Below are 56,149 nucleotides of genomic sequence, written 5' to 3' on the forward strand. Positions count from 1 at the left end.
CTGGTCGCCTGGTTCTCCTTCTCCGGTACATCCTCGGACGCGCCGAGCGGCAACGGCCGCCCGACCCCGGCCGCGGGCGACACCGCGGCGGCCACGGACCCGGGCACCCCCGCGGACACCGGATCCGCCGACCGCCCGTCCGACGGCTCCGGGGCCGCGGCACCGTCCGACACCGCCCCGACACCGGCGAGCCCGACCGCCCCGACGGCCGCCCCGGCGACCGAGGGCGACGCGAAGCCCTCCTCACCGGCGCCGACCCCCACCGCCACCTCGGAGGCCCCCACCACCTCGGCCCCCGGCAACTCGGACGCCAAACCGGGCCGCGGGCAGGGCGCGAGCAAGGGCCCCAAGTAGCACGCGGGCAAGGCTCCCGGGCGGCGACGGAGCCCCGCGCATGGCGGCGGACATCGCCCAGCGGCAGTGCAAACCGGCCACACCCGGGCCGGAAACAACTCCTTGCCCTCACCCACCCCTCGCCTAACAATGCGCATGACAAAACTGCGGGTGGCCGGAAGATCTCCGGTCACCCTCGTCATGCAGAGGGGACCCCCACATGAAGAAGCCTCTCGTCGCCGCGCTGTTCGCCCTGGTGATCACCGGGGCGGTCGCGGCGCCCGCGGTCGCGGCACCCGCGCCCGCCGAGGACAGAGCAGCCCCCGCGGCCCAGGCGGCCCCCGCCGCCCAGGCCGTCACCTTCGCCGGCACCGTCTCGCTCAGCAACTGCTCCGGCTCCGTCGTCCGCTTCCCGGCCTCCGAGGACGACGACCCGGCGATGGTGATGTCGAACGGCCACTGCCTGGAGACCGGCTTCCCGGCGCCCGGCGAGGTCCTCGTCGACCGGGCCTCCAGCCGCACCTTCGGTCTGCTCAACTCCGCGGGCACCCGGCTCGGCACCCTGCGGGCCAGCAAGATCGCCTACGGGACGATGACCGACACGGACGTGGCGCTGTACCAGCTCACCACCACCTACGCGCAGATCAAGAGCTCGTACGGCATCACCGCGCTCACCCTGAACGACACCCGCCCGGCCGCCGGCAGCGCCATCACGGTCGTCTCCGGCTACTGGAAGCGGACGTACGCCTGCAACGTCGACGGCTTCGCCTACCGGCTCAAGGAAGGCTCCTGGACCTGGAAGGACTCGGTCCGCTACACCTCCGCCTGCCAGACCATCGGCGGCACATCGGGCTCGCCCGTCATCGACAACGCCACCGGCAAGGTCGTCGCCGTCAACAACACGGGCAACGAGGACGGCGGCCGCTGCACCGACAACAACCCGTGCGAGGTGAGCGAGAACGGCACCGTCACGGTCCGCCAGGGCATCAACTACGCCCAGCAGACCTACCAGATCCCGGCCTGCTTCGGCCTCGACAACAAGCTCGACCTGAGCAGGGCCGGGTGCACCCTGCCCAAGCCGTAGGGGGCAGACCTCAGCGGGTCCTGCGCACCGATCGTCCCGCCAGTACGTCCGTCCGGCGGCCGTCCTCGATGACGGGACGGCCGTCGACCAGGACGTACGGGATGCCCGTGGGCAGGACGCGCGGGGTGTCGAAGGTCGAGCCCGCGGCCACCGTCGCCGGGTCGAAGAGGACCAGGTCCGCCCGGTAGCCCTCGCGGACCAGCCCGCGGTCCGGCAGGCGCAGCCGGGCCGCGGGGCGCGAGGTGAGATGGGCGACGCACTCCTCCAGGGAGAGCACGCCCAACTCCCGTACGTACCGGCCCAGATAGTGCGGGAAGGTGCCGTAGGCCCGAGGGTGCGGCTTGCCGCCCTGGAGGATGCCGTCGGAGCCGCCCGTGTGGACGCGGTGCCGCATGATCGTGCGGACGTTCTCCTCGTGGCCCACGTGCTGGAGGATCGTCGGGCCGAGCCGGTCCTCCAGCAGGAGCCGCCGGGCCGTCACCCACGGCTCCTCGCCGCGCAGGTCGGCGGACTCCCGGACGGTACGGCCGACGAAGTCCGCGAGCGCCTGGTCGGTCACGCCCGAGATCTCGATCGTGTCCCACTCGATGGGCACCCCGTGGCAGCCGTCCGCCCCGGTCACCTCCATGTGGTGCCGGATGCGGGCCGCGGTCTCGTCGTCCGTCAGCCGCCCGAGGACCGCCTCCGGGCCGCCCTCGCTCGCCCAGCTCGGCAGCATGGCCACCAGGGTCGTGCAGCCGGGCGTGTAGGGGTAGGTGTCCAGGCTGATGTCGGCGCCCTCGGCCAGCGCCTTGTCCAGCAGTGCCAGCAGCTCGGGGGCCCGGCCCTCGTTCACGCCGAAGTTCATGGTGGCGTGGGCGAGATGGAGCGCGCAGCCCGCCTCCCGTGTGAGGGCCACCATCTCCTCGTACGCCTGAAGCGCGCCCGCCCCGTACGAGCGGTGGTGCGGGCAGTAGTAGCCGCCGTACGAGGCCACCACCCGGCACAGCTCGGTCAGTTCGGCGTCCTTGGCGTACATGCCCGGCGTGTAGGTCAGGCCCGAGGACATGCCGACGGCGCCCTGCTCCATGCCTTCGGCGACCAACTGCCGCATCCGGTCCAGTTCTTGGGGCGTCGCCTCGCGGTCCTCCCAGCCGACGGCGAGCGCCCGGACCGTGCCCTGCGGGATCAGATAGGCCGCGTTCACGGCGATCCCGCGGTCCAGCCGGTCGAGGTACTCGCCGACCGACCGCCAGTCGAAGTCGATGTCGTCGCCGTAGCCGTTCCAGCCGGTGATGGCCCGGCGGACCTCCTCCAGCGTGCGGTCGTCGACGGGCGCGTACGACAGCCCGTCCTGGCCGAGCACTTCGAGCGTCACGCCCTGCGCGGCCTTGGCGCTGTGGTCGGGGTCGCGGAGCAGGGCGAGGTCGCTGTGGGCGTGCATGTCGATGAAGCCGGGAGAGAGGACCAGGCCCTCGGCGTCCACCTCCCTGCGGGCCTTCGGGCGTTGACAGCCGGCGTCGGCCGCCTCCTTGACGATCGACACGATCCTGCCGCCGTCCACCACCACGTCGGCGCGGTACGAGGGTCCGCCGCTGCCGTCGACGACGTCGGCGTCCCGGATGACGAGCTCTTCCATCGGCGGCCTCCTAGAAGTAGGTGCGGATGTAGTCGACGACCGTGCCGTCCGCCTCCGCGACCGGGATCAGCTGCCACTTGTCGAAGGACGTGCACGGGTGGGAGAGGCCGAGGCCGACCCAGTCGCCGACCTCCAGCTCCGCCTCCGGCGCGGTCCGCAGCCAGGCGTGCTGGTCGGACAGGCCCGTCACCTCGATCCCGGCGGCCGGGCGCTCGGTGCCGTCCCGCCGTACGACCTGGGCGAAGGGCAGGTCGAGGTCGTGGGCCGCGTCCCGCTTGCCGGCGTTGGTGAAGGCCTGCTCGGGGGAGGGCCGGGAGACGACCTGGGTCCACAGCCGGAAGGCGGGCTCCAGGGCCCCTTCCTCCGGGACCCGGTTGAAGGGTGTGAGCTTGCGGTAGTGGCCGTCGTCGTGCGAGACGTAGGCGCCCGAGCGGAGCAACTTCAGTACGGGGGCGGACAGTTCGGGGATATCCGCGAAGACGTCGGCCACCGCGTCGAACCAGGCGCTGCCGCCCGCGCTGACGACGATCTCGTCCGTCCCGGCGAACCGCCCCGCCTTGTCGAAGTCGGCGGCCAGCGCGACCAGCCGCCGCAGCCAGGCGTGCACCCGCTCGGGCGTGGCCTGCGGCACCTCGCCCTCGTACCCCGCGACCCCGACCAGCCGCAGGGTCCGCGTCCCCGCCACGGCGTCCGCGACCGCCGCGCACTCCGCCTCCGTACGGACGCCGGTACGGGCGCCCTCGCCGGCGGCGAGCTCGACGACGACGTCGAGAGGGCGCCGCGCCCCGCTCAGGGCCGCGTCCATGAGTTCCACCCCGCGCACGGAGTCGACGTAGCAGATGAGACGGAAGGACGGATCGGCGTCGAGCTCGGCGGAGATCCACTTCAGGGCCGCCGCGTCGACCAGTTCGTTGGCGAGGAAGACCCGCTGGACGCCGAACGCCCGCGCCACCCGCACCTGGTGCGGCACGGCGAGGGTGATGCCCCACGCCCCGCGCTCGATCTGCCGCCGGAAGAGCTGCGGGGCCATGGACGTCTTGCCGTGCGGCGCGAAGGCGAGGTGGTGCCGGGTCGCGTACGTCTCCATCAGCGCGAGGTTGTGCTCCAGGCGCTCGGCGGAGAGGGCGAGGACGGGGGTGGTGAAGCCGCCGGTGAAGAGGTTGCGGCGCTGGGCCGCCAGCTCGCCGACGGTGAGGCCGTCCGCGTCCGGGGGGAGGCCCTTGAAGCGGTGGTCCACGCGTTCCTCGGCCAGGCGGTCGAGCGCTTCGGCACTCATGGAGCCTCCCTGATCTGATGGGTTGCATTCTCTGCAACGCTCGTTGCGTATATCGCTTACCGCTGTCTAACATCTCGGCCACGCGGGGTCAACGGAGCCGCCGCCCCCGCACACACCGAGGAGCTACGACGATCGTGACCGTCACCGGACCTTGCAATGCCCCCGACGTCGTGGACGTCGTCGCGCTCGGCGAGTCCATGGTCACCTTCCTCCCCTCCCGGCCCGGCCGCCTCGCCGACGTCCCCTCCTTCGAGCGGGGCATCGGGGGCGCGGAGTCCAACGTGGCGTGCGGGCTGGCCGCGGCGGGGCACTCCGTGCGGTGGGTCAGCCGGGTGGGCGCGGACGGGTTCGGGGATCACCTGGTCGAGGAGATCGGGTCGTACGGAGTGGATGTCTCCGCCGTCCGCCGCGACCCGGCGCGTCCGACGGGCGTGTACTTCCGTACGGCCGGGGACCGGGCCACCGACGCCCACGAGGTGGCGTACTACCGGGCGGGGTCGGCGGCCTCCGCGATGTCCTTGGAGAACCTGGACATGGCGGCGGTACGTGCGGCCCGGATCCTGCACCTCTCGGGCATCACGGCGGCCCTGTCCGCCGACTGCCTGGACCTCCTCCGCGCACTGACCGCCCCCCGCCCCGGACGACCGCTGGTCTCCTTCGACGTCAACCACCGGGCGGGCCTGTGGCGCGACCCCCACGGCCCGCGGGTCCTCCTGGACCTGGCCCGCGGCGCCGACCTCGTGTTCGTCGGGGAGGACGAGGCGGAGGAGGCCTGGGGAGTGACGGGCGGCCCGGAGGCGATCCGGGCACTGCTCCCGGAGCCGTCGGTGGTCGTGGTGAAGCAGGGGGCGAGGGGAGCGACCGCGTTCACCGGCACTCCGCCCGCGTTCACCGGCACCCCGCCCGTCTTCGTCCCCGCCCTCCACGTCACCCCCGTGGCCACGGTCGGCGCCGGCGACGCCTTCGCCGCCGGATTCCTCTCCGCCACCCTCCGGGACCTCCCAGTGCGGGACAGGCTCCGCCACGCCCACCTCTGGGCCGCCGCCACCCTCACCGCCCCCGGCGACCTCGCCGCACCCCCCGCCCGTGACCACGCCGACCGTCTGGCCGCCCTGGACGACACCGCGTGGGGGACACTTCGACTCGGCCCCGGCTGGACAGCAGCCGCGCACCGGGCCGAGGAGGAGGTACACACCCCATGAGCCAGACCGTCGACCGCGCGCTGAGCATCCTGCCGCTGCTCGCCGAGGGCCCCGCCGACCTCGGCCAGGTCGCCGACCGCCTGGGCGTCCACAAGTCCACGGCCCTGCGCCTCCTCCGCACGCTGCACGAGCACGGCCTGGTCTACCGCCAGTCCGACCAGCGCTACCGCCTCGGCGCCCGCCTGATCGCGCTGGCCCAGGAGGCGATGGAGAACCTCGACATCCGCGAGATCGCCCACCCCCACCTCGTACGCCTGAACGAACAGTGCGGCCACACCGTCCACCTCGCGGTCTACGAGGAGGACGAGGTCCTCTACATCGACAAGGTGGAGAGCCGCTACCCGGTCCGCATGTACTCCCGGATCGGCAAACCGGTGGCGATCACCGTCGCGGCGGTGGCCAAGCTGCTCCTCGCCGATCTCCCCGAAGCCGAGCGCCGGAGCCGCGCCGACAAGCTCGACTACCCCCTCTACACGGCCCGTTCGACCCCCAACGCCCCGGCCTTCCTCAAGGAGTTGGAGCGGGTGCGCGAACAGGGCTGGGCCACCGACCTCGGCGGCCACGAGGAGTCCATCAACTGCGTCGCCGCACCGATCCGCGGCGCCGACGGCAGGGTCGTGGCCGCGATGTCGGTCTCCGCGCCCAACGTCGTCGTCACCGCCGACGAACTCCTCACCCTGCTCCCGCTGGTCCGCCGCACCGCGGACACGATCAGCGGGGAGTACTCCGGCAAGACCCCCGTCAAGGAAGTCACCCCATGACCGAGAAGATCGCCCTCACCCCGAAGACCCACACCACCCCGCCCGCCAAGTTCTCGCACGGCGTGAAGAAGGGGAACATCCTCCAAGTCGCCGGTCAGGTCGGTTTCCTCCCCGCCGAGGAGGGCAAGCCCCCCACGCCCGCCGGCCCCACCCTGCGCGAGCAGACCCTCCAGACCCTCGCCAACGTCAAGGCGATCCTGGAGGAGGGCGGCGCGAGCTGGGACGACGTGATGATGATCCGCGTCTACCTGACCGACGTGGACCACTTCGCCGAGATGAACGGCATCTACAACACCTACTTCGAGGAGCAGGGCCTCACCGCGCCCCCGGCCGCCCGCACGACGGTCTACGTCGGCCTGCCCGCCGGACTCCTCATCGAGATCGACGCGCTCGCCGTCCTCGGCTGAGCGCGGCCGACCTCCCCCGACTCCCGCACGTCGTACCGGCACGGCACCCCACGGGGTGCCGTGCCGCGCTCCCCCCTGCCCGAAAGCCCCATGCACTTACGGCATTCACGACCCCTACGGCACTTACGCAGAGGACCCCCTTCATGTCCTTCCCGCTCGCGGCGACCGCCCCCGCCGAAGCCCCGCCCCACACCGGAGGCCTGCTCCTCTGGATCGACGGCACCGCCGGCCTGCTGACGGTCGCGGCCATCGGCATCGCCCTGCTGCTCTTCCTGATCATCAAGGCCCGGCTGCAGCCCTTCGTCGCGCTGCTGGCCGTCTCCATAGTCGTCGGCCTGCTCGCCGGCCTGTCGGTCACCGAACTCTTCGGCACGGTCCAGCGCTCGGACGCCGTCTCCACCATCGAGTCCGGCATGGGCGGCATCCTCGGCCATGTCGCGATCATCATCGGCCTGGGCACCATGCTCGGCGCGATCCTCGAAGTCAGCGGCGGCGCCGAGGTATTGGCGTCCCGGCTGCTCGGGCTGTTCGGCGAGAAGCGGGCGCCCCTCGCGATGGGCATGACCGGCCTCATCTTCGGCATCCCGGTCTTCTTCGACGTCGGCATCTTCGTCCTCGCGCCGATCGTCTACGCAGCCGCCAAGCGCAGCGGCAAGTCGATCCTGCTCTACTGCCTTCCGCTCCTCGCCGGCCTGTCCATGACCCACGCCTTCCTGCCCCCGCACCCCGGCCCGGTCGCCGCGGCCGGACTCCTCCACGTGGACCTCGGCTGGGTCATCCTCATGGGCGTGATCTGCGGCATCCCGGCCGTGCTGGCCGCCTGGGCGTTCTCCGCCCGGATCGGCCGCCGCATCTTCGTCGCCGTACCGCAGGACATGGTCGAGGCCGCGGAGGAGGCCCGGCTCGCGGTCGTCAACGAGCAGCGCGAGCAGGGCATCGCGCCCCGCGAGGAACCGGTGCCGCTCGGCACGGTCCTCGGCATCATCGGTACGCCGCTGATCCTGATCCTCGCGGCCACCTTCTCCTCGATCGCCCTGGACCCCTCCACCGGCCGCTCGGTGATCGAGTTCTTCGGCCACCCCTTCGTGGCCCTCACCCTCGCCCTGCTCCTCGCGTACTACCTCCTCGGCATCCGCCGGGGCTGGTCCCGCAAGTCCCTGGAGACCGTCTCGACCGCCTCCCTCAAGCCGGTCGGCAACATCCTCCTGGTGGTCGGCGCGGGCGGGGTCTTCGGCGCGGTCCTCAAGGCCAGCGGGGTCGCCCAGGCGCTGTCCGACACCTTCAACGACGTCGGCCTGCCGATCATCGTCCTGTCGTACCTGATCTCGGTCGTGCTCCGCGTCGCCCAGGGCTCCGCCACGGTCGCCATCGTCACGACCGCCGGCATCGTCGCGCCCCTCCTCGCCGCCGGCGACCACTCCCAGGCCTTCGTCGCCCTCGTCATCATGGCCATCTCGGCGGGCTCCATCTTCGCCTCGCACGTCAACGACGGCGGCTTCTGGATGGTCGCCAAGTACTTCGGCATCAGCGAGCGCGACACCCTCAAGACGTGGACCGTCCTGGAGACGGTGCTGTCGGTGGTGGGGTTCGTGGTGGCGGCGGTGCTCAGCCTGTTCGTGTAGCGGTCGGCCCGCCTGTTCGTGCAGTGGCCGGCCTACCTGTTCGTGCAGCGGCCGGCCCACGCGACGGACCGGCCGCCAACGGGACCAGCCGTGACAAAACAATCACGGCGGGTTCCGTGCCAGGTGTAGGCGTCTGATAACGAATCCGGGGCCGACTGTGTCCGGCACAGGTTTGTCGACCATACTGCCCGCTGTGGAGCAGCGCATTGGTTCGAACAGCCAGCCCCTGGAAGGCGCCGGATTCGACCCGGCCTTCATCCCCGGGCTCACCTCACCCGTGTCCGGCGCGCGGGCCGACGCCAAGGGGACGGACGCGGAGGCCGAAGAGCCGCGCGATGCCGTGTCCGCGGAGCCGGAGCCCGAAGAGGCACCGGCGGAGGCGGCGGCCGTAGCGAAGGCGGAGGAGCCGGAAGCGGCGGAGGCGGAGGAGGCGGAGTCGGAGGAGTCCGTCGACGGGCCCGTCTTCGAGGCCGCCGACCGCCGCGCGAAGATCGTCGCCGACCGTCGTGGTGTACGGCTCGCCCTGGACGACCAGGCCTGCGAGTTCCGCTGGGACGAGATCGGTGCCGTCGAGACGGAGACCGCCCGCTTCGGCAAGCGGTTCACCATCACGGTGCACACCCCCGACCGCCGCTGGTACCCGATCGAGATCGAGGCGGACTCGCGCACGCGTTTCGCCGAGTGGGACGAGCAGTTGGACGCCGTGCTCGACGCGTACTTCGAGGACGAGGCGGGCGACGCCGAGGACGAGGGTGACGCCGTGGCGGACGACGCGGAGAAGGACGCGGAGAAGGACGCCGACGTGGCCGCGGAGAAGGACGCGGACGCGGTGAAGACCGAAAAGGCGGCGAAGACGGAGAAGGACGCCGACTGAGTACGCGTGCTCACGCTCCCGCGGCCCTCGCCGTGACACGGTGAGGGCATGACGAGGAACACCGCCCGCTGGTGCAAGGGCACGGTCGTGTCGGCGGTCGCGGCCGTGGTCTGCTACGCGAGCTGGGAACGCCTGCTGCGGTGGGCGGAAGCCGTCGCGGCGGCCGAACCCGGGTCCATCGGCGTCGGCTGGGCACAGGCGCTGCTGGCGAGTTGTACGGGCGTCCTGGCGATGCCGCTCCTGCTGTGGGCGGGCATGCGGCTGCTCGGTGAACGCGGCACCCAGGTCCTCGCCCTGGTCGGCGGGGCGGCCTGGTGGCTCATCGGGACCCACATGGTCGAGGGCACCCGGATCGACGACACCGACACCGCGCTGCTGCTGACCGTCTTCGCGCTGCTCGGCGGTGTGCTGTGCCTGGCCCGGCCGACGACGGAGGGGTGAGGGACGGCTGCGGGACGGCGAGGGACGAGACCGGCGCCGGGAGATGAGCCCCCGGCGCCGACCCCGCGTACCGCCGCGCGCCTAGGCGCAGTACTGGGCCTGCTTGCCGATGGACCGGTACATGCAGTCCGCGTTCTCCAGCAGTTGGAGCACCGCGTCCCGGTTGCGGGAGGTCTCGCGCTCGATGACCTCGTCGGGCGGGTAGAAGCCGCCGCCGGAGGCGGAGGACGGGTACATCTCGAACGTGTAGCCGAAGATCTTGTGCGTGCCCCAGAGATAGTCGTCTATCGACCCGTCGGTGATGTACAGGTCGCTCGACTGCTCCGCCGTATATCCGTTGCTCGCGGCCATCTTCTGCCCGACCGCCGCGAAGGCGTTCCGGTCGTCCGCCGTCATCCCGGTCGTCGTGTCGGCGGTGGTGTACCCGAAGGGCCACAGCACCAGTTCGCTGTACGTGTGGAAGTCGACGCCCGCCTTGATCTGCTGGACGCCGCCCACCACCCGGCTGCGGACGAAGTCGGCGACCACCTTGACCTCGGTCGCGGACTCGGGGGCCGAACCCCGGTAGGTGTCGGACGACGGCGACCCGGACGAGCCGCCGCAGCAGCCCCACCGGTAGTTCCAGTTGCGGTTCATGTCCGTACCGACGTAGCTGGAACCGGAGTTGGGCTGCCGGTTCTTGCGCCAGGACCGGTAGGAGCCGGTGGCGATGTCGTACTCGCCGCCGTCGGGGTTGAGGTCGGGGATGATCCAGATCTCGCGGTTGTTCACCATGTTGGTGACGCGGGAGTCGGAGCCGTAGCCGGCGCCCAGTTCCCGGATCAGGTACAGCGCCATCTCGACGGTGAGGTGCTCGCGGGCGTGCTGGTGGTGGGTGAACAGCACCTCCGGCTCGGCCTCGTCGCTCGCCACGTTGTCGCTGATCTTGATCGCGACGATGTCCCGGCCCTGGTACGACTTGCCGATCACGCGCCGGCTCATGATGTTCGGGTAGGCGGAGAGACGCGTGGTGATCTCCGCGTTCATCTCGGCGTAGTTGTGGTAGCGCGAGTCGGCGGAGGGGAAGTCGAGGAGCCGTACGTCGTCCTCGCCGTTCGACCGGTCCGGTGCCGCGCCCATCGGCGTGACCTCGTAGCCCTGCTGCTTGAGCTTCTTGATCTGGTCCGCGCGTCCGGAGACGAAGACGGAGTGGTCGTCGGCGTCGTCCACCGTCACGCCGGAACGCTGAAGCGCCGTACGGGACTTGGAGTCCGAGTGCATGTGCACCTCGTACTGGCGGATGTCGTCCGCCGACGGGGCGGGCTTCGCGGCGCTGTCGGCGTTCGCGGACAGCGGGGCCGCGAGCGCGAGGGCGAGGACGGCGGCGAACGCGGCGTAGCGTCTGCGGCCGCCCGAGCCGCGCGAGCCACGTATGCGGAGTCGCATGAAGTCTCCTAGGGGTGGGGGGTGGTTCAGCGACGTACGGGCTGTGCGGGTGCGGGTGCGGGTGCGGGTGCGGTGCGGGTGTGTCGCTTATCGTCTGCTTATGGCATGAGCAGGTCAAGAGTGAATAAAGACGCGGTGGCCTGAACTGTTCCGTCCCCGCAGGCGGCCGCGCAGTGTACGCGGCTCCGCCTCACCCGTGGGGACCCTCGGCCAAGTCCACTCCCAGGTGTGACCCGCACGCGCATATATGTAGAACCGGGAGCGAGAGTGAAGGCCCCCGGAACACACCCCACAGGACGGCTGATCATGGGCGGATCAGCGCCACGACGGGACCACCACCTGCCGGTCGAGACGACCAGCTTCGTCGACCGGCGCCAGGAACAGGCGCAGGGCCGCGAGCTGTTGGCCCGCGCCCGGCTGGTCACGCTGACCGGTCCCGGCGGCGTCGGCAAGACCCGCCTGGCCGCACGCATCGCGGCCCGGGTCGAACGCGCCTTCCCCGACGGCGTGCGCTTCGTGCACCTCGCCGGACTGCACGACCCGGCCCTCGTCCCGCTCGCCGTCGCCGACGCCCTCGGCCTGCACGACCACTCCGCCCGGCCGCCCCTGCGCGCCCTGGTGGAGCACGTACGCGACCAACGCCTGCTCCTCGTCGTCGACAACTGCGAACACCTGCTGCCCGCCTGCGTCGAACTCGCCACCGCCCTGCTGCACGGCACCCCCGGCGTCCGCGTCCTCGCCACCAGCCGCCACCGCCTCGGCCTCACCGAGGAACACCTCCTCGACGTACGGCCGTTGCCCGTCCCGGACCCGGACGGCGACCTCTCCGCCGCCGACGGCTACCCGGCCCTCGCCCTCTTCGCCGACCGCGCCGCCGCCGTCGTCCCCGGCTTCGAGCTCACCGCCGCCAACCGCGCCGCCGTGGCCCGCCTGTGCCAACGCCTCGACGGACTCCCGCTCGCCATCGAACTCGCCGCCGTCCGCATGCGCGTCCTCGGCGTCGAACAGCTCCTGGAACGCCTCGACGACCGCTACCGCCTCCTCACCTCCGGCAGCCCCGGCGTCCTGCCCCGCCACCAGACGCTGCGCGCCGCCGTCGACTGGAGCCACGAACTGTGCACCGACCGCGAGCGGTTGGTCTGGGCCCGGCTCGCCGTCCCGGCCGGCGGCTTCGACCTGGAGACCGCCGAGGCCGTGTGCGCCGACGGCGAGCACGTGCGGTCGTACGACGTCCTCGAAGCCGTCGCCGGCCTCGTCGACAAGTCCGTCCTGTGCCGCGAACCCGGCCCCGACGGCGTCCGCTACCGCCTCCTCGACACCCTCCGCCACTACGGCCTGTCCCGGCTCCGCGCCCTGGACGGCGAGGAACTCGCCACCCGCCGACGCCACCGCGACTGGATGCAGGAGCGTGCCGCGGCATGCGAGCGGGCCTGGTTCGGCCCACGGCAACGGGAGATCGTGGCGCGGCTGCGGGCGGACCAGGACAACTTGCGGGCGGCGTTGGAGTTCAGTTGTGCGGGAGTAGGAGTGAGAGGGGGCGCGGAGACGGGGGAGGTCGGTGGCTCCGAAGGAGTCCCCGCCGCGGCGACCGCCACCGCCGCTGCCCCCGCTGCCCTCGTCGCCCCCAGTGCCGTCGCCGTCGCCGCCACGGCCACCGCCGCCGATCGTCTCGCCGGGCTGCGGCTCGCCGGCACGCTCTGGTTCTACTGGCACGCGTGCGGTGCGCCGCGTGAGGGGCGGTACTGGCTGGACCGGGCGCTGGAGGCCAACCCCGAACCGACGCGGGAGCGGGCCCGAGGGCTGTGGGTCGCGGGGCTGCTGGCCGGCTGTCCCGAGGACCTCACCCGGGGCAGGCGCCGAGCCGAGGACGCCCGCGCCCTGGCCCACCGCCTCGGTGACACGGTCGAGGCGGCCCACGCCGACTACGTCATCGGCGTGATCCGCCTCTTCGCCGACGACCTCCCCGCCGCGCTGACCCACTTCGAGACCTCCGTCGCCCGCGGCCGCGTCCCCGGCCAGCACCTCAGCCTCGTCGGCCTCGACCAGGTCGAACTCGCCTGCGCGCTCGGCTTCCTGGGCGAGGCGGACCGGGCCGTGGAGATCTGCGAACAGGCCCTGCGGCTGTGCGAGGCGCACGGCGAGCAGTGGGTGCGTTCCTACGTCCTGCGGATGCTCGCCCTGGCCCACACCGTGAAACGCGACTGGCCGCGCGCCGAACGGCACGTCCGCGAGGCCCTCCGCCTCAAACTCGCCGTCAACGACGTCCTCGGCATCGCCCTCACCCTCGACCTGGCCGCGCTCATCGCCACGGAGGGCGGCGCCCACGAACGCGCGGCCGTCCTGCTCGGCGGCGCCGACCACGTCTGGACCGCCGTGGACCGCGACCGCTGGGGCTCACGGACGCTGTGCACCACCCGCCGCGACAGCGAACAGCGCGTCCTCTCCGCGATCGGCCGCGCCGCCTTCACCCCCGCCTACGACCGTGGCGCCGGCCTCGGCCTCCCCGAGATCGTCGGCTACGCCCTCCAGGAACCGGGCCTCCCCGACCACCCGCCCACCACACCCCCGGTGCAGGACACCCCGCCCGTCCACCTCACCCGCCGCGAGGCCCAGGTCGCCGAACTCGTCGCCCAGGGCCTCGCCAACCAGCAGATCGCCGACCGCCTCGTGATCGCCCGCCGCACCGCCGAAGGCCATGTCGAACGCATCCTCACCAAACTCGGCTTCAACAACCGCAGCCAGATCGCCACGTGGGTCACGGCCCAGCGCTAGTCGCTGCGCGGCTCGAACCGGGACCGCGGGTGGTGCCGAGCCCGGTCGATTCCCGGCTGCGGCCCGGTGGGGGCTGGTCGCGCAGTTCCCCGCGCCCCTTGGGTGGGTGCAGTCACCGTCAGTTGTCCAGTTGCCGTAGCTGCTGGCAACCGTGCGCGCGCTCCCCCCCCCTCCGCCACAGCTGCGGGCAATCGTGCCGCCTAGGGCGGCGCCCGTCCCAAAGACAGGCGGCACCCCGCAAGCGCGGGGCGAGCGACCCCACCACCGGCCCCACCTCACGGCCACAGCAAATCCAACCGCAACCAACCCAAGCCCCCGGCCCCCCAACCTTCCAAGGACCCCCCCATGCCCACCACCCCCTTCACCCACCGCATGACCACCTACGGCGCGGACGACGAATTCCTCGCAGCCACCCTCCCCTTCCTCACCGAAGCCCTGTCCACCCCCGACGAACCCCCACCCGCAGCCATCGCCGCCCCCGACAAACTCGACCTCCTCCGAGAAGCCCTCGGCAAGGACATCAAGCACGTGGCCCTCATCCCCAGCACGGACTGGTACACCGGCTCCGCGGCCAACGCCGTGGCACGGAGCGCCGACTACCTGGCCACCCACGCCGCCCCCGGCGGCCGAGTCCACCTCCTCATGGAACCCCTCTGGAACGGCCGAGCCGGCCGCGACCCCCGCGAAACCGCCGAGTGGATCCGCTACGAGGCCCTCGCCAACCTCCTCTTCGCCCCCTTCGCCACCACCGCCCTGTGCGCCTACGACACCCGCACGGCCACCCCCGCCGTCATCGAAGCGGCCCGCCGCGCCCACCCCGGCACCGACGCCTACGAGGACCCCACCCACGTCACGGCCGACCTGGACGCCGTACCCCTCCCCCCACCCCCACCGGACGCCCACCCCCTCACCCACCCGGCGGCACCCACCACCACCGCGACGGCCGTACGCCAATGGGCCCGGGCCCGCGGACTCCCGGTCGCGGACGCCGAGTTGTTCACGGAGGCGATCACCGCGGCGACCACCACCCTCGGCCCGGTCACCGAGACCCTCCTCTGGGGCGAGGCTCCGTCCTGCGTCTGCGAACTACGCACCACCCACCGCGTGGACGACCCCCTGGCCGGCTTCGTCCCACCCCCCACCGCCGAACTCGACCCCGTCCAGGGCCTGTGGTTCACCCGCCAGGTCTGCGCGTACGTCGACATCCGCGACCACCCCTCGGGCGCGACGGTCCGCCTCCAGTACGCGTAGCCGTACAGGTAGCCGTACAGGTAGCCGTACAGGTAGCCGTACAGGTAAGGAATCGGGTAGTCCTCCCCGTGCCCCAGGGGCCGCGGGAGGACACCCTGAGACCATGCTGCGACTTTCCGGGGCAGCACTCCCGGACCCCGACCCCCGGTACGGCGCGTACCCGCAGCCGCCTCTGGGCGCGGGCCACATGAGCGTCGAGTACGACCCCCGCCCCTCAGCCGTCCGCGAGGCACGCGCAGAGGTACGAAGCCAGTTGGAGAAATGGGGTCTGACCGACCACGAGGACCTGCTCGACGCGGCGGAACTCCTGGTCAGCGAACTGGCGACGAACGCCCTGCTGCACTCCGCGAGCCGCTTCCGCCTCACCCTGACCGCCGCCCACGGCACCCTGCGCTGCGAGGTCGCGGACCACGGCCGCCGTACCCCACAGGTACTGGAGGCGGGCACCTCCGAGAGCGGCCGCGGAATGTTCCTCGTCGCGGCCCTCGCCCGCCGATGGGGCTGCCACCAGGACGGCCCCGGCAAGACGGTCTGGTTCGAGCTGGCCACCTGCGGCTCCGACGACTGCGGCAGCCGTCAGAAGTATCCGTAAGAGACAGCCGTAAGAGACACCCCGAGCCGATCACGGCAGCGGGACACCAGACCACCAGCCCCCCGGCGGAACCGCCCAGCCGCCGGGGCCCACCACACCACCACACCATCCCCCCGCTCCCTCTGTCCCTCTCCCGCCCCGCTTCCTTCACAGCACGCCCTCTTGTGCCCCGCCCCTCTTTACGCTTTCTTGATCCGCATGGCGGACACCACGGGCAACACAACGACAGGCGCGGCCCCTTCGGCACCGCGAAAGTCCAGCTGGAAGTACATCGGGCCCGGCATCGTCGTAGCCGCGACGGGCGTCGGCGCGGGCGATCTCGTCGCCACTCTGATCGCGGGCAGCAACTTCGGCTACACCCTCCTGTGGGCCGCCGTCCTCGGCTGCCTGGTGAAGATCTCCCTCGCCGAGGCGGCCGGCCGCTGGCACCTCTCCACCGGCCGCACCCTCTTCGACGGCTGGGCGAGCCTGGGCCGTTGGACGACGTGGTTCTTCATCGCCTACGTCGTCATCTGGGGCTTCGTCTACGGCGCGGCGGCGATGTCGTCGAGCGCGCTCCCGCTCCAGGCGCTGTTCCCCGAGGTGATGGACCTGAAGTGGTGGGCCATCGCCTGCGGCCTGGTCGGTCTGGTCTTCGTCTGGTTCAACAAGTACGAGGTCTTCGAGAAGGTCATGACGGTCCTGGTGGGCGTCATGTTCGTCGTCACGGTCTACCTGGCGATCCGGGTCACCCCGAACCTCGGCGACGCCTTCGCGGGCCTGCTGCCGGTGCTGCCCGACGAGAAGGACTCCGTCCTCAACACCCTCGGCCTGATCGGCGGCGTGGGCGGCACGATCACGCTCGCCGCCTACGGCTACTGGGTCAACGCCAAGGGCTGGACCAACACCGGCTGGATGAAGGTGATGCGCCTGGACAACCGCGTCGCCTACGCCACCACGGGCATCTTCGTCGTGGCGATGCTCTTCGTCGGCGCCGAACTGCTCCACTCCGCGAACGTGGCCATCGCGAGCGGCGACAAGGGCCTGATCCAGCTCAGCGACATCCTGGAGGACAAGTACGGCACGGCCACGGCGAAGTTCTTCCTGATCGGCTTCTTCGCCACGTCCTTCACGTCCCTCATCGGCGTCTGGCACGGCGTGAGCCTGATGTTCGCCGACTTCGTCTCCCGCTACCGGGGCGGCGACACCGACCAGGCCACCGGCGAGAAGATCGCCTCCGGCGCCCGCGAACGCTCCTGGCCCTTCCGCGCCTACCTCCTGTGGCTGACCTTCCCCCCGATCATCCTCATCTTCCAGGGCCAGCCCTTCCGCCTGATCATCCTCTACGGCGTCCTCGGCGCCGCCTTCCTCCCCTTCCTGGCCGGCACCCTCATCTGGCTCCTCAACACCTCCCGCACCCCGCGCGAATGGCGTAACGGCCCGCTCAGCAACGCCATGCTGGCCATCGCGGGCCTCCTCTTCCTGGTCCTGTGCGTCAAGCAGATCTGGGACCAGCCGTGGGGGGAGTTCTTCTAGGGCCCGTCTACTCGGCGGAGGACGGACCCGTCTTGCCCGTGAACGGGAAGAGCGGGTAGCCCTCCATGCACCCGCCCCCGGGCGGGTGGTACGGCCAGCCCATGCCCCACCGGTACAGCAACGTCAGCGCGACGGCACCCGCGAGCGGTGCGAGCCACATGACGGCCCGCCCGCTCCCGAGGGGCCACCGCCGCAGCGCCAGCTGGAGCAGAAGCAGCAGCACCGTCACGCAGAGCCACACCACGGGCATCATCATCTGGAGCCCGATGTTGTTACTGGCGTCGTTCCCGAGCGGACAGCTCGCCCACGACCGGACGGTCCACACCGTGCCGCCGTACACACCGACGGCGGCCAGAGCCGGAGCCATCAGGTACCAGCCACACCCCGGAGCGGAAGCGGGCACCCCGGCCTCCGCCTTCCTCACGAACATCCCCGCGCCTCCCCATGAACGGCCACGCCGTTATCCTCAGGAACCCATCACACCCAGGGCCGAGGACGATGACCACCCACCCCCGACCACCCGCCAACCAGCCCCCACCCCCGGGCTTCGGCCCCCCGCCCCCGGGTTTCGGCCCACCCCCGCCGATGTACACCGCTCCGGCGGCGCTCCCACAACCCCCGGCCGCGGGCCCGGAGTTCATGGCGGTCGACCGCCACAACTCCATCGTGGTGGATCCGGACGGCGTCACCTTCGAGATAAACGACATCTCCGCCGACTTCCCCTGGCCCGAAATCCGCAGCATCCACTACAAGCCCGGCCCCTCCGGCAAACACCTCATGATGGCCGTCGTCCACCTGGACGGCACCTTCTACGAGTGCGTGGTCGAGGCCAAACCGAGAACCCGCCTGACCGAGTGGCTCGCCCAACTACCCGCGATCCTCGGCCACTACCGCCCCATGGGCTGGTAGCCGCCCGTCTCCGAGCCCCCTCGGACACCGAACTCCGCGTCCGGCCGCGCGCCCCAGCCCCCGTATTCGAGCCCGGCCCCCATCAACACATCACGCGATCCCGGAATCGTAGCGCTGAAGCCGAAAGCAACCCGATCGGACTGAGGGGCGAGCACACCCATCGCGTCAGCGCATCCTGACATCTGCCAGGACAACGCGTCCGTCGCCCATGGTTGCCTGTACCCGCTGATCGTCGTCCAAGGGGAAGGCATCGTCATGACCAGACGTGCAATTGCCAAAGCCGCCTGTACCGCCGCCGCAGGCGTCCTGCTGGCAGGCGGAATCACCGTAGCCATGCCGGGTACGGCCATGGCGGCCCGTTCCGACTGCGAGCGCGGAGCCAACGGCTTCCGTGACATCCCCGACAACCTGGCCGGCGTCCAGGCCGGCCCGGACGACAGAACGCTGCGCAACGACCCGCAAGGGCTCGTCGGTCGCATCAGTCTGCGAGCCGCCAGGATCGACGGCGACATCTACGGATTCGCCGCGATGTCGGTCCCGCGCGTGGGCGACGAGATCTGGATGGACTGGACGCTGAACGGCAGGGACGTCCACGTCCAGTGCGGACCCTTCCGGGCGACCCGTGACGGCCACCCGCTGACCAGCGCCGCGAAGATCACGGACAACAGCCCCAACTACCGCTTCCGCGCCTGCGGCGGCGGGGGCGGCCAGGCCGTGCAGTGCACGGACTGGTGGTAGCCAAACCCGCAGAACCGACCATCGCGCCCCGGCATCAGCGGATGCCGGGGCGCGATCGCGTGTCGGCAAGGCGGCCGCTTCACCGGGTCAGTCCAGCCGCCGGGCGATCTCCTCCAGGCCGCTCCTGATCAGCCGCCCGTACTCGTCATCGCCGAGCGCGCCGATCGTGGCCCGCGCCTGTCGGAGGTGCTCACGGGCCCGGTCGAGATCGCCCAGCTTGCGATAACACTCGCTCAAGTTCAGGTGCAGCGACGGGTACAGACCGGCCACCGGAAGAGCCACCCCGGCCTGCGCCACCCGCGCGTCGGTCAGCAGGTCGGCGGCTGCCAGCGCTCGCTGGTCCCAGACCAACTCCTCGCGCACATCGTCCTGCACGTCGGCCATCGCGTGCGCGAGCGTGCAACGGTGCAGGGGATCGCCCTGCTCGCCGCCGATCTCGTCCCAGATCTCCGTGAACAGAAGGCGAGCCGCCTCCCGTTCGCCTCCATGGCCGAGCCGCACGGCCTGCCCGATCCGGAGGATCGTCGGATCCGTGATCACGAGCGGTTCCTTCCCTGCCCATCTCGCGACAGCGATCTCCCAACGGCTGACCAAAACCGGCCACGCCCCGGCGATCCACATTGCTTACGACAATACGCCGATGTGATGATCCCGGACATGATCGAGGCGGAGGGCGAGGGCCCGGAGGAGCGGGGGCGCAGGTCGCGGCTGGCCGAGTACGCGGAGATGGCGGGGCTGGGTGAGCTGTCCCACGGGGGCGCTGACGCCGCGCCCTCCCCGGAGGCCACCGAGCCGCCGACTACGGCGGACGCGCCCCAGGCCCCCCAGGCGGCCCCGGACGAGATCGCCCGTCGTCGCCGTGAGTTCGCTGTCCTGCTGGGTGAGTTCCGCCGCACCCCTGTCCTGGTTCCCCTCGACGAGCGCGAGGCCCCGTTGGTCGGTGAGTTCGGCGGGGTCCGCTGGATCTATGCCTTCTCCGACGAGCCGGCGCTCGCGCGGTTCGCGTTCGCGAGGGGTGAAGCGGCGCGGGAGTGGACGTATCGGCGGGTGCTGGGAGCTCGGTTGTTGGATGTGGGTGTTCCGGCGATGGGCGTGCCGTGCGGGGTGGCGCTGGATGTCGGGGGCGAGAACGACGAGGGCGTGCTGTTCCCGCCGGTGGTGGGGATCGTGCCGGACGCGGCGGCCGTGGACGCGGACACCGGCAACGGCGGGGAGGGGCCCCGGTGAGCGGTGACGGTGGCGTCGGTGGCAAGGACATCAAGGCGAGTGGCCTGGACGGCATAGCCAAGGGCATCAATCTGACCCTGGGCGAGCTGAAGGAGCTGGGTGTCGACAGTGTCGCCGCCCAGGGCCGGGGTTTCGCCAACCTGGCTCTGTCCGGGCTGGAGTTGGGGCACGAGGACCTCCAGGCGGCGTTCACGTCGTTCTGTGAGCGCTGGGAGTGGGGCGTGCGCGCCCTGGTCGAGGAAGGCAACCTCTTCGCGCACAACGTGGGCCTGGCGGCCGGGACGCTCTACGAGACGGACCAGTACGTGGACGGCATGCTGAAGGTCGCCGCGAACTCGGTGGCCGGCAACCCCTACCTGTCCGAGGACGAGGCCGCGGCCCAGTCGTGGGGTGACATCGCCACCAGCGGCCTGGACTCCATGAAGAACCCCGACTACAGCAAGGAGTCCTTCGAGGAGGCCTGGGCCACCAGCAAGCAGGGCTGGAAGGACGCCGAACGGGACGCGCTCACCTCGCAGATGATGTCCGGCCCGATCGCCAGTCCGCTGAACGTCAAGCAGTGGACGGGCGCGTCCGATGAGCAGTACGGGGCGCTGGTGGACGAGGTGGCGGGCCCCTCGCCGGAGGAACGCGGCCAGGCCGACGACCCGGAGAGCGGGGAGCGCCGCTGATGGGCTTCGGGGACGTCGTCAACTCCGGCCTGGGCAAGCTCGAAGACGTCGGCCACGCGGTCACGAAGGCGGTCGGCGAGGGCGTCGACAAGGGCTCCGACGCCCTCGCCGAGGGCCTGGACTACATCGGCGCCGACGGCACCGCCAGGGTCGTCTCCTACGTCGGGGACAAACTCGCCTCCGACCTAGGCGCCACCCCCGGCGAGAAGCAGCTCGGCGAGAGCGAGCAGCCCTACGACCTCATCCACGGCAACCCGGCGGCCATCCGTTCCTCCGCCGCCCACCTGAAGGACTTCCGCAAGGCCTTCGACACGGTCGGCGAGGGGATGCGCAAGCTGGACTCCTCGCACTGGAAGGGCCAGGCCGCCGACGCCTTCCGCGACGAGTTCGCCCTGCATCCGCCCAAGTGGCTGCACGCGGCGGACGCCTGCGACAAGGCGGGCAAGGCGTTGGACGCCTTCGCCGACACGGTCGAGTGGGCCCTCGGCCAGGCCCGGGAGGCCATCACCCTGTACAACAAGGGCAAGAAGGCGTCCGAGCAGGCGATCACGGCGTACAACAAGCGCGTCGACGCCTACAACACCAAGGTCCAGGCGAACGAGGACCCCGGCCCCCGCCCCGAGCCCTTCTCCGACCCCGGCACCGCCGACCTCACCCGCGCCCAGGAGATCCTCACCGAGGCCCGCCGCCAACGCGACGACGCCGGCCGCACCGCCGCCGCCTCCATCCGCGCCGCCCTGGCCCACGCCCCCGCCGAGCCACCCCTGCTCAACCAGATCGGCTCCACCCTCACCGACGGCTACTTCGCCGCCGGCACCGAACTCACCCACGTCGTCGGCGGCGTGGTCAAGGGAACCGCCGGCGTGGTCACCTTCGTCCGCGGCCTGAACCCCGCCGACGGCTACAACCTCACCCACCCCGCCCAGTACCTGCAGAACGTCAGCATGACTCTCTCCGGCCTCGTCTCCGCCGGCATGCACCCCGACCGCACCCTGAAATCCATGTGGGACGGCTTCAAACAGGACCCCGCCGAAGGCATCGGCCGCCTCATCCCCGAACTCGTCGGCGGCAAAGGCCTGGGAACGCTCCGCGGTGGAGTGAAGGCGGGGGCCGAGGCCGCGGCGGAATCGGCGGCGCGCCGAGGGGCCAGGGACGCGGCGGAGGGATCGGCCCGGAACACGGTCTCCGACGGGCCCGCGAAGGTCACCCGTGAGCAGAAAGCCGTAGAAAGCAAAGGCTCGGACCCCATCGACTTCGCCTCCGGCAAGATGTATCTGCCGCAGACGGACGTCACGCTCCCCGGCGCACTGCCTCTCGTCCTCAAGAGGCGGGTGGAGTCCGGCTACCGCCTCGGCCGGTGGTTCGGTCCTTCCTGGTCGTCGACACTCGACCAACGCCTCGAAATCGACTCCGAGGGCGTCGTCTTCGTCACCGAGGACGGCCTGCTCCTCGCCTATCCGCACCCGGCGCCCGGCCTGCCCACCCTCCCCAGCCACGGCCCCCGCTGGCCCCTGGACCGCGAGGACGGCGGCTACACGATCACCGACCCGGCGACCCTCCGGACCTGGCATTTCACCGACCGCTCCGAGAACCTCGCGGTCCTGGAACAGATCGACGACCGCAACGGCAACTGGATCACCTTCGAACACGACGCCGAGGGCACCCCGCTCGCCGTCGTCTCCAGCGGCGGCCACCATGTCCGGATCACCACGGAAGCCGACCGGATCACGGCGTTCCACCTGACCGCCACCGGGGCGGAACTGAAGCGCTACGGCTACACGGACGGCCACCTCACCGAGGTCGTCAACTCCTCCGGCCGGCCCCTCCGTTTCACCTACGACGAGTCCGGCCGCGTCACCTCCTGGACCGACACCAACGACCGCAGCTACCTCTACGAGTACGACGACCAGGACCGCTGCATCGCCGAGTCCGGCGCGGCAGGCCACATGAGCCTGCGCCTCACGTACGACGACATCGACCCGGAGACCGGGCTGCGCGTCACCACCACGACGACCGGCGAGGGCCACACCCGCCGCTTCCTGATCAACGACGCCTTTCAGGTCGTAGCCGCGATCGACCCCCTGGGCGCGGTCACCCGCTACCGCCGCGACCGCTACAACCGCCTGCTGTCCCGGACCGACCCCCTCGGCCACACCACCACCTTCCGCTACGACGAGGCAGGCAACCCGACCGCGGTCGTCCGCCCCGACGGCCGCGAGGCACACGCCGAGTACAACGAACTCGGCCTCCCGGTGAAGGTCGTGAACCCGGACGGCACGACCGTCCGCCAGACGTATGACCACCGCGGCAACCGCACCTCGGTCACGACCCCCTCCGGCGGGACCACCCACTTCACGCACAACGAGGCAGGCCACCTCACCGCGGTGACCGACCCCCTCGGCCACACCACCACGGTCGTCTGCGACCGCGCGGGCCTCCCGCTGGAGATCACCGACCCCCTGGGCGCGCTCACCCGCTACGAACGCGACGCGTTCGGCCGCCCGCTGGCCATCACGGACCCGACCGGCGCGGTGACCCGCCTGGAGTGGTCGGTCGAGGGCCACTTGACCCGCCGCACGGCCGCAGACGGCACAACCGAATCCTGGACCTACGACGGCGAGGGCAACTGCACCAGCCACACGGACCCGATGGGCGGGCTGACCCGCTTCGAGTACACCCACTTCGACCTGCTGACGGCCCGCACGGGCCCGGACGGCGTCCGCTACGAGTTCGACCACGACCTGGAACTACGCCTGAAGAAGGTCACCAACCCCCAGGGCCTGACGTGGACGTACGACTACGACCCCGCCGGACGCCTGACCCGGGAATCGGACTTCGACGACCGCACCCTCACCTACACCTACGACCCGGCCGACCGCCTGACCTCCCGCACCAACGCCCTCGGCCAGGTGGTGGCGTTCGACCGCAACGAATTGGGCCAGATACTCCGCAAGGACGCGTCCGGCCAGGTGACCACCTACGCCTACGACCTGACCGACCAACTGGCCCAGGCGGAGGGCCCGGACGGCACCACCCTCACCCTCCTCCGGGACCGCTTCGGACACCTGGTCTCGGAGACGGTCGACGGCAGCGAACTGACGTACACATACGACACGTTGGGCCGCCGAACGGGCCGTACGACCCCGGCCGGCGCGACGACGACCTGGTCGTACGACGCATCCGGCCGCCGCACCGGCATGGTCGCCTCCGGCCGGACCATCGACTTCACCTATGACGACGCGGGCCGTGAACTGACCCGCCAGATGGGCGAGACGGTCACGCTGGAGCACGCCTTCGACGTACTCGGCCGCCTGACGGCACAGCAGGTGACGGGCGCGGCAGGCCGCATGGTCCAGTCCCGCGCGTACACCTACCGCGCCGACGGCAACCTGACCGGCATCGACGACCAGCTGGCCGGCTCCCGCCACTTCGACCTGGACGCGACCGGCCGCGTGACGGCCGTCCACGCGGCGAACTGGACGGAGACTTACGCCTACGACGAGGCGGGCAACCAGACCTGGGCGACCTGGCCCCCCGGCCACCCCGGCACGGAGGCGACCGGCCCCCGCGAGTACACGGGCACCCGCATCACCCGTGCGGGCAACGTCCGCTACGAGCACGACGCCCTGGGCCGCATCACCCTCCGCCAGAAAACCCGCCTGTCCCGCAAACCGGACACCTGGCGCTACGAATGGGACACCGAGGACCGCCTGACATCGGTGACGACCCCGGACGGCACACGCTGGCGCTACACCTACGACCCGCTGGGCCGCCGAACAGCGAAGTACCGCCTGGCGGAAGACGGCGAAACGGTCGTGGAGCAGGTGCTGTTCACCTGGGACGGCACGGTCCTGTGCGAACAGACGACAACCTCCCCGACCCTGCCCAACCCGGTCACGATCACCTGGGACCACCAGGGCCTACGCCCCATCGCCCAAACAGAACGCATCACCGCGGCGAACGCCCCCCAAGCCGAGATCGACTCCCGATTCTTCGCCATCATCACCGACCTCGTCGGCACCCCCAGCGAACTCATCGACGAACAGGGTGACATCGCCTGGCACACCCGAACCACACTTTGGGGCACAACGGCTTGGGCCGCGAACAGCAGCGCTTATACCCCCCTGCGCTTCCCGGGCCAGTACTACGACCCCGAAACTGGCCTCCACTACAACTACTTCCGCCACTACGACCCAGAAACGGCGCGGTATCTCACGCCCGATCCACTCGGTCTCGCCCCCGCACCGAATGTCACGTCGTACGTCGACAATCCACACACATGGTCAGACCCTCTGGGTCTGGCGCCAGTTGATTGTCCCTACCGTGTAGAACAGGTCCCAGACGAAGAGTTGGGCACCCTATATCATTTCACTAACGAGAAGGGGTACAACGGCATCCTTGAAAGTGCTCAGCTACACCCGTCCCTGAAGGAGTATAATCCGAAAGATGCTCGTTTTGGAGACGGACAGTATCTTTCCGACATCAAGCCAGGAACCAAGACTCCAGGGCAGCTTTCTTATGCATTCGTGAGAGTTCCATGGGCTGGTCACAAGTTCAGCCATTACATCGAGATCGATGTGCGAGGGCTTGAAGTTTACCGCTCAGTTGAACGTCCAGATGTCTACGTGATATCGAATCAGGACCCGCTCGACCTAGCAGGGCGAATAGTCGGCCACGGAAAGAGTTGACGGCATGGATTACTGGAAGGTGGACTGGCGGCATGAATTCCAATCCGAGCCGATAAGATTCTATAGTGAGATCGGAGACGACGGATACGAGGTTCGAAAGATTCAGGAGTATCGCGATGGGCGGAAACTTAAGGCCGACGAATCGCATGAGGCAGGGGAGATTGGACTCAGTGAGATTCCAGTAGGACCCATCGAAGATGTGAACAGGCAGGCGGAGTTTTCCGCAGTCGTGATCAGTCGAGAAGATTTCGAAAAAGAATGGCAGGGAGCGGACTGGTCCTCTAACTGAGGTCTTGATATGGGAGCAGGCTAAAGCGCCTCCGACTCCACGGCCCCACACGACGTAGCCACCCTGCTCGTCCAGAAGAACACTGCGGCCGGGCAGTTCAACGTGGAAGCGGCCGGTGATGAGGACCAGGAGGGCTGTGCGTTCCTCGCCCTTCACCCATTGGGATCGCCCGTCGTGGCGGGGGTGCACTCCCCATTTGATCTCTACGGCCTCGCTGTGGCGGGGATCGTCAACGTCCTTGAAGTGTCCGAGGAGCCATCCTCGGTCGAGTACTGCGTCTTTGCCCGCATAGCACGACGAACACTTCTGACACATGTCCTGGCCGCCCCAAGGCCCGGCGGGCGCCGGTCACGTGACGGACGGGGCTCGGCCGCCGTCGACGTGACCGGCATCGGGTCACTGCCAGAAGACCTCCACCACGGTGATCTGCGGGTCTTCGGCCCGTGGAACGAAGGTGTAGACAAGCCAGCCGCGGTGGTTGTCGAAGTACAGGATGCGCGGTCCCTTGGGGTCCGTGGACCGTACCGGTTCGACGTACATGGTCACCGGGAGGTCCGCGTCGGCGTCGATTCCCCGAAAGTACGGATCCTCCGCTGTGACCAGTTCGGCGCGGGCTTCGTCGACCATCCTGCGTGCGTGCTCGGGTAGTGCGTCACGGCGTGCCAGGGCGTCGAGCCGCCAGTCCATCTGCCAGGGCGGCCCCATGAACGTGTCGGTCACTCGCCGGGCCCCAGCTCCCGTGCGCGGTGACGGATCTCCGACACTTCTTCGAGGAGTGCTTTGGCCGTTGCATGATCAGTGGCCTCTGAGGCCCGGTGGTGGACATCGGCCACGTGCGCGTCGAGCCGCGGATCGCGGGCGATGGCGTACTCCACCCACCAGCGAGCCATGAACGCGGGCAGCGGGCCGATGTCGTAGGTGTCGGCGATCGCCCGTTTCCAGTGCGCGTCGAAATCGGGGAGCAACTGCGGAGTGTGCCGGGCGATCGCTTCGCGCAGAGCCCTTGGGGTTCGTTCCGGCATGGGCGGGACGGCCGGTGTCGGTTCGGCGGCGTGGGCTGTCATGACCGATGAACTCCTTCGACGCGTCGTGGTTACGACCATAGTCCGCCCCTTGCGTGGTACGTGGCCTCTCCCGGGCCTCCGGGTTCAGGTAGACGCAGTCCCCGGGATTCCGCGATGCGCAACGCGTCCGTCAGGCATTCGGCCAGCCGGAGGCCGGCGTCGCGGACCTCGGTGTACGGCGAGGTCGGGTCGTCCAGCACGCTGCGGGCGAGGCCGAGGATGTCGGTGCCGGTAGTGAGCTGGACGGCCTCCAGGTCGTCGGCGAGGCGGGAGAGGTAGCTGCCGTTGTGGTCCGTGAGCAGGTAGCAGGGGTTGCCGTCCGCGGACAGCCAGGGCAGGAGCCGGGGTGCGGGGGCGTCCGTGGGTTCCGGGTGCTCCATCACGCGGCCACCTCCCGCGCGCCGATCAGGTGCTGGTCCAGGTCGATCCCGTAGTCGGCGGCGAGCACCAGAGCGAGGCGGCGGCGCTGCTTGAGGGCGGCCTCCTCCTCGTGTGCTGCGAGGTACGGGCGGACCAGAGCCGAGGCGGTGCCGTCGAGCGGGGCAGGCAGGCCGTATGGCGAGCGGTGTCGGGGGAGGGGCGGAGAGGTGAGTGGGCCGTGTCCGAGGGTGACAGCGTGGACGTAGGGGAAGGGGGTGCGGCGCCGCCGTTTGCCGGTGCTGGGGGCGAAGAGCAGGCGCAGCCGTTGGAGGGCGCGGGGGATAAGGTCGTACATGTCGACGCTCCTTGTCAGCGTTGGCCATGCCCCGGGAGGTCTAGCCACCTCGCCGGGGTCTTTCCGGACCACCTTGCACTAGGACGCGATAGGTAGCAACCGGGAGCACCAGGTTGCATACGGACGTTCCCTCATGTGGTGTGTTGCTGCAAGGCGCTTTAGCGTGCGGCCATGGCTAACGATCGGTGGACACCCGACCCGATGAGTCCCGTCTACGTGTATCTCCAAGTCGCGCACCACATCGCCGAACAGATCCGTACAGGACGCCTGCCCGCGGGGGCACGGCTCCCCGCTGAGCGCGACCTGGCCGAGCAGTACGGCGTGGCCATCAACACCGCTCGCCGTGCGGTGCGAGAGCTCCGCGATCAGGGCCTTGTCATCACGGTCCCCATCAAGGGCACCTTTGTGCAGGCCGAGCAGCCGTCCGGTGACGCGCCCGAAGAGAGCGAAGCGGACAACTGAAGGGATCCGCTCCTGCCTACGGCAACCTGTGGACGTGTGGTCCCGCAGTCGAAGGCCATATGTCTACGATCCAAAGGTGGGTCAGCGTATGTGGCGTGAATTGGCGATGGAATTTCCGGATGTCGAGCTGCGCGGCGCGGCAGCCGAAAGCTCCCTGGCAGACATCGAGGAGCAGCTGGGCCAGCCCCTTCCGTCAGCCCTTCGAGCGCTGCTCATGGAGACCGACGGGATTGAAGCCAAGCATGGGGCGGATCCTGTCTGGGCCTCCGACAGGATCCTGGCGGAAAACTTGGCATTTCGTCGCAATGAGCAGTTCGAAGCGCTGTACATGCCTTTCGACGCACTGATGTTCTTCGGGGACAACGGAGGAGGAGATCAGTTCGCATTCGTTCGGACGCCCGAGCGGGACGATGTGTTCGTCTGGGATCACGAGACCGACAGCCGTACGTGGATCTCGCCCTCGTTGGCGCGGTTCCTCCGAGCTGCCCTGGTCGGTGAGGGAGAGGACTGGTATCGGCAGTAGTGCAGCCTCCCAGCCAGAACGGCAGACACGCGATGACGCAGGTCGGTGCCGCTCTACGTTGGACGCATGAGCAATGTCGAGACTTCGAAGACCCCGCTGGACCCGATGAGCGCCAGACCGCTCTACATGCAGCTGGCCGACGCCATCGCCGGAAAGATCGCGTCCGGAGACCTGGCGCCGGACAGGCCCATCCCCTCCGAGAACCATCTCGCCGACGAGTACGGCGTGGCCCGACTCACCGCCCGGCGGGCCGCCCAGGAACTCCGCGAGCGTGGACTCATCGTCACTGTGCGCGGTAAGGGCTCCTTCGTCGTTGAACAGCTCGCCGGTGACGCCTTGAGGGAGGGCGAACCGAACAGCTGAGGGACGGTGGAGAGATGACGGAGCTTCCGCGCTACGAGTACGTGAAACTCGCCGACGGCATCGCGGCGGACATCGCGTCCGGCACATTGCCGCAAGGGGCCGCGCTGCCGAGCGAACGGGCCATGACCGATCTGTACCGCGTGAGCATCGGCACCGTCCGCCGAGCCGTCGTCGAGCTTCGGAAGCGGGGGCTCGTCGCCACTCTGCCCGCGAAGGGGACGTACGTCATCGGGATGCCGGAGGCGAGCGGCGGGGCATCCGCGGAGACAGAGCCGAACAACTGAACGGGCGGCCCGCGCCCCCGCGGACCGCCCTCCCTCGCGCGCCCCGCCTACGGCAACCCGTGCACATGCGCCCCCACAGCCGAAGACCACGCGTTCCCCGCAGTCGCGTCCCAGTTCGTGGACCACGTCATCGCCCCGCGCAGCTCCGGATACGTCCGGGAGGGTTTGAAGGAGCCGCAGGCCGTGCCCCGGGTCAGGCAGTCCAGCGCGTTGTTGACCACCGAAGGGGACACGTAGCCGCTGCCCGCTCCCCGGGGGGAAGCCGGGAGGCCCAAGCCGACCTGGGACGGAGACAGGCCGCCTTCCAATTGGATGCAGGCCAGGGCCGTCAGGAAGTCCACGGACCCCTGTGAATACACCTTGCCGTCGCAACCCAGCATGGAACCGCTGTTGTAGTACTGCATGTTGACGACCGTGAGGATGTCCTTCACGTTCAGGGCGGTCCGGAAGTAGGAGTTCGAGGTCGACTGCATGTCGATGGTCTGGGGGGCCATCGTCAGGATCAGGGACGGGCCGGCCTTGGCCGACAGGGAACGCAGCGCCTGCGTCATGTACGTCGCGTCGAGGCCGTTCTCCAGGTCGATGTCGACGCCGTCGAAGCCGTAGGTCTGCATCAGCGCGTACACCGAGTTCGCGAAGTTCGTCGCGGAGGTGGCGTCGTTGACCGACACCGTCCCCTTCTCGCCGCCCACCGAGATGATGACCTTCTTCCCGGCGGCCTGCTTCGCTCGGACGTCCGCCTTGAACTGGTCGACCGTGTAGCCGCCCAGGCCCGCCGAGTCCAGGGTGAAGGTGACCGCGCCCGGTGCCGTCGTCGCGTCGGCGAAGGCGACCGCGATGATGTCGTACGCCGACTGGACGTCCGACAGCTTCTGGACCGTCGCGCCGTTGTCGAAGTTCTGCCAGTAGCCCGTCACGGCGTGCCTGGGGACCGTGCTCCCACCGCCCCCGGAGGCGGTCCTCCCCGTCACCGCCGTCGACCTCGGCGACTCGCCCGCCGCGTTCGTCGCCGTGATCTGGAAGGAGTACGACGTGGAGGCGGCCAGGCCCGTCACGGTCGCCGACGTTCCCGTCACCGCCGTCGCCCTCGTGCCGTCGCGGTAGACGGTGTAGCCGGTCGCCCCGGAGACGGCACCCCAGGAGAGGGAGACCGAGGACGACGAGGTGCCCGACACCGTCACCCCGCTCGGCGCCCCCGGCACCGACGGCTCCGGATCGCCGCCCCCACCGCCGCCGTCGGGGCCGTAGACCGACACGTCGTCCGCGAGGTACGCGGCCTGGCCGTACCAGCCGTGCAGGTACACCGTCACGGAGGTCGTGGAGGATCCCGTCGAGAAGGTGGTCGACAGTTGTTTCCACGACGACGAGTCCGGCGTCCATGTCGAGACGTCCGTCGTGCCCGTTCCCGTCGCGCCCAGGTAGGTGTAGCCGCCCTGGACCCACGCGCTCAGCGTGTACGTGGAGTTGGGCTTCACCGCCACCGTCTGGCTGCAGCGGGCGTTGTCCTGCCCGGCCGGGGTGGCCTTGAGGGCCGTGGCGCCGCCGTGGACCGGGGACGAGACCGTCGTACCGCTGCCCGCCGAGCAGGTCCAGCCGGTCAGGCCGGACTCGAAGCCGGCGTTCTTGGCGTTGTTGAGGTCCGCGGCCACCGCCTGGCCCGCGCCGGTCGTCCCGAGGGCCAGGGCGGCCGCTGTCGCGGCCCCCGCGAGAAGGGCCCATGGGCGTCGTCTGTGCATGCCTGATACGCCGTGCACTGGTGCCTCCGGTGGGGGAGAGGGACGAGGGACGGCGGTGGCCACCGCAGCACCCACCAAGTTGGTCCAGACCAATCGCGGGTGTCAAGGGTTGCGGCAGGAGCACGTCAATTCAGCCGAGGCAGCCGCCCTCGTCGTAAAAGATCACGTGGCAAGTGCGCCCCATCTGAGCTGAAATCGCCCTCTATTAGGCCCTGAACAGGACCAGGAAGTCATAGAAACGCTGTTCTCCGGTCACAGGGGCGTGGTTACAGTGCTCAGGTAGTCACGCAGTGAAGTCGACCGGGTGCGCCGGAGTCACACCGGGCGAGCCCACCGGCAGGGGATTTCGGGGAGCGCACGTGCCAACTGCCATTGCCGTGACCAGTGCCGACATGGCGCTGCCGCCGCAGGACGACCGAACCATGCCCGCGGCCGTGCTGGCGGACCTGGACAGCCAGCCGCTGGAGCACTCGCTCGCCGCCATGCAGGTGCTGCTCGACCAGTACGGACATGTCGTCGTCGTGTACTCGGCGGCCGTACCGAAGGCGGTAGAACGGCGGCTGCACACCGTCCGCTCCCTGCTGGAGAGCGACCGTATCGCCCTGTTCCGGCCCGATCTGCCGCCCCTGGGACTCGCCGTCCTGGCCCGGCAGTTGCGGCAGCTCGCCTCCTGCGACCTCAGCCCCGGAGTGCTCGGCTCGGCCGCGCGGCTGCTCACGCACTACATCCACGCGGGCGCGCTCCTCGGTTCCGTCACCAAGCTCGACCGGCTTCCCGTGAGTCTGAAGTCGCACGCCAAGTCGTGGGTGCCCGGCAGTCAGTTCGGTGTGCTCGCCCATCCGCAGCCGCAGCTCGTGCGGATGGCGCCCGGGGTCACGCTTCCGGGGCCGGAGTTCGCCACCTCGATGCTCGTCGCCAAGGGGCAGCTGCAGTCCGACTGGGTCACCGCGACCCTGGCGCCGGCGTGGAAGGCGCAGGGGCTGCGCGAGGCCGTGCTGCCCGCCGAGTCCCAGGAGTGGTGGGGGACCGGGAAGGTGATCGAGTTCGCCAGCTTCCTGCCCGACCTCTCCGTCCTTTACCAGTTGGTCACCTCGGTACGGCAGAACATCTGTCACTGGTGCGGCATCGAGCTCATCGGCGACCGGTGCGTCTTCTGTTCCGCCACCAGCCCCGCGGCCCAGGCCACCACCGGGCCCTCGACCACCACCGCCGCCACCGCCGCCGTCAACACCTCCACCACCGCGTCACCCCGGTACCAGCACCAACTGCCCGCCGGGTGAGCCGACCCAGGCCCGCCCTCCTCCGCCCGATCCAACCCCCCCGACGAGGTCGTACGGTCCATGAACTCCCGTCAGCGCCGCGGCGTGATACTCCTGCTCCTGTCGGTCCTGTGCGCCCTCGGCGCGTTCGCCGGTGTGCTCTCCGTCATCAACGACGTGGAGTCCAAGGTGGGGCCCGAGGTCACCGCGTACCAGCTCAAGGCGAACGTGCCGCCGTACACCCGGCTCACCGCGGGCCAGTTCGAGAAGATCGAGATGCCGGAGCGGTGGCTGTCGGACAACGCCGTCACCGATCTCGCGGAGGTCCGCGGCAAGATCGCCGTCACCACCCTGAAGAAGGGCTCCCTGCTCCAGAGCGACATGATCGTCGACCAGCCGGCTCTGCAGCCCGGGCAGCAGGAGGTCGCCATCATGATCGACGCGGCGACCGGTGTGGCCGGCAAGATCACGCCGGGCGCCACGGTCAACGTGTACGCCACCTTCGAGGGCAGGCGGGAGACCGACCCCGACCAGTCCAAGATCATCGTCACCAACGCCAAGGTGATCGACGTCGGCCAACTGACCGCCCTCAAGCCCGACTCGGACGACCGGACCCGGCAGGAGACCGACGCCGTCCCCATCACCTTCGCGCTGTCCACGCTCGACGCCCAGCGCATCACGTACGCCGAGTCGTTCGCCGAGGAGGTCCGGCTCGCGCTGGTCGCGCCCGGCGCCGACACGACCGTCCCGGAACAGGACCGCTCATACGAACTCGCGAAGGACAAGTGAGAGGCCGCCATGCCCACGAGGATCCTTCCGGCAGTCGGTGACGCGGACGCGGTCCGGTCGATCACGACGCTGCTCAGCCAGCTCCCGGACGCCGAACCGGTCGCCCCGGTCACCGACTCCACCCAGCTCATCGACACCCTCGCGCGCCTGGCCGGGGAGTCGATCGACGAGCTGCCCGAGGTCGTGGTCGTCCACGAGCGCATCGGGCCCGTCCCGGCCCTGGAGCTCATCCGCGAGGTCGCCCTGCGCTTCCCGGCCGTCGGCGTCATCCTCGTCACCTCAGACGCCAGCCCCGGCCTCTTCCAGGCCGCCATGGACTACGGCGCCCGCGGACTGATCGCCCTGCCCCTCGGCTACGAGGAACTCGCCAGCCGCGTCCACGCGGTCGCCCAGTGGTCGGTCGGCGTACGGCGTCATCTGGGCGTCGGCGGCGACGTGTTCACCGGCGTCGGCGGCACCGTCGTCACGGTCAGCGGGGCCAAGGGAGGGGTGGGGGCCACGCTCACCGCCATCCAGCTCGCCCTCGCCGCCCAGGCGTCCGGCCGCGGCACGGCCCTGCTCGACATGGACCTCCAGACCGGGGACATCGCCTCCTACCTCGACGTCCAGTTCCGCCGCTCGGTCGTCGACCTGGCCGCCATCACCGACATCTCGCCCCGCGTCCTCGCCGACGCCGTCTACCGCCACGACACCGGCGTCGCCCTGCTGCTCGCCCCCGGCGAAGGCGAACGCGGCGAGGAGGTCACCGACCGCGCCGCCCGCCAGATCGTCAGCGCCCTGCGCTCCCGCTACGAGGTCGTCGTCGTGGACTGCGGCTCCCAGCTCAGCGGCGCGGGCGCGGCCATCGTGGAGATGGCCGACACGGCCCTGCTGGTCACCACCCCGGACGTGGTCGCCGTGCGCGGTGCCAAGCGGGCGGTACGGATGTGGGACCGGCTCCAGGTCCGCAAGGCCGAGGAGACCACCGTCGTCGTCAACCGCCACAGCCGCGGTACGGAGATCCAGCCGCAGCTGATCCAGAAGATCACCGGGACGCTCGTCGCGAACACCGCGATCCCCGCCAACTTCAAGGAACTCCAGGGCGCCGTCGACGCCGGCCGCGTCCACGAACTCGACAGCAAGGGCACGGTCAAGCAGGCCATGTGGGGCCTCGCGGGCGAACTCGGGCTCGTCAAGGGCGCCGAGGCGGCCAACCATCGGGCCGGCCGCTTCCGCGGTGGTGACCGGGCGGCGGTGGGCTTCCGACGACGCAAAGAGCTGGGGAGGTAGCGGTGCGAGCTCCCTGGACCTCGCGCGCTTTTCGGGCGGTGCCTGCTATCTGGCTGCCGCCTGCTATCCGGTCGGCGCAGGCTTCCCGGCTGGGGTCTGCCTCTTCGCCGGTGTCTGCTTTCCGGCTGGCGCCTGCCTCTTCACCAGTGCCCGCCTCCTCGCCGGTGTCTGCTTCCCGGCTGACGCCTGCTATCCGGCGGCTTGCTCCCCGGCTGGGGTCTGCCTCCTCGCCGGTGTCTGCTTTCCGGCTGGCGCCTGCCTCTTCACCAGAGCCCGCCTCCTCGCCGGTGTTTGCTTCCCGGCTGACGCCTGCTATCCGGCGGCTTGCTCCCCGGCTGGGGTCTGCCTCCTCGCCGGTGTCTGCTTTCCGGCTGGCGCCTGCCTCTTCACCAGAGCCCGCCTCCTCGCCGGTGTTTGCTTCCCGGCTGACGCCTGCTATCCGGCGGCTTGCTCCCCGGCTGGGGTCTGCCTCCTCGCCGGTGTCTGCTTTCCGGCTGGCGCCTGCCATTTCCTCGGCGCCCGCTTCCCGGCTGGCGCCTGCCTCCTCACCGGTGTCTGCTTTCCGGCTGACGCCTGCTATCCGGCCGGCGCTTGCCTCCCGGACGGTGCCTGCCTCCTCACCGGTGTCTGCTTCCCGGCTGACGCCTGCTATCCGGTCGGCGCTTGCCTCCCGGACGGTGCCCGCCACCTCGGCGGCGCCCGCTTCCCGGACGGCGCCTGCCACCTCACCGGCGTCTGCCACCTCACCGGCGCCTGCCTCCGCCCCGGCGCCCGCCTCCGCCCCGGCGCCCGCCTCCTCACCGCTCCCCGCTTCCCAGCCGGCACCCACCGCCTCCCCGACGCCCACCTCCGCGCCACCACCGACCTCCCCGCCGCCACCCACCTCCCCACAGAAGGACGACCAAGGCCAGGTCACCATCGAGTTCCTCGGCATGACCCCCCTGATCATCCTGACCCTGGTGCTGCTGTGGCAGTTCGTGCTTCTGGGATACACGTTCACGCTCGCGGGGAATGCTGCGGACGAGGCGGCGAGGGCGGCGACCGAGGTACCACTGGGGCAGCGGGCGGCCGCGTGCCAGCAGGCGGCCACGGAACACCTCCCGGGCGCGTGGGACGGCCAGGCGGACTGCCAGACCGGCGGCGGCTATGTGACGGCCACCGTCCGGCTGGAGGTCCCGGTCCTCTTCCCCGGCTCGATCGGCTTCCCCTTCACGGTGGAGGGGCACGCCGGGACCGTGGAGGAGGTGAAGGACTGAGATGCCGTACCAAGGCAGGGATCGCGATCGCGACCGCGGCCAAGTAGCCCTCGAATACCTCGGCTTCATCCCGATCCTGATCCTCGTCGCCATGGCCGGTGTCCAGATCGGGCTCATCGCCTACACCGCCCAGCAGGCCGGTACGGCGGCCCGGGCCGGCGCGCGGGCCGCCTCGATCGAACCGGGTACGGCCCAGGCGGGATGCGCGACCGCGATCAGCGACTGGCTCTCCGTCGCCTGCGACGCCGCGGAGGGCGGGGACACGGTCACCGTCACCGCGACCGTGCAGATCCCGTCGATCGTCCCCGGCTGGGACTTCGACCCCGCCCGGAAGACCGCCACCATGCCCCTCGACACGCCGCTCGACGACTGAGGAAGCACCCATGAGCCTGCGGTCACGCATCAACTCCCCCGAAGAGAACGGCAACCGGGGCGAGGACGGCCACCTGGTCTCCTCCTACCGGACCAAGCTCCTGGAGGAGATCGACCTCGCGGAGATGAGCTCGCTCGCGGCGGCCGAGCGCCGGGCCCGCCTGGAGCGGGTCCTCGGGCACATCATCAGCCGCGAGGGCCCGGTCCTGTCGACGGTCGAGCGCTCCCAGCTGATCCGGCGGGTCGTGGACGAGGCGCTCGGCCTCGGCATCCTCGAACCCCTCCTGGAGGACGCGTCCATCACCGAGATCATGGTGAACGGCCCGGACGCGATCTTCGTGGAACGCGGCGGCCGGGTCGAGCAGTTGCCGATCCGCTTCGCCTCGCACGACCAGCTGATGCAGACGATCGAGCGGATCGTGTCGACGGTCAACCGGCGGGTGGACGAGTCCAACCCGATGGTGGACGCCCGCCTGCCGTCCGGCGAGCGCGTGAACGTCATCATCCCGCCGCTGTCGCTGACCGGCGCCACGCTCACCATCCGCCGCTTCCCGCGCTCCTTCACGCTCAGCGAGCTGGTCGGCTTCGGTTCGCTGGACGAGCACATGCTGTACCTGCTGGCGGGCCTGGTGCAGGCGAGGTTCAACATCATCGTCTCGGGCGCCACCGGCACCGGCAAGACGACCCTGCTCAACGCCCTCTCGGGTCTGATCCCCGACCGCGACCGCATCATCACCATCGAGGACTCCGCCGAACTCCAGCTCCAGCAGCGGCACGTGGTCCGGCTGGAGTCGCGCCCGCCCAACGTCGAGGGCAAGGGCCGTATCACCATCCGCGACCTGGTCCGCAACTCGCTGCGCATGCGGCCCGACCGGATCGTGGTCGGTGAGGTCCGCGGCGGCGAGTCCCTGGACATGCTCCAGGCGATGTCCACGGGCCACGACGGCTCGCTGGCCACCGTCCACGCCAACAGCGCCGAGGACGCGCTGATGCGGCTGAAGACGCTGGCGTCGATGTCCGAGGTGGAGATCCCCTTCGAGGCGCTGCACGACCAGATCAACAGCGCGATCGACGTCATCATCCAGCTCACCCGCTTCGCCGACGGGGTCCGCCGTATCACCGAGATCGCGCTGCTGGACAGCCACGGCAGCGAGCCGTACCGGCTGGCCACGGTCGCCCGCTTCGACGCCCGGCCGATGGCCGCCGACGGCCGGATCTACGGCGACTACCGGCACTTCCCGCTGCCGCGCCGCACCGCCGACCGCCTCTACATGGCGAGCCAGCCCACGCCCCAGGCCTTCGGCGTGGCCCAGGCCGCGCACGAGCTAGCCACCCGAGAAGCCAGGTAGGAACAGGTAGGACCGACCCCATGGAACTCCAGACCCTCGTCACGCTCACCATCGGCGTCGCACTGCTCACCTGCGTGCTCGCCGTGATCGGCGTGCACGTCTATGCCAAGGGCCGGGCCCAGCGCGCCGCTCTCGTCGACCGGCTGACGTCCACCGGCCAGATACCGGTCGTCGGCCGTCGGCGCCGCTTCCGCACCCTGGACCGCCGACTGCGCCGTACGACAGCCGGCCGGAAGCTGGAACTGCGGCTGGCGGCGACGGGCCTGGACGTCACGCCGGGCGAGTTCTTCGCCGCGATGCTCGCCCTGGTGGCCGGGCTGTGGCTGATCGGCCAGGCCACCCTGGCCCCCTTCTTCGGTCCGATCGCGGGACTGCTGGGCGTCTGGGCGGCGGTGCAGTTCCTCGACTGGCAGCGGCAGAAGCGCATCGAGAAGTTCATCAACCAACTCCCCGAACTCTCCCGCATCCTCGCCAACGCCACCCACGCCGGCCTCGCCCTGCGCACCGCCATCGGCATGGCGGCGGAGGAGCTGGAGGCCCCCGCCGGCGAGGAACTCGCCCAGGTGGCCAACCAGTTGGCGATCGGCGCGACGATGGACGACGCGCTCGGCGAGATGGCCGAGCGGCTGCCCTCCCGTGAACTGGTCGTCCTGGTCACGACGTTGGTGCTGTCGAACAAGGCGGGCGGTCAGGTGGTGAGCGCGCTGCGCAACCTCACCGAGACGCTGGAGGAACGCAAGGAGACCCGGCGCGAGGTCCGCACCCAGCTGGCCCAGGTCAACATGACGGCCTACGCCGTCCCGGTCCTCGGCGTCGGCTCCCTCTTCCTCATGAACGGCGTCAAGGACGGCGCCCTGGAACGCATGACCGGCTCACCCTTCGGCCAGGCGGCCGTGATCATCGCCTTCGGGCTCTACGCCGTCGGCTTCATCCTCATCCGCCGCCTGTCGCGGATCGACGTCTGAGCGGCGAGGAGGGACTACCGACATGGCACTGCTGCTCGCCTTCCTGATGGGACTGGCCGTCTGGGGCGCCTTCACCGGCATCCGCATGTACCGCGCGGACGCCAAACTCCCCGGCGACCTCGCGCTCGCCCTGGAGGTCGGCGCCACCCGCACCGGCGCGGTGGACTCCCTGATCGACCGCATGGGCATGCGCTACGCCCCCACCGTCCTGCGCCTCATGGGCCCCAAGCAGGTCGCCAAGTACCGCCGCAAGATCGACCTCGCGGGCAACCCCGGCGGCCTCACCATCGACCGCTACGCCGCCCGCCGAGCGGTCTACGGCGCCCTCGGCGGCGTCGGCTGCCTGGTCTTCCTCCTGCGTGGCGACCTCCTCGTGGCCCTGCTCCTGCTGGCCTTCGGGGCGTTCTGGACGGAGGTCGGCATCTGGTCGGCCATCCGCATCCGCAAGGACGTCATCGAACGGACCCTCCCCGACTTCCTCGACGTCCTCGCCGTCGTCGTCAGCGCCGGCCTCGGCTTCCGCCAGGCCCTGGACCGCGTCGCCTCCAAGTACGAGGGCCCCTGGGCCGACGAACTCCGCATCACCCTCCGCCAGATGGACCTCGGCATGAGCCGCCGCCAGGCCTTCGCGGAACTGCGCCGCCGCAACGACTCCGAGCAGGTGGCCATGTTCGTCACGGCCCTGCAGCAGGGCGAGGAACTGGGGGCACCGATCGTCGACACGCTGGTGGCTTTGGCCAAGGACATGCGCCGCACCGACGCCCAGAACGCCCGCCGCAAGGCCGCCCGCGCCGTCCCCAAGGCCACGATGATGATCACCACGTTCATGGTCCCGGCCACGATGATCCTGCTGGGGGCGGGTCTGCTGCTGGGGTCGGGCACGGACTTCGGGTCGATCACGGGGGAGTAGGGGGAGCAGGAGGTGAAGAGATGACGATGGTGAGGCCGGGCCGGGCACGCAGACGGCTGACGCTGGGACGCGAGGCCGCCGACGGCGTTCGGCCCCCACAGGGGCCACCCGCACCCGACTACGAAACCAGCACGGGTGGTGCGGGTGGGAACCCAGATCCGGCCGAAGGCCGGATACCCCCCAACACGCCTGAACCCACCATCGACGTCCAGGTGAACGCCCTCCAGGCCATGTGCCGCCAAGTCTTCGGCTTCCGCCTGGCCATGATCGCCCTCGCCACCCCCGCCGCCCTCCTCAACGCCAACCCCGGCCTGGGCCAACGCCTCGTCGGCGCGGCGGTCGTCGTCACCTTCATGGGCTCGTACGTCCTCTTCAGGGACTGGGAACGCTTCGGCCCCCTCCTCCTCCGCCACCCCACCCTCCTGGCGGTGGACACCCTCGTCGGCTCCCTCCTCCTGATCTCGGCCGGCCCGGACAGCACGCTCGCCTACGTCAGCGTCTGCACCCCTCTCCTCGCCGGCATCGTCTACGGCTGGCGCGGCGCCGCAGTCTTCGCCTCCCTCCAGTCGCTCATACTCCTGCTGGTCCACACGACGCTGAAGGACACCGGCACCGGAACCGGCGCCGGCCCGGCGGAGGCCCTGCTGCTCCCCGGCCTGTGTGTCATCACGGGCGCCCTCGGCTCCACGCTCCGCAACCTCATGCTCCGCTTCGGCGCCGCCACCCGAGCCCTGACCTCGGTCCAGGCCCGCCTGGCCGTGACGGAGGCGATCACCGCCGAACGGGCCCGCCTGGCCCGCGAGATGCACGACTCGGTGGCCAAGACCCTGCACGGCGTGGCCCTGGCCGCGGACGGCCTGGCGAACTCGGCGAGCGCGTCCCGCATCGACCCGACCCTCATCAGGCACCAGGCCGGGTTGGTGGCCCGCTCCGCCCGCACGGCCGCCGCCGAGTCCCGAGACCTCCTCGCCGACCTCCGCCGCGGATCAGAGCCTGGGCCCACCGGCGAAGGGGACGTCCAGGGGGTGGACGTACTGAAGGAACTGGCAACCCACACCCGGGACTTCACCACCCGCACCGCGCTCCCGGCCACCTGCCACCGCACGGGCGACCGAGCAGAACCATCCCTACGGATCCCACCCCTCGTGGCCCGCCAGCTCCTCACCATCGTCACGGAAGCCCTGGAGAACGCCTACCGGCACGCCTCCGCGACCCGGGTCGAGGTCCGGGCCGGCGTCCACGGCGACCTGCTGCGCATCAGCGTCCACGACGACGGCCGCGGCCTGCCCCCGGGCACCACGCTCGAACAGCTCCGCCGCACCGGCCACTTCGGCCTGGTCGGCATGGTCGAGCGCGCGGTGTCCGTCGGCGCCCGCATCCGCGTCGGCCGGGGCGCGCACCCCCAGGGCACGGAAGTCCGCCTGGAACTCCCGCTGACCGTACTCACCCCTCCCCACCACCCCCCATCACGAGAGGAGGCCGAGCGATGAGAGACCGACCGGCTCCCGCCCCCGGCCTGCGTGTCGTCGTGGCCGACGACAACCCCGTGGTCCGGGCGGGCCTGACCGCCCTGCTCTCCGGCCGCCCGGACATCACCGTCGTCGCGGAGGCCGCCGACGGCCACGAGGCCTGCGAGGCGGCCCGCCGCCACCGTCCCGACGTCGTCCTCCTCGACGTCCGCATGCCCGGCATGGACGGCATCTCCGCGCTGCCCCACCTGGTGACGATCGCCCCGGTCCTGATGCTGACGTACAGCACGGAGTCGGAGATCGTCCAGGAAGCCCTGCGCCGGGGCGCCGACGGCTACCTCGTCCACGGCGAGTTCACCGTGGACCAGCTCGTCACCGCCGTACGAGATGTCAAGGAGGGCCGTCCCCACTTCACCCACACCGTGGCGGGCACGCTTCTCGCCCAACTCAGGGCAACCCTCCCGGAACCTTTCCGTCCGCAAATGAACCCCCTTGATTCACGGGGAGATTTCTCCAAAACCCCTTCACGACTGCAACCCGCTATGGGACAGTCTTTTCGGGAGGCGTTCCGACTGAGTACGAGGGAGGCGGAGATCATGGACCTCATCGCGTCCGGCCTGAGCAACCAGCAGATCGCCGCCATGTGCTTCATCAGCCAGAAGACGGTCAAGAACCACGTCAACCGGATCTTCGCCAAACTCCACAGCGCCAGCCGCTCCGAAGCCACCGCCAAGTGGCTCGGCACGGCCCCGACCCCCCGACTCGGGCTGGGGTGACGCCCGATGACACCAGGGGGGAGGCACCGGATCAGCCTTTGGGCCCGGAATTGGGCCCAAAGGCTCTCCGCAGCACCGGGTGTTCCGTCATACCGTGGGACGATCGCCCACCGGGCGGCCGCTATCGGAGGGGAACACCATGAGCAACTGGATCAACACCACCGCCGAGTACCTCCGCAACCGGGCGAACCGGGACGACCGGGGGCAGACCGCGGTGGAGTATCTGGGGATCATCGCGGTGGTGGTGGCGATCGTGCTGGCGATCACGGGGACGGACATCGGGAACACGATCTACACCGCGATCACGGACCAGATCAACCAAGTCATCGGTGGTTGACGCGGCCGCCTAGGGGCAACGACGCAGGGCAGGCCTTCCCCATCTACATCACGGTGGTGGCGGGTCTGCTCTTCCTTGCGTTCGTCTACCTGGCGGTCGGCCAGGCCGCGGCCAACAGGAACAGCGCCCAGACGGCGGCGGATGCGGCGGCGCTCGCGGCAGCCCTGGACACCCGGGACAAGCTCGCGGACGAGTGGGTCGAGAACGTCCTCGACCCGAACAAGTGGCAGGACATATTCAACGGCAACGGTGTGCCGTTCGACGGATGTGGGCGGGCCTACGAATTGGCCGCGCAGAACGACGCCACAGCGACGTGCGGTTTCGCGGACGGTTTGTTCCCTGGCTACACGGTCGAGGTCGAGACGAATACGGCCGTTGGCGACTCCATCGTCCCCGGCACTGAGAACATGCACTCGAAGGCATCCGCCACCGCCGTGATCGAACCAATCTGTACGTTCGATCCTCCTGGAGAAGATGCCGGGGACGACGTACTGCCGGAGCTCGATTGCGACGAGGACTGGAAGCTGGACCCGGACGACCTCACCGATCTTCCGGGCCCCGAGGACCTCTTCGACGTCCACCTGGCCGACTGACAAGCGAGCGACGAGTGATGAAGGAAGCGGAGCGATGAGCATTCGGTTCACTACGAAGGCCCGTAAAGGGATGGTCGCGTTGACTGTCGCGGCCGGACTGGCCCTCGGCGTGGCCGGCTGCGGCGGCGGAGGCGAGGACAAGAAGCCCGAGGCGTCGGCATCCGCTTCGAAGACGGGCGGGGCCGGGCCGAGTACTCAGGAAGGCGAGTCCGACGCGCCGCTCGCAGAGATGAAGGGCTCGAACGGCCTGCTGCTCCAAATCACCTCTGCCGCACGTGATGCGGGAGGATTCGTGACGGTCGGCGGCAACCTGAAGAACGATGGCGCCGAGCGCATCACAGTGCCTGCCGCGGTGAGGGGAGACGAGACGGAGATCCTCAGGCACGGCATGTCGCTGGGTGGGGCGACTCTCGTGGACAGCAAGGACAAGAAGCGCTACTACGTGCTGCGGGACACCGACGGGCGCCCCCTGACGACCACAGGCTTCTCGTCCCTCAAGGCGGGCGAATCGATTGCCGTCTTCCTCCAGTTCCCCTCTCCTCCCTCGGGCAGCTCCGAGGTCACCTTCCAGCTCCCCACCTTCGCCTCCGCCACCATCCAGATCTCCGGTTGAGGCCAGCATGACCACCACCAACCGCCTCGCCCTGACCCTCACCGCGGCCACCCTCATGGCGGCAGTCCTCACCGCCCCCGCCCACGCGGACGACGGCCCCAGCGTTCCCCCGGGCACCGAACCCTCCGCCTCCGCCCCCGTGAACGTCGACGCCAACGACCCCGACCTGAAGCTCCCCGAGGGCGCGACGCTCGCGGAGCCGAAGGTGTTGGACATCAAGCAGGTCGTGGAGGACCAGAGCGGTGACGAACGCCGCGAGGACACGAACGCGGACGTGAAGTTCGCCCTCCAGGCGGAGGTGCTGTTCGGCAAGGACAGCGCGAAGCTGGGCGGGGAGGCGAGGTCACGGATCTCGGCGATCGCGGAGGAGATCAAGATCCAGAAGGCCACCCGCATCCGCGTCTTCGGCTTCACGGACAACCTCGGCTCCTCCGCCCACGGCGACGTCCTGTCACGCCGCCGCGCGAACGCCGTGGAAGGCGTCCTGGAACAGGAACTCAACGACCCGAACATCACCTTCGAGGTCCGCGGCTACGGCGAGCAGTACCCGATCGCCTCCAACGCGACGGAGGCGAGCCGCAAGAAGAACCGCCGTGTGGAGGTATCGTTCCCGCGCGGGGAGAACTGACCGAGGAGAACTGACCGGGGGGGCGGGGGCACGCGGGACCCTACTGATGGTGGCCGCGGCCCTGTACGGGGTCGTCCAGCTGGTGCTGATCTCCTGGCCTACAGAATGGCACGCTGTGGGCCGTCCCTCTGCTCGCCCCCAGGACCGGCCTCCGGAGGCAGGTCGTGGTCTCGGACGTAGACGGTGACTCGCGCCCCGTTGACACGGGTGGTTCCGTACTCGTGGAAGTGGCGTCGCAGGGTCGTTGTTTTCGCTTGGTCTCGTGGGTCGGTCGGCGAGTGCGCACCCGACGCGCGGACCGCGACGATCCGGTCGAACTCCAGCATGCGGGCCGCGATGTCCTGGGCGGGTAGTTCGACGCCTGCAAGGGTGTTGGACGAAACGGGATCCTGTGCCAGGGCGAGATCGGTCAGGAAACGGGTGTCCTCGGGGGTGGCCGAGGTCAGGATCCGGTGTCGGCCGGAGAGATAGAGGAGCCCGTCGCCGGGACGGGCTTCCTTGCGTACGGCGGCGCCGATGGCGGTGACGTCGTTGCTCCGGCTCTGGGGCGTCCTCAGCGAGAGGCTCGGCTGGACGAGCGCGGCCAGTACGGCGGCCGCCGCGATCCACGCGAGGCGGGCAGACCGTCGCCGCCGGAGGAAGTAGTCCGCCCAGGCGCCCAGCAGCAGCGCGATTCCGATATGGCTGTAGAGCACGTACCGGTCGACGAAAAGGGGCTTGACCAGGGAGGCGGTCAGCAGCAGAAGGACCGGAAGCACGACCATCGGTACGGCCAGCGCGGAAAGCCGCACGGGTCCCCTGGCCCCCAGGGGTGCCAGGGCGCACGCCACGGCCACGATCGCCACGGTCAGGAAGCCGTAAAGCCGCACCGGTCCGTCGATCCAGGACACCTGCGCCGACTGTCCCGCACTACCGATCACGAGTGGCGACAGCCCGGTCACAATGCCCGCGGCCGTCACACTCCACGCCTTCAGCACCGGTCGTGGCACCCGGGAGACGACCAGCGTGACGCCGTGGGCGACCAGAGCGAGGACCGCGAATTCATGGAGCAGACAGGCCGACAGCATGGTGGAGCCGTAGACCGCCCACCGCCACCGGGCGCGATGCGTGACGCCGGCCACGAGCGCACAGGTGGCCCAGGTGACCAGGGCGCAGACCATGGCGTACGAGCGGCCTTCCTGCGCGTACTTCTGGACCTGAGGGAGGAGCGCGAACACCAGCCCGGCCAGCAGCCCGGCACGGGGGCCCGCCAGGCGTAGCCCCAGAAGCCCGACTCCGCCCGCCGCCACGGACATCGCCAGCACGGACGGCAGCCGCAACGTCAGCAGCCCTCCGCCGAAGAGACCGAAGATCCCGTGCATCACGGCGTAGTAGAGGGCATGAACCAGATCGACATGCTGGGCGGTGTGCCATATCTGCGAGAGATCGCGGTGCGCGAGCTGGTAGGTGACGGCCTCGTCGCCCCACAGGGTGTTCTGTCTGCGGATACCCCACAGCCCCACAGCGATGGCCAGCGACATGGGCGCGATGACGACAACGGCTCCGGTCGGCCTCGGCGGCGGGGGAGGGGAAACCGTCCTGGCCACGGCAAGGCCTCGTTCGGCAACGGACATCGGCGGCAGGGCCTTTCAGCAGTGGCGGAGATGTTCCGCCAGCGTGCCGGGGCCTCGTTGACCGGATGCTGACCCGACCTGACCGGACGATCAGGAAGGCGGGCCGGCGCTGTGCGAAGCTGCACCGCATGCGCATCCTGGTGGTGGAAGACGAGGTGGACCTTGCCCACACCCTGCACACCGGTCTGACCGCCGAGGGCTACAGCGTCGACCTCGCCCATGACGGCCGGCAGGGACTGTGGATGGCCCGGACCGGTGAATACGCCCTGGTCGTACTGGACTTGATGCTGCCCGGACTCAACGGCTACAAGGTCTGCGCCCAGCTGCGCCGGGAGGGCAACGCGACCCCCATCCTGGTACTCACCGCCAAGGACGGGGACTGGGATCAGACGGAGGCCCTGGACACGGGGGCCGACGACTACCTGGCCAAACCCTTCTCCTACATGGTGCTCGTCGCACGGCTGCGGGCCCTGGTCAGACGAGCCGCCGCGGTCGCCCCGCCCGTCCTCGCCGTGGGCGACCTCTCGTTGGACGTCGCCGGCCGAATCTGCCGCCGGGCCGGGACCCGGGTGGAACTCACGCCCCGGGAGTTCGCCGTGCTGGAGCTGCTGGCCCGCCGGGCGGGCCAGGCGGTCTCCAAAGCGGATCTGCTCTATCACGCGTGGCCCGACGAGGCCTGGGATCCCAACCTGGTGGAGGCGCGCGTCAGCGCTCTGCGCAAGAAGGTGGACGCCGCGTTCGACCGGAAGTCGCTGCAGACCGTACGGGGTACCGGCTACCGGCTGGTGGACGACCGTGAACGCGACTGAGCCGCGACGCCGCTGGTGGCCGCGGTCGGTGCGATCCCGCACGGCACTGGCCGTAGCCTCGACCGCCGCCGTCATCCTGGTCGGCATCGGCTGGTGGGTCCACCGCGACGTCTACCGCGAGGGCACGAAGATCGCCGAAATGCGAGCCGAGGCGCAGCTCCGGTCTCTTGCCGATCAGCTGAGCGAGGGTGTGGTTCCCGTTCGCAGAGGCGCCGACGCGCCGTACGAGGTCGTCGCGACCGGCCGACGCGCCGCTGTCACCTTCGGCGGAGGCATGGACGCCTTCGATCCCGGCACCCGCCATGTGCTGCCCACCCCGACGGACGCCATGGAGTCCGGGGGCATGATGACCCATCCCGTCCGCATGCCGGTGCGCCGCGACGACAACTCCAGGTACGGATCCGACCTGGCCGGCAGGACCTACACGGTCATGGCCACCGACATCGGCGCCGACGAACTCAGCAGCGACGAAGCCGCCGCTCTGGGCGTCGCCGCCGACGCCCAGCTGCGGGTCTATGTGGTGGTGCTCCCGCACACAGCCGAGGACATCACCGACACCACCGACCGCGTGCTGCTGCGCGCCGGGCTCGTCAGCGTCGTACTGATCGCCGCCGTCGCCTACTTCGCCGTCCGCATCGCGCTGCGACCGGTCGAGGCCATCCGCGTGCTCACCGCCTCGGTCACCGCGAGCGACCCCCGCGAACGCGTCACCGTCCCCGCCGCCACGGGACACGAGATCACCGCCCTGGCCACCACGATCAACACCACCCTCCAACGCCTCGACAACGCCGCCGCCCAGCAGCGCCGCTTCGTCGCGGACGCCGCCCACGAACTGCGCAGCCCCCTCACCACACTGCTGGCCAGCCTGGAAGTCGCGCTCGCCTACCCGGAACGCACCGACTGGCCCGCCGCGGCCACCACCGCCGCACGACAGACCCGCCGCCTCCAGGCCCTCGCCGAAGACCTGCTGCTCCTCGCCCGCCTCGACACCCGCACTCCCGCAGCAGGCCCCGAAACCGTCGACCTGACCGCCCTCGCCTCCCGGCTGACCGAGCAATATCCCCTCACCGAACGGCCGTTGACCCTCACCTGCGACAGCACCGCCCCCGCACACGCACACGGAAACCCCGACGAGTACGAACGGCTGCTGCGCAACCTCCTCGACAACGCCGCCCGCCACGCCGCACATCGCATCCAGATCACCATCCGGAACGAGGACGCCTGGGTCGTCCTCACGGTGCACGACGACGGACCGGGCGTGCCCACCGAGGACGCCGAGCGCATCTTCGAACGCTTCGTGCGGCTAGACGACGCCCGCTCCCGTGACCACGGCGGCACCGGGCTGGGCCTCGCCATCGCCCGCGACCTGGCCCACCGCCACGGAGGCACCCTCACCCTCACCCCCCGGACCCTCGGAGCATGCTTCCGGCTACGCCTTCCCCGAGCCCCCACCCCGGCCGAGAAGTGACGGGTGTCGGTAAGTACACCCCCGACCGGGTGGGCAGAGCCATCGTGGGGCGGGCAGGGCGTTCGTAGCCTCGTCGGTATGGCTGACATCGAGAGCATCGAGAACATCGAGAGCGCGAACTCCCCGTCGGGCAGCGGCACTTCACGGCGGCAGGCGCTGCGTCGGCTCACGGCGGTGGCGGGTGGTGTCGCGGTCGCCGCGGGCGTAGGTGTCGGCGTCGGTGCGGGGACGGCGAGCGCGGCCGGAACGCGCGGCACCCGTACCTACGTCCTCGTGCACGGCACCCACAGTGCCGCGACGTTCTGGACGGCGATCGGCAGGGAGCTGGCCCTGCGCGGGCACCGGGTCGTCGCGGTGGACCAACCGCTGCACGGGACCGAGAAGTTCATGCCGGAGGCGTACCAGACGCAGGACCTGCGGGCGCTCGCGGTGGAGGCGTCGCCGGTGGCCGCGCTCACCGTGGAGGACTTCGAGCGGCGGGTGGCGGGGGCGGTGCGGCGGGCCGCTCGGCTCGGGGGGCCGGTGATCCTCGTGGGGCACAGCATGGGGGGCGTGTCGTTGAACCGGGTGGGGAACGCCGTACCGGGACTCCTCGCGCACCTCTGCTACATGGCCGCGATGTGCCCGAGCCGCAGCATGCCGTCGCTGAACGACTGCGCGGGTTCCCCCGAGGGGCAGCGGGCGATCACCCCGTGGGACCAGATGATCGGGGACCCGGAGAAGCTGGGCGTGCTGCGGCTGAACTGGCGCAGCGGCGACCGCCGTGACCTCGCGGTGTTCAAGGAGATGGTCTGCGCGGAGTACACCGACGCGGCGTTCCTGCGGGTGATCGAGGGCATGCAGACGGACGAGTCGATGGCGGCGTACGCGGGCCGCGCCGTCGGCAGCGCCGAGAGGTGGGGGCGGATCCCGCGGACCTACCTGCGGTTCGGCAAGGACCGGACCGTCTCCCCCGAGCTCCAGGACCGCATGATCGCGGAGGCGGACGACCTCACCCCCGACAACCGCTTCACCGTGCACGACTTCCCCGGCTCCGGCCACTGCGGCCCCACCGACCCGACCCGCGTCACGGACCTGCTGCACGCCCTGCCCGTGTAGACGTCCACCTCGCTAGTCGCCCGGCACGATCTCCACCCGCACCCCGGCCCGCAGACCCCACCCCTCCATCGCCCCGGCCTCCGCCTCCAGCACATGGCGGGACCGGGGCCGGGGCAGGCCCAGCCGTCCCGGCCGCATGGTGCGGACGGCGAGGACGGTGAGGTCGCGGGTGAGGTAGGCGACGTCGATCGGCATCCGCATCCGGAAGGTGTGCACGCTGCCCGCGGGGGACAGGAGCATCGCCCCGTCGACGGAGTCCCGCCCGAGCAGACCCCTCGTACGGGCCCGGTACGACGCGGCGATCTCCAACGGAACGGTCGCCTCGCCCCGCTCTCCGCGAACGACCAACGTCCCCTGTCCATCCCGCCATCTGCCCATGCCCATACCCCGACACCCTTCCACTCCGGATAATCGGCGGCGCCCCCGGCCCACCCCCTGCGACCATCGGCCCATGGACCAGCCACTCGCCGACCAGCAGCGCCACCGCACGCCCCCAGCCCGCCGCACCTTCGAGGAGCTCGTGGCCGAAGGCGCCGCCGTCCCCACCGAGGGGTGGGACTTCTCCTGGTTCGAGGGGCGCGCCACCGAGGCCCGGCCCTCCTGGGGATACGCGCGCTCGCTGGCCCGGCGGCTGGCCGGTGCCGGTGCCGTGCTCGACGTCCACACCGGGGGCGGGGAAGTCCTGGACTTCGCCCTCGGGGAGGCGGCGCAGGCGCCCACGCTCACCGTCGCCACCGAGGTCTGGCCGCCGAACGTCGCCAAGGCCACCGCCCTGCTCCGCCCGCGCGGGGTCGCCGTCGTCGCGACAAGAGACGACGTGCCCCTGCCGTTCGCGGACGGCACCTTCGACCTCGTCGTCGCCCGGCACCCGGTCCGCGCCGACTGGCCGGAGATCGCCCGCGTGCTCCGGCCCGGCGGCACCTACTTCGCCCAGCACGTCGGCCCGGCCAGCGTCTTCGAACTCGTCGAGCACTTCCTCGGCCCCCAGCCGGAGGAGCGGCGCAACGGCCGTCACCCCGACCATGAGAGCGCCGAAGCGGTGGCCGCCGGTCTGGAGATCGTCGACCTGCGCGCCGAGCGGCTCCGCATGGAGTTCTACGACATCGCCGCCGTCGTCCACTTCCTCCGCAAGGTGATCTGGATGGTCCCGGACTTCACGGTCGAGAAGTACGAGCCCGAACTCCGCGCCCTGCACGAGCGGATCGAGTCCGAGGGCCCCTTCGTCGCCCACAGCAGCCGCCACCTCGTCGAGGCCCGCAAGCCACGGGTCTGACCTTCACCCCCGTCACGCATGCGGCCCCACCGTCACCTCCCCGATCACCAACTCCGGCCGGGCCTCCAGCACTTCCCCCACCCGTTCCACCCGCTCGCCCAACTCCCGCTCCGCCGACGCCGACAGCGGCCCGAGCGGCTCCACCGTGACGGTCGTACGCCGTCCCTGGCGCCGCTGGTGCCACACCCCGGCCACCACCCCGTCGACCAGCAGCAGGGGGAAGTTCCCGGCCTGGCCGCCCGCCAGCGCCCGCCGGTACGCCGCACCGGGGAACAGCAGCTCACGCGGCTGCGCGGCGATGCCGTACGCGTCGAAGTAGGGCAGCAGCCGCACCCCGCGCACCGGCTCGTCGGGGAAGGCGGTGTCGCCGGCCGTGACCCAGGCCGGGGCTCCCTCCAGGGTCAGCTCCTCGATCTCCCCGGCCTCCTCCAGCGCCCGGAAGATCCCGGCGGCCCAACCGGCCGGTGCCGCCAGCCACTTGGCGAAGTACGCCGGGGTCGACGGCCCGTAGGCGTGCAGATACCGCCGTACGAGCTCACGTACCGCCTCGTCCGGGGGCAGCGGGTCGAAGCGCGGGGGGCGGGTGTAGGTCACCTTGCGGCCGCGGTTCGGGCCGAAGCAGAGGGCGCCCGACTGGCCGGCCCGGTGGAGGACCTGGCGCCAGCGCGGCCACAGGCCCTGGAAGGCGGGCATCACCAGGTCTCCGGCCCAGGGGCCGGTGCGGGCGACGACCTCCTCGGTCAGCTCGTCGATGGTCAGGCAGACCCCTTCCAGGGCGTCCCCGATCGCCTCCACGATCAGCTCCGCCTGCTCCTCGGTGACCCGCACGTCCGGCGGGAACGGGTTCGCCCCCGCCGGAACGGCCGTCAGCGCGGCGCACCACAGGGGCAGTTCCCGGGCGGGGAGCAGATGGACCGTCCCGCGCGGACCGTGCGTCTTCACCAGGGACCGTTCCTCCCAGAGCGCGTTCCGTACGCCCACCCGGGTGATTCCGGTGCTCCGCACCCCCACCGACAGTTCCGCCGCGGACAGCACCTGCGCGTGTGCGCCGAGCATCGCGCCCACGATCTCGGCAACCGGCGTAACGGCCGCGGCGGGCTCCGCCAGAAACTGCCGCTCCAACCGCCGCGCGCTCGCGCGGTCCCACGTCATGAAGGTCATGTCCCGACGCTAGAACCCAACAAGGCCAGATTCCGTCCTCTTCGCCGACCCGCCCAGTGGGACGATCACTCCCTGTGTATCCATGGCTCCACGGGGTTTCCACATTGTTATCCCAGGCAGCTCGCGTCGGCGCCACACCTCGCGTACGTTCGAACGCAGGTAATTCGCGTCAGCAAAGCTGCGCGGGCGGCACCGCGCAGTGGAGGGGACCGCGCGGTGCCGTCAAGGCCGCGCCACTCCCGGCGTCACCCTCCGGAGGGAACCCCTCCCACCCGCTCGCGGCCCGTGAATCCACTGTGATCCGGCCATGAAACGGCTCCGAAAAGGCCCCATGACCCCCCTCCCCGCGTCGCCGTCCGACTCCGGAGAGTAGTTTTGGCACGCCGATGCACCCAGCAGCACTTACAAAGGGTTATGGTGGAAACCCCCCCTCGGGCCGGTCCGTCTCCCCCCCACGGACCGGCCCGTTTTTTTGCCCCGAGAGGGGTACCTCTTGAGGGACGTCGACTGTCCCGACCAAAGGGGCGCGGGGAACTGCGCGATCAACCCCCACCGGGCCGCACTCGCCAACGCACCCCCAACACCCCACCCCTTGGGCGCCAACAACCCACCCGCACCCGGAAACACACGGCGCGGTACCCTTCGGCTCGCGGGGACCGCATCCGCACGGAGGGGCTGACAATCACGTGAACCTGCGCGACACACTGCGCGGCCTGCTCGTCAGGCTGTACGCACGCCGGGTGGAAGGTCACCTGGACCACGCCCAGGTGCCCAAGCACATCGGCGTCGTCATGGACGGCAACCGGCGCTGGGCGAAGGCCGCCGGTTCCACCACCGCCCAGGGTCACCGCGCCGGTGCCGACAAGATCGAGGAGTTCCTCGGCTGGTGCACCGAGACGGACGTCGAGGTCGTCACCCTCTGGCTGTTCTCCACCGACAACTTCGACCGCCCGCAGGAAGAGCTCGTCCCGCTCTTCGGGATCATCGAGGACGTCGTCCGCTCCCTCGCCGCCGACGGCCGCTGGCGGGTCCACCACGTGGGCGCGCTGGACCTGCTGCCGCAGGGCATGCAGCGGACCATCAAGGAGGCCGAGGAGGCCACCGCCGCCACCGACGGGATACTGGTCAACGTCGCCATCGGCTACGGCGGCCGCCAGGAGATCGCCGACGCGGTCCGCTCGATGATCCTGGACGCCGCCGACAAGGGCACCTCGATGGAGGAGCTCGCCGAGGCCGTGGACGTCGAGACGATCGGCCGGCACCTCTACACCGGCGACCAGCCCGACCCCGACCTGGTGATCCGCACCAGCGGCGAGCAGCGGCTGTCCGGATTCATGCTGTGGCAGACCGCCCACTCGGAGTACTACTTCTGCGAGGTCTTCTGGCCGGCCTTCCGCAAGGTCGACTTCCTGCGCGCCCTGCGTGACTACGCGGCCCGCCACCGGCGTTACGGCGGCTGATCCCGGGCGGCCGGGGCCCGCGAGTACCCCCTCTGGGGCGGAAGTAACAAGGAGTTCACCAGCGCGCCGCCTTACGAGCGGGCATGGCAGCGCATGTTCGAGGGCATAAGCCAAGCAGGTCGACACCCGAACCACGGGTGTCGGATCTCAGCGGGCGGCACGGGGCCGTCCGCCCGGGAGGCCCTTTGCACCAGCTCGACCGTGCGATCACCGCACGGAAGAAGCAGTGGAGGGCCGGTCCCCGGCCCGTGCATCGCGGCCGACGACCGGTCCAGCTCCACTCCGTCGCTCCCCGACCTCATCCGAGGGGGTACGTCCTTCCGTGGTGACCAGCACAAAGCGCCACAAGCCTGACCGGCGCACTTATGTCCTCGACACCAGTGTTCTGCTGTCGGACCCCAATGCCCTGAACCGCTTCGACGAGCACGAGGTCGTGCTCCCCATCGTCGTGGTGACGGAACTGGAGGCCAAGCGGCACCATCCCGAACTCGGCTACTTCGCCCGGCAGGCCCTGCGCCTGCTCGACGACTTCCGGGTCCGGCACGGCCGTCTCGACGCCCCCATCCCGATCGGGGACCTCGGCGGCACCGTTCGTGTCGAGCTCAACCACTCGGACCCCAGCGTGCTGCCCAGCGGCTACCGCCTGGGGGACAACGACTCCCGCATTCTGGCGGTCGCCCGCAATCTCCAGGCCGAGGGGTACGACGTCACCGTCGTCTCGAAGGACCTCCCGCTCAGGATCAAGGCGTCCTCCGTCGGTCTCCTGGCCGAGGAGTACCGGGCGGAGCTCGCCATCACGGGCTCCTCCGGCTGGACCGGGATGTCCGAACTGACCCTGCCGGGCGAACAGGTGGACATCCTCTTCGACGAGGGGCACGTCTACGTCCCCGAGGCCGCCGACCTGCCGGTGCACACGGGTCTGACGATCCACTCCGAGCGCGGCAAGGCGCTCGGCCGCGTCTCGCCGGACGGCAACGTCCGGCTGGTGCGCGGGGATCGCGAGGCGTTCGGCATCAAGGGCCGCAGCGCGGAGCAGCGCATCGCGCTGGATCTGCTCCTCGACCCGGACGTCGGCATCGTCTCCATGGGCGGCCGGGCCGGCACCGGCAAGTCGGCGCTCGCGCTGTGCGCGGGTCTGGAGGCCGTGCTGGAGCGACGCCAGCACAAGAAGGTGATGGTCTTCCGGCCGCTGTACGCGGTGGGCGGGCAGGAGCTCGGCTATCTGCCCGGCTCCGAGTCCGAGAAGATGAGCCCCTGGGCGCAGGCGGTCTTCGACACGCTGTCCGCGGTCACCAGCCGCGAGGTCATCGAAGAGGTCACCGCGCGCGGGATGCTCGAAGTCCTTCCGCTCACCCACATCCGCGGCCGCTCCCTCCACGACGCGTTCGTGATCGTGGACGAGGCGCAGTCCCTCGAACGGAACGTCCTTCTCACCGTTCTGTCCCGAATCGGCGCGAATTCACGAGTGGTCCTCACTCATGACGTGGCCCAGCGGGACAATCTGAGGGTCGGCCGCTACGACGGTGTCGTCGCCGTGGTGGAGAAGCTGAAGGGCCATCCCCTCTTTGCCCACGTCACGTTGACGAGGTCCGAGAGGTCCCAGATCGCGGCCCTTGTGACCGAAATGCTCGAAGACGGGCAGATCTGAGGGATCGGGCCCATTAGGGGCCGGTTACGCGGTAGTTGGCGCCGTTCGAAAAGGCGAAGAGCCTAGTCGGGCGGCGCCTTCGCGTGTTGCGGTTTCTCAGAATCACAGGCGCCAAACAGGATGTGAGCTTTCACACGCAACTCGGAATTGCCACCCGGCGTCCGGTTACGGCAGAGTCTCATTCCTGTCAGGCCCCGCATACGACACACCTGTACCCCCAGCGGTACGGCATCACAGGAACACCACACTCAACTCCATAACGTCGTCGTATGCCGCCCGCTGAACCACGCGGCGCCTCCCTCAGGGGAGTTGCCCACCGGGCCCGCGCCTCCGTGACCCCGCAGTTGGGAGGCCAGTGTCAGGGGCACGATTGCGTCCGCCAGGGTCACCGAAGCGGGCGATGCTGGAAGGAAACCGTGTGAGCCCGATTTCGGTCCGGGGATTCGCAGTGGCCTCCGCCACTGTGGTCACCGCTGTCGGAAGCGTCACCGGCGTTGCCTCGGGCAGCGCCGCGCAGACGAACGACGCCGAGGCGACGGCAGCCGACTCGACGCTCCTCGCGGACATCCCCGCGGGTCAGCAGGCTCAGGTGCAGACGGCGTCCCTGACGCAGCAGGCCGACGCACAGGCCATCGCCGCGGACGCGAGCGCCAAGAAGGTCGCGGAGGAGTCGGCCCGCAAGGAGGCCGCCAAGACCGCGCAGGAGAAGAAGGAAGCCGCCGAGAAGGCCGAGCAGCTGGCCAAGGAGAAGGCGGAGGCCGAGGCGAAGGCTGCCAAGGACCCCTCCAGCTTCCCCGTGCAGGGCTCGTACTCCATCGCGGAGATCCAGTCCATGGCGCGCTCGATGGTGCCCAGCGGACAGTTCCAGTGCTTCAGCAACATCGTGGACCACGAGTCCAGTTGGAACTACCGGGCCGTCAACGCCTCGTCCGGCGCCTACGGCCTCTTCCAGGCGCTGCCCGGTTCCAAGATGTCCTCGGTCGGCTCCGACTGGCAGACCAACCCGGCCACCCAGATCAAGTGGGGCCTGAACTACATGGACAGCCGCTATGGCAGCCCCTGTGAGGCATGGTCGTTCTGGCAGGCCAACCACTGGTACTGAGTCGTCGGCCGGGACCTTCCGTCCTCGCCCCCTCTCAACCCCGCGCAGCCCCTCCCCGTCCTAGGGGAGGGGCTGTCGCCATGTACGGTCGGACCGGACGACTCCAGGGGGAGTGGTGGTCAGAGACGGGGGAAGAGGACGGATCATGTCGCGAGTGCCAGGGTGGCTCGGTCGGCTCGGAGCCGGACTGACCCGGATGGGTGAGCGGTTGAACGAGCGCCGCGCGGCGGCGGAGCGGGAGGACGAGGAGTCCGAACCGGTTCCGTTCACCGACGCCGGCCCGTCGCCCGTCGAGCATGTGCCGCAGCCCCAGGACCGCACACCCGTGGTCGCCGCACCCCGGCCCGATCCCGCGCAGGCCGTCCCCTGGGGCATGCGGGTCGCCGCCGAGGCCGGCTGGCGGCTGCTGATCCTCGCGGGCACCGTCTGGGTCCTCATGCGGATCATCAGCGCCGTACAGCTGGTGGTGCTGGCCTTCGTGGCGGCGCTGCTCATCACGGCGATCCTCCAGCCGACGGTGGCGCGGCTGACGCGGCTCGGGTTCCCGCGGGGGCTCGCGACCGCGCTGACCGCGATCCTCGGGTTCGTCGTCATGGGGCTGATCGGCTGGTTCGTGACCTGGCAGGTCATGGAGAACATCGACAACCTCTCCGACCAGGTCCAGGACGGCGTCGACGAGCTGCGGAACTGGCTGCTGAACAGCCCCTTCCACGTCACCGACAAGCAGATCAACGACATCGCCGAGAACCTGCGGGACGCGATCGGCGCGAACACCGACCAGATCACCACCGCGGGCCTGGAGGGCGTCACGGTCGTCGTCGAGGCCCTGACCGGCATCCTGCTGGCGGTCTTCTCGACCCTCTTCCTCCTCTACGACGGCCGGCGCATCTGGGAGTGGACGCTGAAGCTGGTGCCCGCCGCGGCCCGGCCCGGGGTGGCCGGCGCGGGCCCGCGCGCGTGGCGCACGCTGACCGCCTACGTCCGCGGCACGGTCGTAGTGGCCCTGATCGACGCGATCTTCATCGGCATCGGCATCTACTTCCTGGGCGTGCCGATGGCCGTCCCGCTCGCCGTCTTCATCTTCCTGTTC

The 56,149-nt window shown here is 70.3% G+C and carries 57 protein-coding genes and 1 pseudogene (2 of these 58 cut by a window edge); 44 read left to right on the plus strand and 14 right to left on the minus strand.

Features of this window, described 5'->3' with window-relative positions; genetic code table 11:
* Both K4B79_RS11480 and K4B79_RS11485 read left to right on the plus strand, forming a co-directional pair.
* On the plus strand, nt 1-354 hold the 3' portion of the coding sequence (locus tag K4B79_RS11480) for a hypothetical protein (RefSeq protein ID WP_232026399.1). The gene continues 327 nt to the left of window position 1, outside the view; 354 of the gene's 681 nt are visible here — the last part of the coding sequence; the start codon falls outside the window, past its left edge; the stop codon is at nt 352-354.
* Between the two features lie 199 nt (nt 355-553).
* Nucleotides 554-1,417 carry a S1 family peptidase gene (locus K4B79_RS11485; protein ID WP_232026400.1) on the plus strand — a complete coding sequence of 288 codons (864 nt, stop codon included), beginning with the start codon at nt 554-556 and terminating at the stop codon, nt 1,415-1,417.
* 10 nt (nt 1,418-1,427) lie between these two features.
* Here the strand turns inward: K4B79_RS11485 and K4B79_RS11490 are convergent, their stop codons facing one another.
* Together K4B79_RS11490 and K4B79_RS11495 are read right to left on the minus strand one after the other, a co-directional pair.
* Entirely contained in the window at nt 1,428-3,035 is a 1,608-nt protein-coding gene (locus K4B79_RS11490; protein WP_232026401.1) for an N-acyl-D-amino-acid deacylase family protein, read from the minus strand.
* Between the two features lie 10 nt (nt 3,036-3,045).
* Nucleotides 3,046-4,311, minus strand: a complete 1,266-nt coding sequence (locus K4B79_RS11495) for an amino acid deaminase (protein WP_232026402.1) — start codon at nt 4,309-4,311, stop codon at nt 3,046-3,048.
* A gap of 134 nt (nt 4,312-4,445) precedes the next feature.
* Between K4B79_RS11495 and K4B79_RS11500 the strand changes: the two genes are divergently transcribed.
* From K4B79_RS11500 to K4B79_RS11525, 6 genes are all read left to right on the plus strand, one after another.
* Nucleotides 4,446-5,513 (plus strand): sugar kinase, encoded by a 1,068-nt coding sequence (locus K4B79_RS11500; protein ID WP_232026403.1) that lies wholly within the window; start codon nt 4,446-4,448, stop codon nt 5,511-5,513.
* Nucleotides 5,510-6,274, plus strand: coding sequence for an IclR family transcriptional regulator (locus tag K4B79_RS11505; RefSeq protein WP_232026404.1), 765 nt, complete (start codon nt 5,510-5,512; stop codon nt 6,272-6,274). The genes K4B79_RS11500 and K4B79_RS11505 overlap by 4 nt, the downstream gene beginning before the upstream one ends.
* Nucleotides 6,271-6,681, plus strand: a complete 411-nt coding sequence (locus tag K4B79_RS11510) for a RidA family protein (protein ID WP_067438641.1) — start codon at nt 6,271-6,273, stop codon at nt 6,679-6,681. The genes K4B79_RS11505 and K4B79_RS11510 overlap by 4 nt, the downstream gene beginning before the upstream one ends.
* A gap of 143 nt (nt 6,682-6,824) precedes the next feature.
* A complete protein-coding gene (locus K4B79_RS11515) occupies nt 6,825-8,303 on the plus strand; it encodes a GntP family permease (RefSeq protein ID WP_232026405.1) in 1,479 nt (492 codons plus the stop codon).
* A 193-nt stretch (nt 8,304-8,496) separates the two neighbouring features.
* Nucleotides 8,497-9,177: a hypothetical protein gene (locus tag K4B79_RS11520; RefSeq protein WP_232026406.1), complete on the plus strand. Its 681-nt coding sequence runs from the start codon at nt 8,497-8,499 to the stop codon at nt 9,175-9,177.
* Nucleotides 9,178-9,225: 48 nt separating this feature from the next.
* Nucleotides 9,226-9,618, plus strand: a complete 393-nt coding sequence (locus K4B79_RS11525; RefSeq protein ID WP_232026407.1) for a hypothetical protein — start codon at nt 9,226-9,228, stop codon at nt 9,616-9,618.
* Between the two features lie 81 nt (nt 9,619-9,699).
* Here K4B79_RS11525 and K4B79_RS11530 read toward each other — a convergent pair whose 3' ends face one another.
* A complete protein-coding gene (locus K4B79_RS11530; RefSeq protein WP_232026408.1) occupies nt 9,700-11,043 on the minus strand; it encodes a M14 family metallopeptidase in 1,344 nt (447 codons plus the stop codon).
* 306 nt (nt 11,044-11,349) lie between these two features.
* Between K4B79_RS11530 and K4B79_RS11535 the strand changes: the two genes are divergently transcribed.
* From K4B79_RS11535 to K4B79_RS11550, 4 genes are all read left to right on the plus strand, one after another.
* Nucleotides 11,350-13,815: an ATP-binding protein gene (locus tag K4B79_RS11535; RefSeq protein ID WP_232026409.1), complete on the plus strand. Its 2,466-nt coding sequence runs from the start codon at nt 11,350-11,352 to the stop codon at nt 13,813-13,815.
* Between the two features lie 345 nt (nt 13,816-14,160).
* A complete protein-coding gene (locus tag K4B79_RS11540; protein WP_232026410.1) occupies nt 14,161-15,066 on the plus strand; it encodes an MEDS domain-containing protein in 906 nt (301 codons plus the stop codon).
* 103 nt (nt 15,067-15,169) lie between these two features.
* Entirely contained in the window at nt 15,170-15,658 is a 489-nt protein-coding gene (locus K4B79_RS11545; protein ID WP_232026411.1) for an ATP-binding protein, read from the plus strand.
* A gap of 198 nt (nt 15,659-15,856) precedes the next feature.
* On the plus strand, nt 15,857-17,173 hold the full coding sequence (locus K4B79_RS11550) for an Nramp family divalent metal transporter (protein WP_232026412.1): 1,317 nt from the start codon (nt 15,857-15,859) through the stop codon (nt 17,171-17,173).
* 7 nt (nt 17,174-17,180) lie between these two features.
* On the opposite strand, the gene K4B79_RS11555 is transcribed toward K4B79_RS11550, so the two are convergent.
* A complete protein-coding gene (locus tag K4B79_RS11555) occupies nt 17,181-17,603 on the minus strand; it encodes a hypothetical protein (protein WP_232026413.1) in 423 nt (140 codons plus the stop codon).
* Nucleotides 17,604-17,671: 68 nt separating this feature from the next.
* Here K4B79_RS11555 and K4B79_RS11560 point away from each other — a divergent pair, with 68 nt between their 5' ends.
* Nucleotides 17,672-18,082 (plus strand): hypothetical protein, encoded by a 411-nt coding sequence (locus K4B79_RS11560; RefSeq protein WP_232026414.1) that lies wholly within the window; start codon nt 17,672-17,674, stop codon nt 18,080-18,082.
* A gap of 255 nt (nt 18,083-18,337) precedes the next feature.
* Nucleotides 18,338-18,820, plus strand: coding sequence for a hypothetical protein (locus K4B79_RS11565; RefSeq protein ID WP_232026415.1), 483 nt, complete (start codon nt 18,338-18,340; stop codon nt 18,818-18,820).
* 87 nt (nt 18,821-18,907) lie between these two features.
* Here K4B79_RS11565 and K4B79_RS11570 read toward each other — a convergent pair whose 3' ends face one another.
* Nucleotides 18,908-19,360 (minus strand): hypothetical protein, encoded by a 453-nt coding sequence (locus K4B79_RS11570; RefSeq protein ID WP_232026416.1) that lies wholly within the window; start codon nt 19,358-19,360, stop codon nt 18,908-18,910.
* A 117-nt stretch (nt 19,361-19,477) separates the two neighbouring features.
* On the opposite strand from K4B79_RS11570, the gene K4B79_RS11575 reads away from it, so the two are divergent.
* The 4 genes from K4B79_RS11575 to K4B79_RS11590 are packed head-to-tail and all read left to right on the plus strand — an operon-like array spanning nt 19,478 to nt 25,695.
* On the plus strand, nt 19,478-20,047 hold the full coding sequence (locus tag K4B79_RS11575) for a hypothetical protein (RefSeq protein ID WP_232026417.1): 570 nt from the start codon (nt 19,478-19,480) through the stop codon (nt 20,045-20,047).
* Nucleotides 20,044-20,718 carry a hypothetical protein gene (locus tag K4B79_RS11580; protein ID WP_232026418.1) on the plus strand — a complete coding sequence of 225 codons (675 nt, stop codon included), beginning with the start codon at nt 20,044-20,046 and terminating at the stop codon, nt 20,716-20,718. The genes K4B79_RS11575 and K4B79_RS11580 overlap by 4 nt, the downstream gene beginning before the upstream one ends.
* Complete coding sequence (locus K4B79_RS11585; protein ID WP_232026419.1) at nt 20,718-25,406, plus strand: putative T7SS-secreted protein; 4,689 nt, start codon at nt 20,718-20,720, stop codon at nt 25,404-25,406. The genes K4B79_RS11580 and K4B79_RS11585 overlap by 1 nt, the downstream gene beginning before the upstream one ends.
* Before the next feature lie 4 nt (nt 25,407-25,410).
* Nucleotides 25,411-25,695 carry a DUF6881 domain-containing protein gene (locus tag K4B79_RS11590; RefSeq protein WP_232026420.1) on the plus strand — a complete coding sequence of 95 codons (285 nt, stop codon included), beginning with the start codon at nt 25,411-25,413 and terminating at the stop codon, nt 25,693-25,695.
* A gap of 33 nt (nt 25,696-25,728) precedes the next feature.
* On the opposite strand, the pseudogene K4B79_RS11595 reads toward K4B79_RS11590, so the two are convergent.
* From K4B79_RS11595 to K4B79_RS11615, 5 genes and pseudogenes are all read right to left on the minus strand, one after another.
* Nucleotides 25,729-26,010 (minus strand): annotated as a pseudogene (locus K4B79_RS11595) (signal peptidase I); the annotation flags it as partial.
* A gap of 81 nt (nt 26,011-26,091) precedes the next feature.
* Nucleotides 26,092-26,415, minus strand: a complete 324-nt coding sequence (locus K4B79_RS11600) for a hypothetical protein (protein ID WP_232026421.1) — start codon at nt 26,413-26,415, stop codon at nt 26,092-26,094.
* Nucleotides 26,412-26,759: a DUF6247 family protein gene (locus tag K4B79_RS11605; protein ID WP_232026422.1), complete on the minus strand. Its 348-nt coding sequence runs from the start codon at nt 26,757-26,759 to the stop codon at nt 26,412-26,414. Before K4B79_RS11605 ends, K4B79_RS11600 begins: the two co-directional genes overlap by 4 nt.
* Before the next feature lie 29 nt (nt 26,760-26,788).
* Nucleotides 26,789-27,139 (minus strand): hypothetical protein, encoded by a 351-nt coding sequence (locus K4B79_RS11610; RefSeq protein WP_232026423.1) that lies wholly within the window; start codon nt 27,137-27,139, stop codon nt 26,789-26,791.
* On the minus strand, nt 27,139-27,474 hold the full coding sequence (locus K4B79_RS11615; protein ID WP_232026424.1) for a hypothetical protein: 336 nt from the start codon (nt 27,472-27,474) through the stop codon (nt 27,139-27,141). The genes K4B79_RS11610 and K4B79_RS11615 overlap by 1 nt, the downstream gene beginning before the upstream one ends.
* Nucleotides 27,475-27,645: 171 nt before the next feature.
* Between K4B79_RS11615 and K4B79_RS11620 the strand changes: the two genes are divergently transcribed.
* From K4B79_RS11620 to K4B79_RS11635, 4 genes are all read left to right on the plus strand, one after another.
* A complete protein-coding gene (locus tag K4B79_RS11620; RefSeq protein WP_232026425.1) occupies nt 27,646-27,936 on the plus strand; it encodes a GntR family transcriptional regulator in 291 nt (96 codons plus the stop codon).
* A gap of 76 nt (nt 27,937-28,012) precedes the next feature.
* Nucleotides 28,013-28,459 (plus strand): SMI1/KNR4 family protein, encoded by a 447-nt coding sequence (locus K4B79_RS11625; protein WP_232026426.1) that lies wholly within the window; start codon nt 28,013-28,015, stop codon nt 28,457-28,459.
* Between the two features lie 66 nt (nt 28,460-28,525).
* A complete protein-coding gene (locus tag K4B79_RS11630; protein ID WP_232026427.1) occupies nt 28,526-28,822 on the plus strand; it encodes a GntR family transcriptional regulator in 297 nt (98 codons plus the stop codon).
* Nucleotides 28,823-28,836: 14 nt separating this feature from the next.
* A complete protein-coding gene (locus K4B79_RS11635; RefSeq protein WP_232026428.1) occupies nt 28,837-29,106 on the plus strand; it encodes a winged helix-turn-helix domain-containing protein in 270 nt (89 codons plus the stop codon).
* Nucleotides 29,107-29,153: 47 nt separating this feature from the next.
* Here the strand turns inward: K4B79_RS11635 and K4B79_RS11640 are convergent, their stop codons facing one another.
* Nucleotides 29,154-30,842 (minus strand): chitinase, encoded by a 1,689-nt coding sequence (locus K4B79_RS11640; RefSeq protein WP_232026429.1) that lies wholly within the window; start codon nt 30,840-30,842, stop codon nt 29,154-29,156.
* 392 nt (nt 30,843-31,234) lie between these two features.
* On the opposite strand from K4B79_RS11640, the gene K4B79_RS11645 reads away from it, so the two are divergent.
* The 14 genes from K4B79_RS11645 (at nt 31,235) to K4B79_RS11710 (ending at nt 43,427) form a co-directional block, all read left to right on the plus strand.
* On the plus strand, nt 31,235-32,122 hold the full coding sequence (locus K4B79_RS11645) for a hypothetical protein (protein ID WP_232026917.1): 888 nt from the start codon (nt 31,235-31,237) through the stop codon (nt 32,120-32,122).
* A gap of 60 nt (nt 32,123-32,182) precedes the next feature.
* Nucleotides 32,183-32,890: a Flp pilus assembly protein CpaB gene (cpaB, locus tag K4B79_RS11650; protein WP_232026430.1), complete on the plus strand. Its 708-nt coding sequence runs from the start codon at nt 32,183-32,185 to the stop codon at nt 32,888-32,890.
* A 9-nt stretch (nt 32,891-32,899) separates the two neighbouring features.
* Nucleotides 32,900-34,159 carry an AAA family ATPase gene (locus K4B79_RS11655; RefSeq protein WP_232026431.1) on the plus strand — a complete coding sequence of 420 codons (1,260 nt, stop codon included), beginning with the start codon at nt 32,900-32,902 and terminating at the stop codon, nt 34,157-34,159.
* Between the two features lie 917 nt (nt 34,160-35,076).
* The gene (locus tag K4B79_RS11660; protein ID WP_374208466.1) at nt 35,077-35,415 is read left to right on the plus strand and encodes a pilus assembly protein; all 339 of its coding nucleotides are present in this window, start codon (nt 35,077-35,079) and stop codon (nt 35,413-35,415) included.
* 1 nt (nt 35,416) lies between these two features.
* Nucleotides 35,417-35,788, plus strand: coding sequence for a TadE/TadG family type IV pilus assembly protein (locus tag K4B79_RS11665; RefSeq protein ID WP_232026433.1), 372 nt, complete (start codon nt 35,417-35,419; stop codon nt 35,786-35,788).
* A gap of 10 nt (nt 35,789-35,798) precedes the next feature.
* Nucleotides 35,799-37,136: a CpaF family protein gene (locus tag K4B79_RS11670; protein ID WP_232026434.1), complete on the plus strand. Its 1,338-nt coding sequence runs from the start codon at nt 35,799-35,801 to the stop codon at nt 37,134-37,136.
* Nucleotides 37,137-37,156: 20 nt separating this feature from the next.
* Nucleotides 37,157-38,101, plus strand: coding sequence for a type II secretion system F family protein (locus K4B79_RS11675; RefSeq protein WP_232026435.1), 945 nt, complete (start codon nt 37,157-37,159; stop codon nt 38,099-38,101).
* A gap of 22 nt (nt 38,102-38,123) precedes the next feature.
* Nucleotides 38,124-39,011 carry a DUF5936 domain-containing protein gene (locus K4B79_RS11680; RefSeq protein ID WP_232026436.1) on the plus strand — a complete coding sequence of 296 codons (888 nt, stop codon included), beginning with the start codon at nt 38,124-38,126 and terminating at the stop codon, nt 39,009-39,011.
* 20 nt (nt 39,012-39,031) lie between these two features.
* On the plus strand, nt 39,032-40,501 hold the full coding sequence (locus K4B79_RS11685) for a sensor histidine kinase (protein ID WP_232026437.1): 1,470 nt from the start codon (nt 39,032-39,034) through the stop codon (nt 40,499-40,501).
* Nucleotides 40,498-41,256: a response regulator gene (locus K4B79_RS11690; RefSeq protein ID WP_232026438.1), complete on the plus strand. Its 759-nt coding sequence runs from the start codon at nt 40,498-40,500 to the stop codon at nt 41,254-41,256. Before K4B79_RS11685 ends, K4B79_RS11690 begins: the two co-directional genes overlap by 4 nt.
* Before the next feature lie 139 nt (nt 41,257-41,395).
* Nucleotides 41,396-41,593 (plus strand): Flp family type IVb pilin, encoded by a 198-nt coding sequence (locus tag K4B79_RS11695; RefSeq protein WP_232026439.1) that lies wholly within the window; start codon nt 41,396-41,398, stop codon nt 41,591-41,593.
* A complete protein-coding gene (locus K4B79_RS11700; RefSeq protein WP_269463376.1) occupies nt 41,590-42,186 on the plus strand; it encodes a pilus assembly protein TadG-related protein in 597 nt (198 codons plus the stop codon). The genes K4B79_RS11695 and K4B79_RS11700 overlap by 4 nt, the downstream gene beginning before the upstream one ends.
* Nucleotides 42,187-42,220: 34 nt before the next feature.
* Complete coding sequence (locus K4B79_RS11705) at nt 42,221-42,799, plus strand: hypothetical protein (protein ID WP_232026441.1); 579 nt, start codon at nt 42,221-42,223, stop codon at nt 42,797-42,799.
* A gap of 7 nt (nt 42,800-42,806) precedes the next feature.
* Nucleotides 42,807-43,427, plus strand: a complete 621-nt coding sequence (locus K4B79_RS11710) for an OmpA family protein (RefSeq protein WP_232026442.1) — start codon at nt 42,807-42,809, stop codon at nt 43,425-43,427.
* Between the two features lie 98 nt (nt 43,428-43,525).
* Here K4B79_RS11710 and K4B79_RS11715 read toward each other — a convergent pair whose 3' ends face one another.
* Nucleotides 43,526-44,947 (minus strand): glycosyltransferase family 39 protein, encoded by a 1,422-nt coding sequence (locus K4B79_RS11715; RefSeq protein ID WP_232026443.1) that lies wholly within the window; start codon nt 44,945-44,947, stop codon nt 43,526-43,528.
* A 221-nt stretch (nt 44,948-45,168) separates the two neighbouring features.
* Between K4B79_RS11715 and K4B79_RS11720 the strand changes: the two genes are divergently transcribed.
* The 3 genes from K4B79_RS11720 (at nt 45,169) to K4B79_RS11730 (ending at nt 48,415) form a co-directional block, all read left to right on the plus strand.
* Nucleotides 45,169-45,849, plus strand: coding sequence for a response regulator transcription factor (locus K4B79_RS11720; protein WP_232026444.1), 681 nt, complete (start codon nt 45,169-45,171; stop codon nt 45,847-45,849).
* Complete coding sequence (locus K4B79_RS11725; protein WP_232026445.1) at nt 45,836-47,317, plus strand: sensor histidine kinase; 1,482 nt, start codon at nt 45,836-45,838, stop codon at nt 47,315-47,317. Before K4B79_RS11720 ends, K4B79_RS11725 begins: the two co-directional genes overlap by 14 nt.
* 78 nt (nt 47,318-47,395) lie before the next feature.
* On the plus strand, nt 47,396-48,415 hold the full coding sequence (locus K4B79_RS11730; protein WP_232026446.1) for an alpha/beta hydrolase: 1,020 nt from the start codon (nt 47,396-47,398) through the stop codon (nt 48,413-48,415).
* 12 nt (nt 48,416-48,427) lie between these two features.
* Here the strand turns inward: K4B79_RS11730 and K4B79_RS11735 are convergent, their stop codons facing one another.
* Entirely contained in the window at nt 48,428-48,793 is a 366-nt protein-coding gene (locus K4B79_RS11735) for a DUF192 domain-containing protein (RefSeq protein WP_232026918.1), read from the minus strand.
* Between the two features lie 73 nt (nt 48,794-48,866).
* Between K4B79_RS11735 and K4B79_RS11740 the strand changes: the two genes are divergently transcribed.
* Nucleotides 48,867-49,688 (plus strand): class I SAM-dependent methyltransferase, encoded by an 822-nt coding sequence (locus K4B79_RS11740; protein ID WP_232026447.1) that lies wholly within the window; start codon nt 48,867-48,869, stop codon nt 49,686-49,688.
* A 12-nt stretch (nt 49,689-49,700) separates the two neighbouring features.
* Here K4B79_RS11740 and K4B79_RS11745 read toward each other — a convergent pair whose 3' ends face one another.
* Nucleotides 49,701-50,849: a winged helix DNA-binding domain-containing protein gene (locus K4B79_RS11745; protein WP_232026448.1), complete on the minus strand. Its 1,149-nt coding sequence runs from the start codon at nt 50,847-50,849 to the stop codon at nt 49,701-49,703.
* 686 nt (nt 50,850-51,535) lie between these two features.
* Between K4B79_RS11745 and K4B79_RS11750 the strand changes: the two genes are divergently transcribed.
* The 4 genes from K4B79_RS11750 to K4B79_RS11765 all read left to right on the plus strand — a co-directional run.
* Entirely contained in the window at nt 51,536-52,309 is a 774-nt protein-coding gene (locus K4B79_RS11750; protein ID WP_232026449.1) for an isoprenyl transferase, read from the plus strand.
* Nucleotides 52,310-52,631: 322 nt separating this feature from the next.
* Nucleotides 52,632-53,957, plus strand: a complete 1,326-nt coding sequence (locus K4B79_RS11755) for a PhoH family protein (RefSeq protein WP_232026450.1) — start codon at nt 52,632-52,634, stop codon at nt 53,955-53,957.
* Nucleotides 53,958-54,375: 418 nt separating this feature from the next.
* On the plus strand, nt 54,376-55,059 hold the full coding sequence (locus K4B79_RS11760; protein ID WP_232026451.1) for a transglycosylase SLT domain-containing protein: 684 nt from the start codon (nt 54,376-54,378) through the stop codon (nt 55,057-55,059).
* 145 nt (nt 55,060-55,204) lie between these two features.
* Nucleotides 55,205-56,149, plus strand: partial view of an AI-2E family transporter gene (locus K4B79_RS11765; RefSeq protein WP_232026452.1) — the 5' portion only. The gene runs 447 nt beyond the window's last position; 945 of the gene's 1,392 nt are visible here — the first part of the coding sequence; it begins with the start codon at nt 55,205-55,207; the stop codon falls past the right edge of the window.

It is taken from the genome of Streptomyces lincolnensis (genome assembly GCF_021173675.1).
Taxonomy (GTDB): domain Bacteria; phylum Actinomycetota; class Actinomycetes; order Streptomycetales; family Streptomycetaceae; genus Streptomyces; species Streptomyces lincolnensis_B.

Coding starts and splice junctions, on each gene's coding strand:
- K4B79_RS11485 (WP_232026400.1), top strand. CDS start 554: ATGAAGAAGCCTCTCGTCGCCGCGCTGTTCGCCCTGGTGATCACCGGG.
- K4B79_RS11490 (WP_232026401.1), bottom strand. CDS start 3,035: ATGGAAGAGCTCGTCATCCGGGACGCCGACGTCGTCGACGGCAGCGGC.
- K4B79_RS11495 (WP_232026402.1), bottom strand. CDS start 4,311: ATGAGTGCCGAAGCGCTCGACCGCCTGGCCGAGGAACGCGTGGACCAC.
- K4B79_RS11505 (WP_232026404.1), top strand. CDS start 5,510: ATGAGCCAGACCGTCGACCGCGCGCTGAGCATCCTGCCGCTGCTCGCC.
- K4B79_RS11510 (WP_067438641.1), top strand. CDS start 6,271: ATGACCGAGAAGATCGCCCTCACCCCGAAGACCCACACCACCCCGCCC.
- K4B79_RS11515 (WP_232026405.1), top strand. CDS start 6,825: ATGTCCTTCCCGCTCGCGGCGACCGCCCCCGCCGAAGCCCCGCCCCAC.
- K4B79_RS11525 (WP_232026407.1), top strand. CDS start 9,226: ATGACGAGGAACACCGCCCGCTGGTGCAAGGGCACGGTCGTGTCGGCG.
- K4B79_RS11530 (WP_232026408.1), bottom strand. CDS start 11,043: ATGCGACTCCGCATACGTGGCTCGCGCGGCTCGGGCGGCCGCAGACGC.
- K4B79_RS11535 (WP_232026409.1), top strand. CDS start 11,350: ATGGGCGGATCAGCGCCACGACGGGACCACCACCTGCCGGTCGAGACG.
- K4B79_RS11540 (WP_232026410.1), top strand. CDS start 14,161: ATGCCCACCACCCCCTTCACCCACCGCATGACCACCTACGGCGCGGAC.
- K4B79_RS11545 (WP_232026411.1), top strand. CDS start 15,170: ATGCTGCGACTTTCCGGGGCAGCACTCCCGGACCCCGACCCCCGGTAC.
- K4B79_RS11550 (WP_232026412.1), top strand. CDS start 15,857: ATGGCGGACACCACGGGCAACACAACGACAGGCGCGGCCCCTTCGGCA.
- K4B79_RS11555 (WP_232026413.1), bottom strand. CDS start 17,603: ATGTTCGTGAGGAAGGCGGAGGCCGGGGTGCCCGCTTCCGCTCCGGGG.
- K4B79_RS11560 (WP_232026414.1), top strand. CDS start 17,672: ATGACCACCCACCCCCGACCACCCGCCAACCAGCCCCCACCCCCGGGC.
- K4B79_RS11565 (WP_232026415.1), top strand. CDS start 18,338: ATGACCAGACGTGCAATTGCCAAAGCCGCCTGTACCGCCGCCGCAGGC.
- K4B79_RS11575 (WP_232026417.1), top strand. CDS start 19,478: ATGATCGAGGCGGAGGGCGAGGGCCCGGAGGAGCGGGGGCGCAGGTCG.
- K4B79_RS11585 (WP_232026419.1), top strand. CDS start 20,718: ATGGGCTTCGGGGACGTCGTCAACTCCGGCCTGGGCAAGCTCGAAGAC.
- K4B79_RS11590 (WP_232026420.1), top strand. CDS start 25,411: ATGGATTACTGGAAGGTGGACTGGCGGCATGAATTCCAATCCGAGCCG.
- K4B79_RS11605 (WP_232026422.1), bottom strand. CDS start 26,759: ATGACAGCCCACGCCGCCGAACCGACACCGGCCGTCCCGCCCATGCCG.
- K4B79_RS11610 (WP_232026423.1), bottom strand. CDS start 27,139: ATGGAGCACCCGGAACCCACGGACGCCCCCGCACCCCGGCTCCTGCCC.
- K4B79_RS11615 (WP_232026424.1), bottom strand. CDS start 27,474: ATGTACGACCTTATCCCCCGCGCCCTCCAACGGCTGCGCCTGCTCTTC.
- K4B79_RS11620 (WP_232026425.1), top strand. CDS start 27,646: ATGGCTAACGATCGGTGGACACCCGACCCGATGAGTCCCGTCTACGTG.
- K4B79_RS11630 (WP_232026427.1), top strand. CDS start 28,526: ATGAGCAATGTCGAGACTTCGAAGACCCCGCTGGACCCGATGAGCGCC.
- K4B79_RS11635 (WP_232026428.1), top strand. CDS start 28,837: ATGACGGAGCTTCCGCGCTACGAGTACGTGAAACTCGCCGACGGCATC.
- K4B79_RS11640 (WP_232026429.1), bottom strand. CDS start 30,842: ATGCACAGACGACGCCCATGGGCCCTTCTCGCGGGGGCCGCGACAGCG.
- K4B79_RS11645 (WP_232026917.1), top strand. CDS start 31,235: ATGGCGCTGCCGCCGCAGGACGACCGAACCATGCCCGCGGCCGTGCTG.
- cpaB (WP_232026430.1), top strand. CDS start 32,183: ATGAACTCCCGTCAGCGCCGCGGCGTGATACTCCTGCTCCTGTCGGTC.
- K4B79_RS11655 (WP_232026431.1), top strand. CDS start 32,900: ATGCCCACGAGGATCCTTCCGGCAGTCGGTGACGCGGACGCGGTCCGG.
- K4B79_RS11665 (WP_232026433.1), top strand. CDS start 35,417: ATGCCGTACCAAGGCAGGGATCGCGATCGCGACCGCGGCCAAGTAGCC.
- K4B79_RS11670 (WP_232026434.1), top strand. CDS start 35,799: ATGAGCCTGCGGTCACGCATCAACTCCCCCGAAGAGAACGGCAACCGG.
- K4B79_RS11675 (WP_232026435.1), top strand. CDS start 37,157: ATGGAACTCCAGACCCTCGTCACGCTCACCATCGGCGTCGCACTGCTC.
- K4B79_RS11680 (WP_232026436.1), top strand. CDS start 38,124: ATGGCACTGCTGCTCGCCTTCCTGATGGGACTGGCCGTCTGGGGCGCC.
- K4B79_RS11685 (WP_232026437.1), top strand. CDS start 39,032: ATGACGATGGTGAGGCCGGGCCGGGCACGCAGACGGCTGACGCTGGGA.
- K4B79_RS11690 (WP_232026438.1), top strand. CDS start 40,498: ATGAGAGACCGACCGGCTCCCGCCCCCGGCCTGCGTGTCGTCGTGGCC.
- K4B79_RS11695 (WP_232026439.1), top strand. CDS start 41,396: ATGAGCAACTGGATCAACACCACCGCCGAGTACCTCCGCAACCGGGCG.
- K4B79_RS11705 (WP_232026441.1), top strand. CDS start 42,221: ATGAGCATTCGGTTCACTACGAAGGCCCGTAAAGGGATGGTCGCGTTG.
- K4B79_RS11710 (WP_232026442.1), top strand. CDS start 42,807: ATGACCACCACCAACCGCCTCGCCCTGACCCTCACCGCGGCCACCCTC.
- K4B79_RS11715 (WP_232026443.1), bottom strand. CDS start 44,947: ATGTCGCTGGCCATCGCTGTGGGGCTGTGGGGTATCCGCAGACAGAAC.
- K4B79_RS11720 (WP_232026444.1), top strand. CDS start 45,169: ATGCGCATCCTGGTGGTGGAAGACGAGGTGGACCTTGCCCACACCCTG.
- K4B79_RS11730 (WP_232026446.1), top strand. CDS start 47,396: ATGGCTGACATCGAGAGCATCGAGAACATCGAGAGCGCGAACTCCCCG.
- K4B79_RS11735 (WP_232026918.1), bottom strand. CDS start 48,793: ATGGGCAGATGGCGGGATGGACAGGGGACGTTGGTCGTTCGCGGAGAG.
- K4B79_RS11740 (WP_232026447.1), top strand. CDS start 48,867: ATGGACCAGCCACTCGCCGACCAGCAGCGCCACCGCACGCCCCCAGCC.
- K4B79_RS11745 (WP_232026448.1), bottom strand. CDS start 50,849: ATGACCTTCATGACGTGGGACCGCGCGAGCGCGCGGCGGTTGGAGCGG.